Origin of the sequence: Flavobacterium kochi (genome assembly GCF_048286715.1) — a bacterium.
Taxonomy (GTDB): Bacteria; Bacteroidota; Bacteroidia; order Flavobacteriales; family Flavobacteriaceae; genus Flavobacterium.
On the sequence record NZ_JBLVPW010000003.1, the window covers coordinates 173,015 to 230,685 of the forward strand.

Consider the following 57,671-nt stretch of genomic DNA (forward strand, 5'->3'; position numbering starts at 1 on the left):
TCAAATTCTAGTGGCAATTGATTGATTAATGCTTTATTTTGTTTGAAAGTGTATTTGCTTTTTTCTAAATCAATGCCTAAAACCGCATCTAAAGTCAAAGCGATATCTTTCATATAATTGACTTTATCCATGTCTAGAGTAACTTTTGCTGTTGACTTGGTAACCAAATCTAATTTTTTCGCGGCAAAATCTCCAGTTCCTTCGTGGTTTAAACTATCAATTACCATTTTTATTTTTGAACTTTCGTCAAAATATTTAAACTTGAAATTCTCGATTTTATAATTTTGAATTTTTAACGATAAAGGACTGCTTTTGCTTTCATCTTTATTGTTTTTGTCTTTCAGGGCAATGTCGTAATTCCCAATTCCATCTTTATTGAATATGATATTGATTAACCCGTTTTTTGAAGTTATTCCGTCAATGTTCATCGCTTCATTTTTACCCTTAAAAAGTTCTTTGATAGACATTTTTAAATTCAATTCACCGAATGATATCAAAGTGTCTCCTTCAAAAGGGGCTTTGTTTATAATGACTAATTTTTCCAATGTTACATTTGCATTTGGAAAATTTTTAAACAAACTCAGATCGGCGTCAGAAAAGGAAACTTTTGCATCTACTTTTTCATTGATAGCTTGCGAAATCTTGGCTCTTATCTGATCTTTAAAAAAATAGGGGATAGCAAATAAAGATACTGCGAGTAGGATAATTAGAATCCCAATGATTTTTAAAATTTTCTTTAGCATAATTTGATTTCTTAAGATTTTATAAGTTTAGCAAAAATGGTGCCTTCTTCCGACAAAAATAGCAGATTATTATTTATGCCTTTTGTAATGTTTTCATAAATAATGAAACACTTTTCTTTTTTTGTGTTTTTTAATTCATGATTTTGTAAAAAAAATCCGTCTAAGTAGGAACTCAAACGGATTTTTATTAAGATATTTTAAGGATTTATTTGATATTAATTTCAAAAGGCATCAGGGCCTGAACGCCTTTCTGCGATTGTAATCTTTTCACTTCTTCCATGATTTTATAGTTTTCTTCGCCTATCTCTTCCTTAATAAATGATTCTTTGGACTTACCAAATGGAAGGTTAGCTAAAAGGTCATTAAAATTTTTCTCGTATTCAGGATAGTTTTGTGTAGCGTATGTTTTTGTTTTTGCCAAAGTTGCAGCTTCGTGTATGGCGTCATCCAAACCTCCAATTTTATCCACCAGTCCAATTTTCATGGCTTCGGAACCAGACCAAACTCTGCCTTGTGCAATAGCGTCAACTTGCGCATATGTCATTTTTCGTCCCGCAGCAACATGCGTCACAAAAGTGCTGTAGATGTGTTCAATCTCTTCAAGTGTAACTGCTTTTAGTTTTTCATCCAATGGTACAAAAGGACTATAATTCGCAGCATTTTCATGCGTTTTTACCTGTTCTGCATTTATCCCGATTTTTGTTGCCAATTGACTGAAATTAGGTAATATCCCAAAAACACCTATTGAACCGGTTATAGTATTGTTTTCTGCAAAAATTTTATTCGCGTTGCAAGCAATATAATAACCTCCTGAAGCGGCATAATTTCCCATTGAAACTACCACAGGTTTTACTTTTTTAGTTAATTCAACTTCTCTCCAAATTAAATCGGATGTCAAAGCATTTCCGCCTGGACTATTAATTCGTAGAACAATCGCTTTTACGTTCTTATCTTTTCTGACTTCAATTAACGAGCGACGCATAGAACCTTCTCCTATAACATTGACATCACCCTCACCGCTATGAATTTCACCTTGGGCATAAATAACGGCAATTTTGTCATTGGTATCTGTATTATTTGAAGTTGTAGCTATCTTTTTGGTATAATCCAAAATAGATACTTTGTTGTAATCTTCGTCTTTTTCTACTTTTAATATATTTTTAATGGCATTGTGGTACACATCTTCATAGGCCACAATGTCAACCAAACCTTCTGTTTTTGCCATTTGAGGAGTTCTTGCAAGAAGTCCGTTTGCAATTTCGTTTAGTTTTGCCACAGATATATTTCTGCTTTTTGAAATTTCTGATGCAATCGAATTCCAAATCGAATTCAATAGCGCTGAAGTTTGCTCTCTATTGGCATCACTCATTTTGTTTTCCAGAAAAGGTTCTACGGCGCTTTTATATTTTCCGTGACGAATCACTTCCATTTTAACACCTGATTTTTCCTGAAAATCTTTGAAAAACATAATTTCGGCAGACAGTCCTTTAAAATCCATTTCGCCAACCGGATTCAAATAAATAGGTTTGGCAACAGAATTTAAATAATATTCTTTCTGAGAATACGAATTGGCGTAGGCCATTACAAATTTTCCTGATTTTTTGAAATCTTGTAAAGCATCTCTCAATGCTTTACTTTGTGCCATACCTAATCCGGATTGATTATTCAAAAGCGAAATCCCTTTAATATCATCGTCTGTTTTTGCTTCTCCAATAGCATTAATGATATCTGTCAGACCTATATTTTTGCCGTCAGAAAAAATGGTTACCCAAGGATCTTTGAATTTACCGGCATAGTCATTTTTTATGTCTTCCAGATTTAATTCGATAACGGAACTGCTCTTTACGGATATACCTTCAGATTCACCACCAAAAATGGCTCCTATAATTAGTATTCCAAAAAAGAACAACATAAAAAAGATGAAAATACCGATGATGGTCGCCAATACGTTTCCTAAAAACTTCATATTTATATTTTTTTAATAAGTCTAAAAAGAGGTTGAATTGTTACAGATTCAATTTTGTAAATTCTAAATTTAGTTATCAACACTCTTTGCAAAGATACTTCTATTCTAAAATTCTTTTAGTTAATTTGCGCTTAATATGAAATCACAACATCAAGTTATTTTATCGATAGGAAGTAACAAGGGGAACCGATTAGAAAACATCGAACGGTGCCTGCAATTGTTGCACCAGGAAGTGGGAACGGTAATCAAAGTTTCGAAACTATATGAAACGCCGTCCTGGGGTTTTGACAGTGATGCCTTTTATAATTGTGCATTGGTACTTCATACTTTTAGTTCGGCAAAAAAAATTCTGTCTCAGGTTTTAAAAATTGAAAAGCGATTGGGACGTATTCGCAGTGAAGAATTAGGGTACCTATCTCGAATTATAGACGTTGACCTGATTGCTTTCGATTCAGCAATTATTGATTCCGAGAAGCTTCAGATTCCACATCCGTTAATGCAAAACAGGAAATTTGTTTTGTTGCCGATTCAGGATTTGAATTTAGACTGGAAGCATCCTGTTCTTAAAAAAACAATATCGGAATTACTTGAAATCTCTCCGGATCAAAGCGTTTGTGAAGTAGTGCAGGATTTAAAAAATCCTTTGCAGAGTATTGCTTTGGAGCAATTTAATTATGTTGCTTTTGAAGGAAATATTGGTGCAGGAAAGACTACTTTGGCCATCAAAATTGCGGAGGATTTTAATGCAAAAACAATTTTGGAACGTTTTGCAGATAATCCTTTTTTGCCTAAATTTTATAAAGATCAAAACCGGTACGCTTTTCCGCTTGAAATGTCTTTTCTCGCTGACAGATACCAGCAATTATCAGATGATCTGGCTCAGTTTGATTTGTTTAAAGATTTTTTAGTTGCCGATTATCATATTTTTAAGTCTTTGATTTTTGCCAAAATAACGCTCGCTGACGATGAATACCGTTTGTATCGAAACCTGTTTGACATCATTTACAGAGAAATGCCAAAACCTGATTTGTATGTTTATTTGTACCAAAATTCAGAACGTTTAATGCAAAACATTAAGAAAAGAGGCAGGAGCTATGAACAGCAAATTCAACCTGACTATTTAGATAAAATTAATAACGGTTACCTTGATTATATTAAATCACAGACAGAGTTGAATGTGCTGATTATAGATGTTTCTAATCGGGACTTTGTAAAAAATCAGGAGGATTACCTTTATATTTTAAAGGAAATTCAGCAGAAAATCAGTTAATATAAAGTCATACCCCATTATCTTTTTAGCGAAAAATGGCCTCTTATTTCAGGTTTTGTATTGTCGATTTTTAAGACATACCAATAATCGGATGCCGGCAGTAAATTTTTATTTAAGGTTCCGTCCCAAGTTTGTTTCGATGCGCCGAGTTGGATAATCAGCTTTCCATATCGGTCAAATACAGTCACTTGGGCTTCTGGGTAATTGATTAATCCTTCTACTTCCCAAAGATCATTATAGCTGTCGTTATTTGGTGTGAAAAACTTAGGGACAATCAATACAATAAAGTTTTTCGTATCGTAACTGCAGTAATTTAATTCTCTCACATAGGCAGTTTGCAGTCCGCTTGGGACATTGAAAAACACATTTGAACTTTGGTAATTGATTCCGTCAACGGAGTATTCGAAATAATCCTCAGCATTTTTTAAATAAATGACAACAGTAGTTTCATTGACATCAACACGATCTATTTCGGGAGTAGCATGTTCAACAACCGTGATTTTTTTTGTGTTGGTACAGTTTCCTGATGTTGGACTTGTTATCGCTACTGTATAGGTTCCCGGTGTAGCCACGGAAATTGTCTGAGTTTCTTCTCCTGTTGACCATAAATAAGTCATCCCAGAAAGGGAAGCGTCCAGCGTTATGGTACTCAACTTACATAGCGTCAGTTCTTGATCTGTTACTGCTGGTGGGGTATAAATGATAATGTCCACAGGAGTTCTATTCGCGGAAACACAACCGTTGTTAACCGCCTCAGCATAATAAATGGTATTTTGAGTAATAGTAGGGGTTGTAAAATTTGTCCCTGTTGCTTCAATGTTTGTTCCGGTTGAACTGGAATACCAATTTATAATTCCAACGTCTGGAGTTGCCTGCAGCGTTACTGATCCTGCGCCACATCTTGATACTGGTGTGTTGGTTGATATAATGGCGGGAATGGTGTTTATTGTTGCTATAATTGATGTTTTTGCTGTAGAGCAACCCGTGTCAACATAATAAGTAGTTGTTGCTGATAATGTAGGGGTTGTGTAATTGTTTCCAGTGCCTACAGGATTTCCTGCACCGTCATACCAATTTACAGTTCCGTTAGCAGCGGTTGCTTGTAGCGTAACTGGTCCTGAGCCACATCTTGAGGCTGGTGTGGTGCTGCTTATTATAGGTATTGTGATGGTTGTGCTTGCTGAAATTTCAAGAGGAAGTTCGCCCGGCATGCCTCCATATTCCACAATATATCCTTTCGGCTGATAAGAACCGCTTGGTCTGCCAGCATCGGGCAAATCATTCCAGGAGCCAGGAGTTCCAACGCCAGGAGCGGTAATGTGCGCATAATCTTCCTCGCCTGAATTATTAGGCTCATTTGTATTCCAAAAAGCAAAATTGTTGGGGCTAGAACCATTGGCGAGTCCATTCCAAAATATAACTCTTTCCTCCACAGGTCCGGTCACCCATTTCCATACCCCCTCTGTTTCAGCATCGCTGCCACCAATCCAACCAGCACCAGGTGCTTGTTTGCCTGCTAATTGCGCTTCGTCGTCAGCTGTAATTGTGGCTAAATATCCCTGCAAACCATAATATGTTTTCGCTTCTGCCGCTGCTTTTGCCGCTGACCAAGTGATGCCTAAATAGGGTACATATTCGTAGAAATGACCATTTCGGGGTAAATAATTCGCTTGGCCTGTGCCTAAACTGATAGAAAAATTTCTAATTCCTGATGGTGAAGGAGATGAATTGTAAAATTCAATATCTTTTATTGCGGCTTCAAAATCACTGTACGGAACCAGACTAGCTGTTGCACTTGATAGTGTTAGTTTTCCTTCCGAAGAATTCCAAGCTGGTATAATGTTAGGATGAGAGCCGGTTAGCTTAAGTTCGTCTTGTCCATAAACATAACCTGCTGAAATTTGAATGTAAACTGCATTGGTACCGGTTTCGGCGGGGTTATTCGTTATTGTTACGCTGGTCGCAATTTTGACATGGGTTTGTGGGCAGTAGGTTTGGTTTCCCTCCGCTTTGATCTTAGGAGGGTCTATAGCAATTGAGGTTTTTCTCGAATTTTTAAGTAATGGACTTTTAATACAATTGGTTTTGATTAAACGATCCTTTTTGGTAGAGAAATTACAGGTATTGGCAAAAGTAGCTTTCGAACAGAATAGTAACAATACCAGGCCTTTAAAAAAATGACTACATCTCATTTTGTAAAAGTATTACTATTTCGTATTCAAAAAAAAATTATTTTGGCCAATTTAATTTTTGAAACAAATCCCAAACTACTATGCCGGCACTTACGGAGATGTTTAAGGAATGTTTAGTTCCTAATTGTGGAATTTCGATACATCCATCACACACTGCGACCGCTTCCTGAGAAACGCCGTACACTTCATTTCCGAAAATTAAAGCATATTTTTTTTCTTTTTCAACTTTAAAATTCTGAAGAAAAACGGCACTTTCTACTTGTTCGATGGCAAGTGTAATAATATTTTCCTTTTTTAATTTTTCAATAACTTCAAGAACGCTATCGTTATGTTCCCAAGTCACGGTTTCGGTAGCGCCAAGTGCTGTTTTATGGATTTCTTTGTTTGGAGGTGTTGCCGTTATGCCGCACAAGTATATTTTTTCTATCAAAAAAGCATCTGCAGTCCTGAATACAGAACCAATATTATGTAAGCTTCTAATGTCGTCTAACACTAAAATGAGTGGTGTTTTATCTGATTCTTTAAAAGCTTCGATAGTTTTTCTTTCGAGTTCGCTGTTTTCCAGTTTTCTCATATTTTTTTGGCTTTATTTCAATAAAAAAGCTTCCGAAATTAGGGAAGCTTTTTTATTATAAATTAATTTAGAATTTAGCTTTTTGCATCATCTCCTAAAACAGTTCCTTTTATAGTTAGAACTTTAGTTGGTTGTCCTGCAGCATTTGAAGTTACAGTTACTGTTTTTGTAAATGCACCGATTCTGTCAGTAGCATATTTAACACCAATAATACCTTTTGCACCAGGAGCAATTGGCTCTTTTGGAGTAGTAGGAACAGTACATCCGCATGAACCTTGAGTATTTGTAATAATTAATGGTTTGTTGCCATTATTAGTGAAAACAAACTCACGTTTTCCATCTGCATTGTGTGCAATTGTTCCATAATCAATTACTTCAGTTATAAATACCATTCCTGCACCGTCTACTTTTGGAGTTGAAACTTTAGTAGTGGTAGTCACAGTTTTTATTTTTTTTGTAACCTTTGATGTTTCTTGTGCGTTAGAAGCGGTAACTCCTAAAACTACTAGCATCGCTAGAGTAACTATTTTCTTCATTTTCTTTGATTTTTTAATTAGTAAACAAATTTAAAGAAAAAATCATGCCAACGGCTTAATTTTTCCTTAAAAAAAATTAAATTTTTGAAGTGTTACTTATTCGCTATAAAATATTTAAATTCGCTGACACATTTTTTTTTCATTTATTAAATATAAAATAACTTGGCATCTAAAGAGAAAACGGTTAAGGAAACGCCATTAATGAAGCAATACAACGAGATAAAAAGGAAATATCCGGATGCGTGTTTGTTGTTTCGGGTAGGAGATTTTTATGAAACTTTTGGGGAGGATGCGGTAAGGGCTTCAAAAATTTTAGGTATTGTATTGACCAAGCGAGGAGCGGGTTCTGAGACTGAAACGGCTCTTGCGGGTTTTCCGCATCATTCTTTGAATACGTATTTGCCAAAGCTTGTCAAAGCGGGACTTCGTGTCGCTATTTGTGATCAGCTGGAAGATCCAAAAATGACCAAAACTATAGTAAAGCGAGGCGTTACGGAACTTGTAACTCCTGGTGTTTCTATGAATGACGAGGTTTTGCACTCTAAAACTAACAACTTTTTGGCGTCTGTTTTCTTTGCTAATAAAGTAATAGGAATTTCGTTTTTGGATGTTTCAACCGGGGAGTTTTTAACTGCTCAGGGAAATGCGGAATACATTGATAAGTTATTGCAGAATTTCAATCCAAGCGAAGTTTTAATTCCAAAAAATAATAAAAATGATTTTCGGGAAATTTTCGGGGATGATTATCATAGTTTTTACCTGGAAGACTGGCTTTATAAAGAAGATTATGCATTCGAAACCTTAACCAAGCATTTTCAAACGGTTTCATTAAAAGGTTTTGGAATTGAAGAATTGAAAGAAGGGATTATTGCTTCTGGAGCTATTTTGTATTATTTGTCCGAGACGCAGCATAATCGCGTTCAACATATCACAGCAATTCACCGTATTTCCGAAGATGCTTATGTTTGGATGGACCGGTTTACAATTCGAAATCTTGAATTGTATCATAGTTATAATCCCAATGCGGTTACACTTCTCGATGTTATTGATAAAACGCTTTCGCCAATGGGTGGGCGATTATTAAAACGTTGGTTGGCACTTCCTTTGAAAGAAGCTGCTAAAATAAAAAGCCGACACCAAGTGGTTTCTTATTTGAAAGAGAATCAAGAGGTTTTGAAAGATATTCAAAAGCAAATCAAACAAATTTCAGATTTAGAACGTTTGATTTCGAAAATTGCCGCAGGAAAAGTATCGCCTCGTGAAGTGGTTTATTTAAAGGAATCATTGGATGCTATTATTCCAATAAAAACGCTGGCATTAGAAAGTCCGCAAGAAGCGGTAAAAGTAATTGGCGACAGTTTGCACAGTTGCGAATTACTGCGTGAAAAAATTAAAACTGTTTTAAATCAAGATGCTCCTGTGGCTATTGCCAAAGGAAATGCTATTGCCAAAGGAATCGATGCGGAATTAGATGATTTGCGGGCAATATCAACTTCCGGTAAAGAATTCTTGGAAGGAATTGAAAAACGGGAATCGCAATTGACCGGAATTTCATCTTTGAAAATTTCCTTTAATAATGTTTTTGGATATTACATTGAAGTTAGAAATTTGCATAAGGACAAAGTTCCAACGGAATGGATTCGAAAGCAGACTTTGGTTAATGCAGAACGATATATTACGGAGGAATTAAAAGAATACGAAACCAAAATCCTCGGTGCAGAAGAAAAAATTCATAAAATAGAAGCAGCGCTATTCGAGCAATTAGTCAGCTGGATTGCCACTTATATCAAGCCGGTTCAAATGAATGCGAATTTGGTTGCGCAGTTAGATTGTTTGTGTTCTTTCACTCAATTGGCTATCGAAAATAAATACGTTTGCCCTGAACTGGACGAAACATTTGAGCTGGATATTAAAAACGGAAGACATCCTGTTATCGAAAAGCAATTGCCGGTTGGAATGCCTTATATTGCCAATGACGTTTTCTTGGATAGGGAAACACAACAGTTAATCATGATTACAGGGCCCAATATGTCGGGGAAATCAGCTATTTTACGTCAAACTGCTTTGATTGTACTCTTGTCTCAAATGGGAAGTTTTGTTCCGGCAGACAGTGTGAGAATGGGAATTGTCGATAAAATATTCACCAGAGTAGGGGCAAGTGATAATATTTCGATGGGGGAATCTACCTTTATGGTGGAAATGAATGAAACGGCTTCTATCTTGAATAATATTTCTGATCGTAGTTTGGTACTCTTGGACGAAATAGGAAGAGGAACCAGTACGTATGACGGGATTTCTATTGCGTGGGCAATTGCGGAGTTTTTACACGAACATCCTTCAAAACCGAAAACATTGTTTGCAACGCATTATCATGAATTGAATGAAATGAGTGAGTCATTACCTAGAATTCAGAATTATAATGTTGCGGTCAAGGAATTGAAAGATACCGTGCTTTTTATTCGGAAATTAGTGAAAGGAGGAAGTGCACATAGTTTTGGAATACATGTGGCTAAAATGGCAGGAATGCCTCAGATCGTAATTTTGAAGGCACAGAAGCTTTTGAAAAAATTAGAGAAGAATCATTCCAGCGATGCGCTGAACGGAATTAAACCGACAAAAGACGAAATGCAAATGAGCTTCTTTAATTTGGATGATCCTTTGTTAGAAGAAATCAAAGAAGAAATCATTAGTTTAGATATAAATACTATTACACCTATGGAAGCACTGATGAAACTTAACGAGATTAAAAGAATGCTGACTCGAAAATAATTTTTTTTGGTTTAAAGTTTACGTTATCAGAAAGTTAACTTTTATCTGTGATTTTTTTGTAAAAAAGGCTTGTTTAATTCAATAAATGTCCTAAATTTGCATCCGCAATACAGAACAAGTATCGCGGTTCTTTCTAAGAATTGAAAATGCGAAAATAGCTCAGTTGGTAGAGCGCGACCTTGCCAAGGTCGAGGTCGCGGGTTCGAGCCCCGTTTTTCGCTCCAACACCACATAACGCTCGGATGGTGAAATTGGTAGACACGCTGGACTTAAAATCCAGTGAACAGCAATGTTCGTGCGGGTTCAAGTCCCGCTCTGAGTACTAAAAAAGCTTCAAACTATGTTTGGAGCTTTTTTTATTTTATAACAAATCCATTTTAATTTTAGGATGTCGATCTAGATAGCCGCAATTGTAGCGATTTTAGTGCCGCTAGAGCGAGAAAATATATTTGTGGCGTTAATCTTTGGTTTTAGTGATTTAGTGTATTTAAAGGGGTGTTATGGGGGCTTTTGTGATTAGTAAAAGAAATAGCGATGAGTATAAATTTGTTTTCACTTCTAGGAAGGGGAAGATTATTTTTACCAGTTTGAGCTATGAACTTAAATTTGAGTGCGAAGAAGATATTGAAAAGTTTAAAGAAGATATTGCGTCCGCTGATTTTTTAAAGTTTAAATCCTCTAGTGGGAAGTATTATTTTAAATTGATGTTGAAAGGCAATCATTTTGCAACAAGCAGAAAATATACCACTTCGTTGCGTCTTCAAAAAGGAATAAATGAAATTGTGCTCTATGGCTCAAAGTCCGAAACATTAGATTTTTCAGAGAATGATTTTGTTTTTTTAGATTAAGATCTAAAAAAAAATATTTATATGAAATTTATATAAAAAGAGAGCATTGGTAAGACTACCAATGCTCTCTTTTTATGCTTATACTTAGGTTTCTTAAAAAAGAACACTATTGTAAATAATTAAAAAAGCCATCTCGCTAGGCGGATGGCTTTAAAATTTTTAGAATTTGAGTTCTAATTATTTTTTTGCAGCTTCAGTTGCAGTTTTAGCAGCTTCAGTTGCAGTTGCAGCAGCATCAGTAGCTACAGCAGCAGCAGAATCAACAACTACAGCAGCAGAATCAACTACAGCAGCAGCAGAGTCAACAACAACAGCAGCAGAATCAACTACAGCAGCGTCATCAGCAGGAGCGTCAGCTTTTTTACATGATACAACAGTTAAAACAGCAACAACAGCTAAACTTAAAAATACTTTTTTCATCTTACTTTATTATAAAAGGTTAATTATTAATTCGTGGCAAAGATATAAATTTTTTAATATGTAAAATATTTTTTTATTTTTTTTTTAAAAAATAATGCTTTTTTCCAACATCCTCATTTACAACAACTATTATGCCAGAAGGCGAATGGAGTGAAATAAAGTAGGACTAATTTAATGAATGATACTCTTACAAACTTTTATAATCCATTTTCGATGCGTAGTAATGCTTCCTGCAGTAAGTTGTGAAGCACTCCCTTAATGATGGATAGTTTGTCTAAAAGAAAATCTTTTGATTCAATGGATTTTTTTGTTAAACCAGTATTCAGATCTTAATGCGTTTCAAAATTTGAAATGGTATTCATAATCACATTTGTGGCGCCTTTGTTCATTTGCACAAAAGTGCTGCAAATATGTCCTCTTTCCTGACGTTCTATCTCGTTTAGGATTAAGTTTGTGAAAGTAGCATCCAGTTCTTTTTTATTGGAAACAGCAATGCAGCCTTCTAGATTCACTAAAGCGATTGCTTCGTCAAAATGGGAGTAGTTTTGTCCGATCACTATCGGAACGCCAAAAGTCGCAGGCTCAAGGATGTTATGCACGCCAGGATTTCCAAAACCACCGCCAACATAAGCAATGTCGGCATAACTGTATATTTTTGTCAGAATACCAATGGTGTTAATGATCAGGACATCATATTCGGCAAGAGCTGCATTTTCCTTTTCAGAAAAAAGAATGGTTTTCTTAGTGATGCTGTTTTTTAATTGCTGAATCTGTTCTTCTTTTATATTATGTGGCGCAATTATGAATTTTACGTTGTAATTATTGGAATTTATAAAATCAACTAATAAGTTTTCGTCTTTTGGCCAAGAACTGCCCACCACAATGGTTAAAGTTTTGTTTTTAAAATTGGCAATGAAATCCAAAGTGTTGTCTTTTTCTAAAATTGCAGCAACTCTGTCAAAACGGGTATCTCCGGAAACTGCTACATTGGTTTTGTCCAATTGCAGTAATAATTTTTTGGAGTTTTCATTTTGAACAAAAAAATAAGTGAAGGAGTCCAGCGCTTTTCTGTAGAAGCCGCCATACCATTTAAAGAACATTTGGTTCTTTCTTAGGATACCAGAAATTAAATAAGTTGGAGTATTTTGTTTTTTAAGTTCACTTAAATAATTCAGCCAGTATTCATATTTGATGAAAAATACTAAATCTGGGTGAACCAGTCTCAAAAATTCCTGTGCATTTTTTTTAGTGTCCAAAGGTAAATAAACTGTGACATCAGCAACGGTATTGTTTTTGCGAACTTCGTAGCCCGAAGGGGAGAAAAAGGTAACCACAATTTTATGCAGCGGAAATTTTTCTTTTGTTTTTTCAATAACAGGCAAGCCTTGCTCGTATTCACCTAATGAGGCAGCGTGAAACCAAATTGTTTTATCGGAAGGTTTTATTTTTTGTTCTAAAACAGGAAAAACAACTTTCCGGCCTTCAACAAAAAGTTTGATTTTTAGACTGAAAAGCGCCGTGATTTTTAATAAAAAACCGGCAATTCGAACAATAAGATTATAGAGAAAAAGCATCATTGAAATTTTGTGGCTAAAATACGTTTTTCTTTATATTAATTTCATTGGTTTAAAATCATTAAATAACTATTTTTGTTCTTCGTTTTAAGAAAGTGTTTGTTGTTTCCAGAAACCTTAAACTTTCGAACTTTAAACAAAAATTTCAATGAAAAAAATCCAAATGGTTGACTTAAAAAGTCAATATGATAAAATAAAAGACGTTGTAAATGTCTCGATTCAGGAAGTTTTAGATACAAATTCCTATATCAACGGACCTCAAGTTCATCAATTTCAAAAATCTTTAGAAGAATATTTAGGCGTAAAGCATGTAATTCCATGTGCAAATGGAACTGACGCACTGCAAATTGCCATGATGGGATTGGATTTAAAGCCTGGCGATGAGGTAATCACAGCCGATTTTACTTTTGCAGCGACAGTGGAAGTAATTGCTTTACTGCAATTAACGCCTGTTTTAGTCGATGTCGATATGTATAATATGAATATTTCTATCGAAGGAATTAAAAAAGCAATTACGCCAAGAACCAAAGCGATTGTGCCTGTACATTTGTTTGGTCGTGCCGCCAATATGGAAGCAATTATGGCTATTGCCAAGGAACATAATTTATTCGTTATCGAAGATAATGCTCAAGCCATTGGAGCCAACTGTAAATTTTTGGACGGAACCAAAAAGAAAGCGGGAACTATTGGACACGTAGGAGCGACTTCATTTTTTCCTTCCAAAAATCTCGGGTGTTACGGAGATGGCGGTGCTATTTTTACCGATGACGATGCATTGGCTCACCAACTTCGCGGAATTGTAAATCACGGAATGTACGAGCGCTATCATCACGATGTGGTTGGAGTAAATTCTCGTTTGGACAGTATTCAGGCTGCGGTTTTGAATGCTAAATTACCTTTATTGGATCAATATAGTAAGGCAAGACAAGATGCGGCCAGAAAATATTCGGCTGCTTTTGAAGGACATAAAAATATAATTGCGCCAAGTATTGGTGATATCGGTGACTCTCACGTTTTTCATCAATACACCTTACGTGTTATTGATGCTGATCGGAATGGTTTAATGCAACATTTATTAGATAAAGGTATTCCTTGCGCGATTTATTATCCAATTCCATTGCATTCGCAAAAGGCATATAAGGATTCGCGTTACAAAGAAGAAGATTTTCCAGTAACCAATCAGTTAGTTAAAGAAGTGCTTTCCTTACCAATGCATACTGAACTGGATGACGAACAAATCAAGTTTATTACCGATAGCGTCTTAGAATTTTTAAAGTAAATAGCGATGAAATATTTTTTTGCAACTATTATTGTTGTTTTATTTCAATTTTCAGGTTTAGCTCAAAACAGTTCCAATGCTAGGGAAGAAACGATTGTTGCTGCTCGTGTCGATACTTTGCGTCAAGCGATGATTGATGCTGATGCATATAAACTTAAAGCAGTAACGTCTGGAGATTTAAGTTACGGACATTCTGATGGGCATCTCGAAAATCAATCCGTATTTATAGCGAAAATTGTTAGCGGTGAATCCGATTTTGTTACCGCCGAATTTCAAAATCAAACCATTGCCATTGTTGGAGATGTTGCTATAGTAAGACATACACTTGTAGCGCATACCGGAGATAGCGGAGTTGACAAGGACATAAAAATTGGAATAATGCTTGTTTGGCAAAAGCAAAAAAAACAATGGTTGCTAATTGCCAGACAGGCTTTTAAGTTGCCTGCAAACGATAAAAAATAATTATGAAAATACTAGTAACAGGAGGTTTAGGTTTTATTGGTTCTCATACTGTTGTTGAATTACAGAATCAGGGTTTTGAAGTGCTAATTATCGATAATTTATCGAATACATCATTGGATGTGCTAGATGGGATTCAGAATATTACCGGAAAAGTTCCTGCTTTCGAAAAGCTCGACTTGCGTGAAAAAGAAAAAGTGCAGGATTTTTTCAAAAGACATAATGATATTTCAGGAGTCATACATTTTGCCGCTTCAAAAGCGGTTGGTGAAAGTGTCGAAAATCCATTGTTGTATTATGAAAACAACATCAATACATTAGTCTACATTTTGCAGGAATTGCAACAAAAACCAGAGGCTAATTTTATTTTCAGTTCTTCCTGTACGGTTTATGGACAAGCTGAAAAGATGCCAATTACTGAAGATGCCTCTGTTCAGACTGCCATGTCTCCTTATGGGAATACCAAACAAATAGGGGAGGAAATCATCACTGATACTGCTAAAGTAACCAATATCAATGCAATTTTATTGCGTTACTTCAACCCAATTGGAGCGCATCCATCGGCTGAAATTGGTGAGTTGCCTATAGGGGTGCCGCAAAATTTAGTCCCTTTTATTACTCAGACCGGTTTTGGTTTACGAAAAGAATTGTCAGTTTATGGCGATGATTATCCTACTCCTGACGGTACTTGTATTCGCGATTATATTCACGTAGTTGATTTGGCGAAAGCCCACGTTATTGCTTTGCAACGATTGTTAAATAAGAAGAATACAGCAAAAGTAGAAACCTTTAATCTGGGAACCGGAACCGGAAGTTCCGTTTTAGAAGTCATTCATGCATTCGAAAAAGTAAGCGGTAAAAAATTACCATACAAAATTGTAGCGCGTAGAGAAGGCGATATTACTTCTGCTTATGCCAATACGGATAAAGCCAATACTGTCTTAGGCTGGCAAGCTCAGTTTGCGCTGGAAGAAGCAATTGCAAGTGCCTGGAAATGGGAACAAAAAATCAGAAAATAAAAGAAAGGCTGTCGCACAACGACAGCCTTTTTTGGGATTATTTTTTTGCTGATTCTTTCAATTTTTCAGCAGCTTGATTCATTTTGTCAGCCCCTTTTTCGAGAGTTTCTCCCGCTTTAACCTTGGTAGAATCAACTGCAGCGTCAACCTTTACAGCTGCCGTATCTATAGCCTCTTCCACTTCATTTCCAACAGCTTCAGCAGCCTCTTTTACTTCATCTTTTGTTTCTGTTTTACAGGAAGCTAATAAAGTTGCAACAAATGCTAATCCTAAAAGTGCTTTTTTCATTTTTTTCATTTTAAAAATTAATAAATGGAATGCATCCTATAAAGATAAAAAAATCCTCATAAACTTTCATTTATGAGGATGCTATTTTTAAAATCGAATAGTACTACAACGGATGATTACTTTAAACTATGCAGTAGCCGTAACTGCTTCTCTATCAATTTTTCCAATCAATCCGGTCAGTACTTTTCCTGGACCCACCTCAGTAAATGAAGTTGCTCCGTCTTTTATCATTTGCTGTACAGACTGTGTCCATCTTACCGGAGCCGTCAATTGTATAATTAGGTTTTTCTTTATTTCTGCTGGATCTGAAACTGCAGTAGCCGTTACATTTTGATATACTGGACAGATCGGAGTCGAGAAAGTTGTCGCTTCAATGGCAGCAGCTAATTCTTCTCTTGCTGGTTCCATCATTGGCGAGTGAAAAGCACCACCAACAGGCAGCAATAAAGCGCGTTTTGCACCTGCCGTTTTCATCGCTTCGCAGGCTTTTTCCACTGCTGATGTTTCCCCAGAAATCACTAGTTGTCCAGGACAGTTGTAATTGGCAGCAACTACAATTCCATCAATCGAAGCACAAACTTCTTCTACGATGTTATCAGCTAATCCTAAAACAGCTGCCATAGTGGAAGGTTTTATTTCGCAGGCTTTTTGCATCGCCAAAGCACGTTGTGAAACCAACCGCAATCCGTCTTCAAAAGACAATGCACCGTTTACCACTAATGCTGAAAATTCGCCCAATGAGTGTCCCGCTACCATTTCCGGTTTGAAATCTTCACCTAACGTTTTTGCCAAAATTACCGAATGCAAGAAAACCGCAGGTTGTGTAACTTTGGTTTCTTTTAATTCTTCGGCCGTGCCTTCAAACATAATGTCTGTGATGCGGAAACCTAAAATTTCATTGGCTTTCTCGAATAATTCCTTTGCTAATGTGGAGTTCTCATATAGGTCTTTGCCCATTCCTGTGAATTGTGCACCCTGACCCGGAAATACGTATGCTTTCATATATTTTTGTTTAAAGTGTAAAGTTCTGCAATGTTGCGGAAACATTTAAATTAAGCTACAAAAATACTACTTTTTTAGGATTTATTGGAATGACTTTTGGGAGCTGGTCTTTTATATTTTTTCATTGCCAGTCGTCTCGCTTTCGTCTCTAAGGGGGCTGTTTCCTTGTATGTTGCCAATGCAATTTGTATCTGCAGTTCCCCAAGGAGAAGCTATTTTTCTTATAAAGAATAATTTTTAAACATATAAATCCATAATAATCTGGAAAAACGGATATTAAAAGAAGCCATGGTAACAATAACAACAGCAATAATAGGAATGATTCTTAAATCAAAAGTTTCTTTAAAGAAAAATTGGGCAATAACATAGGTGGCAATTCCTTGAGCCACTGTCAGACCGTAATTGACATACATGGCACCAAAGAAATAGCCAGGCTCCTTTTCAAATTTAAATTGACAGTGCGAACAATACGGATTCATTTTGGGGAATCCAATATTGAAAAAAATGTTTTTTTCTTTAAATACCTTGCCTTCAAGACAATGAGGGCAGTCATTATTTAGAATGTGAGTAATAGCGTGTGACATTTTTATTATTTTTATCAAAGGTATTTCTTATCCACGTCAAGGATATTTTCTATATTCGCTAATTATAGCACAATAAAGACATTAGGTAGTCATGAAAAAATATCCTATTTATAACATTCAGCGGTTTAACTGCAATTCTTTGAATAGCGATTTATATGTTAATACATTCAAAAATCACTTAATTGACCATAGTTTTGTTGAGGATCCGCATCGGCATAATTCTTATGTTTTGGTTTTTTTTACCAAAGGCTCGGGAACACATGAAATAGATTTTGATGTATTTGCGATTCAGCCGGGAAGTATGTTTTTTTTGCAGCCCGGGCAAATGCACCATTGGGATTTATCGGATGATGTGGAAGGGTTTGTGATTTTCTATTCACAGGAAATGTATAATCTCTATTTTGGACAAAAAACCATCGGTGACTATCCTTTTTATTCGTCGGTGAATAATAAACCGGAAATGGTATTTGATATAACCGAAACGAAAATGATTTTGCCTTATTTTAATGGTATGATTGCAGAAACCAAAGAAAATAAAATGTTGAAGCGGGATAAAATACTGAATTTGCTAGACATTATACATATCGAAATTGCCAGAAAATATAGTGAAACGAATCTCCATGAAGCGCATTCGTATAATGTGAAAATTAAAAGTTTTGAAGTGTTACTAGAAAAAAAATTTAAAACAGAAAAAACGCCTTCTTTCTATGCATCCCAACTCCATATTACTTTAAAACATCTGAACAGGATATGCAATGAAATCCTGAAAAAGACGACGACCGAAGTGATTACTGAAAGAATTATTCTTGAGGCCAAACGGATGCTAATGGACAAAAAAATGACGATCAATGAAATTGCAACTGAATTAGGATTCGATGATTATTCCTATTTTACGCGGTTATTCAAAAAACATACCGGAATGACCCCTACAGTTTTTCGTGTTTTTAAAAAGTAATTAGGCATGTACAGTCACTAAGCCAGCTGCTTTTTTTGCTTTTTCCACTATTGCTTCAATTGGAGTTTCTAAAGCATCATTTACTAAAGCCACACCCATTCTTCTATAGGGACGAGAAGACGGTTTTCCAAAGATTCTGAAATCAGTTTTTGGCAGCGCTGCGATAGTTGAAATTCCCGAATACGTTGGATTTGTTGAGTTTTCCAATGCTAAAATCACGGCGCTGGCTCCGGCTTTTTCTAATGTGATTTCGAAGATGGGCAAACTTAGGATAGCTCGTAAATGCAATTCGAATTCATTGAAGTTCTGTGTTCCGGCCAGAGTTACCATTCCGGTATCATGTGGCCTTGGCGATAATTCAGAAAAATAAACGCCGTCATCGGCAAGGAAAAATTCCACGCCAAAAAGTCCCGCACCGCCTAAAGCTTCGGTTACTTTCTCGGCCATGTCCTGTGCTTCATATAAATCTTTGTCAGCAATTCTGGCGGGTTGCCAGCTTTCCTGGTAATCGCCTCGTTCTTGTCTGTGGCCTATTGGCGCGCAAAACAAAGTAGGATTGTTATTTTGAACAACGGTCAATAATGTGATTTCCGAATTGAATTTTACAAAGGCTTCCACAATAACTTCAACGACATCACCACGGGAGCCTTCCACGGCATAATTCCATGCCTTCTCGATATCAGCCTCGTTTTTTATGGTGGATTGCCCTTTTCCAGACGAAGACATTAATGGTTTTACGACACAAGGCATTCCCACCGCTTCAACACCTTTTTGTAATTCTTCAGCGGTTGTAGCGTATCGATAATCGGCGGTTTTTAATCCTAATTCTTTGGAAGCCAAATCACGAATTGCTTTTCTGTTCATGGTGAAGTTTGCCGCCTTCGCAGATGGAACTACAGTGATTCCTTGTTTTTCATAGTCATAAAAACGTTCAGTACGAATGGCTTCTATTTCAGGAACGATCAAATCGGGTTGGTGTTTGGCAACAATTTGGTCGAGTGCTTCACCGTCAAGCATATTGATTACTTCAAAATCATGGGCAACTTGCATTGCAGGAGCATTTTCGTAACTGTCAACTGCAATCACTTTTTGCCCGATGCGTTGTGCTGCGATTACAAATTCTTTTCCTAATTCGCCTGAGCCGAGAAGCAGTATTTTCATTTTTTTGAAGTTTCAAGTTGCTGAATCGTATAAAACCGATTTAAATGGTAAGCAAAAATAGTGTTTTTTTTGCGTGAAGAATAGCAGTGAAAACCCTTTTTTGTCTCGTTTTTTTAACGAGAAAAAAAGGGTGCTTCACTACGCTTTTGTTTTTAAGGAAGTTCGGTGATTCCATTTGCAACAGCAAGTCTGATCCTCTTTTTCAGCATAACCCGACCCTAAAATAAAAACGTTTAAAGTTCAAAGTTTTATTACTTTGAACCTTAAACGTTATATTAAAAAAACTTGAAGTGTTTTTGTTTTATGCAGGAACTTCGGTCAATGATACCGCTTCTTTTATTCTGCGTAACGCTTCTTTCAATAGATCTTCACTTGTCGCGTAAGAGAAACGGATACAGTCCGGGTTTCCAAATGCATCACCTGTTACAGTTGCTACATTAGCTTCGCCCAAAAGGTACATAGAAAAATCGTTAGCGTCTTTGATGAAAGTTCCTTTCAATGTTTTTCCGAAGAAAGAAGAAACGTCTGGAAATACATAAAAAGCACCTTCTGGGACATTAATTTTGATTCCAGGAATGTCTTTCAATAATGCAACCACTAAATCTCTACGGCTATGGAAAGCATCAACCATGTGTTTTAAAACGCTTGGATCAGCATCTACAGCAGTAATGGTAGCACGTTGTGCGATACTGTTGGCGCCGCTTGTCACTTGACCTTGAATTTTAGTACATGCTTTTGCAATGAATTCAGGAGCTCCAATGTATCCAATTCTCCAACCTGTCATGGCGAAAGCTTTTGCTACTCCATTTACGGTAATCGTTCTTTCCAGCATTCCCGGGATTGAAGCGATGCTACAAAAAGTTCCTGAGAAATTGATGTGCTCATAGATTTCATCGGCAACAACATAAACGTTTGGATATTTCTCTAATACTTTTGCTAATGCAGTTAATTCTTCTCTATTGTACACAGATCCACTTGGATTACAAGGAGAACTGAACCACATCATTTTTGTTTTTGGCGTGATCGCTGCCTCTAATTGTTCTGGTGTGATTTTGAAATCAGTATCTACAGAAGTTGGAACTTCTACAGGAACTCCACCGGATAGTTTTACAATTTCGAAATAGGAAACCCAATACGGTGCTGGTAAAATCACTTCGTCACCATCGTTTAACATTACTTGCGCAATATTGTATAAGGATTGTTTTGCTCCGGTCGAAACTACAATTTGAGAGGGTTTGTACTCTAGATTATTGTCTCTTTTAAATTTTCTACAGATTGCTTCTTTTAAATCAGCATATCCTTCAACTGGAGAATAAGTACTGTAGTTTTCGTCGATCGCTTTTTTTGCAGCTTCTTTAATGAAGTCCGGCGTATTGAAATCAGGTTCGCCTAAACTTAAGCTGATAATATCTTTTCCTTGTGCTTTTAATTCTCTGGCCAAAGCAGCCATTGCTAGTGTTTGTGATGTAGCTAGATTGTTAATTCTGTCTGAAAGTGGATTCATTTTTTAGTTAATTGTAATTAGTTTTTTAGTTTTAGAGTGATGCACCACAGTGCTCTAATGCGATTAGATAAGTTCCGGTTTCATTCCCAACTCTTTTAAATGTTTGAAATGAGCGATAACAGCACTTCGCATTGTTTTATATTCGTAATAAGGTAAGTTGCATTCTTGAGCAGTTTCTTTTACAATTTTTGCAATTTTACCGTAATGTACATGACTAATATTTGGGAAAATATGGTGTTCTATTTGATGGTTTAATCCTCCGGTGTACCAGTTTACAATTTTGTTTTTTGGTGCGAAATTGGTTGTGGTAAACAATTGGTGAATCGCCCAGGTATTATCCATTTCACCCAATTCATTTGGAGATGGATTAGTGGTTTCTTCCACAACATGTGCCAATTGAAAAACAACACTTAATATTAATCCTGCGGTATAATGCATTACAAAAAAGCCAATAAGTACTTTCCACCACGTAATTCCTATAAGAATAGGTAATACAATCCAAATGGAAACATAAATTACTTTTGTAATGATTAAAGTGGTCCAGAGTATTTTTGGGCTTTTAGCTTCACCATAGGATAATTTTCTTTTTAAGTAACTTCTCATTTGTTTAAAATCAGTAGTTATGGCCCAGTTGAAAGTTAATAACCCATATAAAAAAACAGAATAATATTGTTGAAAACGGTGAAAATTATACCATTTTGCTTCTTTTGTAAAACGAATGACGCGTCCCGCATCTAAATCTTCATCATGACCTGGAATATTGGTATACGTATGGTGTAAAACATTGTGCTGCACTTGCCAGTTATATACATTTCCTGCAAGAACATAAATGGTTCCTCCCATGAATTTATTTACCCAATTTTTATTAGAATAGGAGCCGTGATTCCCATCGTGCATTACATTCATTCCCACTCCGGCCATGCCTATTCCCATAACGATAGTTAATAACACATGGGCCCAAAAAGGCATATCCAGGGTCAGTATCAAAAAATACGGCGCAAGAAAAACTGTAAACAGAATTATCGTTTTCAAATAAAGTTTCCAATTTCCTGTTTTTTGAATATCGTTTTCTTTGAAGTAATTGTTTACCCGCGAGTTAAGCGTTCTGAAAAACTTCAGATTGTCTTGCTTTGCAAATGTAGGAGCGGTCTTGTTCATATAATTTTATAATAATCCCCAAAGATAATTATTATAAATTTTCAATATGCAAAATTGAGTTAAATATTTACAATCTAAAAATAGTACTTTTGTTAAAAAATTAGAGCATGGACGAGATTCTTAAGTATTTTCCTTATTTAACCGATATTCAAAAAGAACAATTTGAAAAATTGGATTTGCTATACCACGACTGGAATGAAAAAATAAATGTCATTTCGAGAAAAGATATTGATGCTTTATATACCAAACATATTTTACATTCGTTGGGAATTGCGAAAATTATAAAATTTGAACCGGGAACTTATGTTCTGGATGTTGGAACTGGTGGTGGATTTCCTGGAATTCCATTGGCGATTCTTTTTCCGGAAACGCGGTTCTTTTTGATCGATATTATTGCCAAAAAAATAAAAGTGGTTCAGGCGGTGGTCGAAGCATTAGAACTGAAAAACGTAAAAGCAGAACAACTTCGCGCCGAGAATGTAAAAGGTGATTTTGATTTTATTGTGAGTCGTGCTGTCACTAATATGCCGGATTTTGTTTCTTGGGTGAAAACCAAAATCAAGAAAAATAATAAACACGAATTGAAAAATGGCATTCTTTATCTAAAAGGAGGGGATTTAACCGAAGAATTAAAAGATTTTCCAAAAGCCAAAGAATATAATTTAGCGGACTTTTTTGAAGACGAATTCTTTGAAACTAAGAAAGTGGTGCATTTGCCGTGGAAGTTTGTGGTGTAAGATTTGTTTTGTGGCGTTGAATTCGTGTCTGGCTATTCAGTATCTGTAAACTAGAATAGTACAGGACCTAAAATAATAAAATGGAATGACAAATAAAGTAAAATCATTTTGCTTTTTGTTGTTGCTGTTTGCAGCAGCTACTACAAATGCACAAAAATCAGATGTAGGGAATTGGTTTGCTTATTTGGGCAACCAAAAAATAAATAATCGATTCAATTGGCAAAATGAAGTGCAATATCAAAATTTTAATTTCGCAGGAGATCTTGAACAATTGCTTATTAGGACAGGTTTAGGTTATAATTTATCAGAAAACAATAATAATATATTGTTAGGATATGCTTACATCCATTCAGAACCTTATGTCGCCGGAACAGCAGAGAAGGTGCAAACGGATGAACACAGAATCTTCCAGCAATTTATCACAAAACAACAATTCGGAAGGGTATACATTCAGCATAGATATCGTTTTGAACAACGATTTATTGAAGAAGATTTTAAAATGCGTTTGCGTTATTCGCTCTCTTTGAATGTTCCGCTAAATAAAAAATTGATAGAAAAAAATGCGGTTTATGCTTCGTTGTCAAATGAAATTTTCATCAACACACAACAAAATCAATATGACAGGGATCGTCTTTACGGTGGTGTTGGATATTGTTTAAGTAAATATATTAAAGTTGAGGCAGGTGTGATGACACAATTTTTACCAACAAAGAACAGAACTCAATTTCAAATTATGATTTTTAATAACTTGCCCTTTTAGTCGGTTCTGTAAAAAGAGTAGTGTCCAGCTGTTTTTGTGCTTAAAAAATAGACCCCCCAATACTTCAAAATTATTTGAATTCTTGGAGGGTTTTTTAATGCTATATGAAGAATCTTAATTCTAAAATCTTCAATCTTTTTAAAACTATTCTCCTAAAAATGCATATCTGTAATCTTCTGGAGTAACAAACGTTTCTTTTATAGTTCTTGGTGAAGCCCAACGCAACAAGTTCAATGCTGAACCTGCTTTATCATTGGTTCCTGATGCTCTTGCGCCACCAAAAGGTTGCATTCCTACAACGGCTCCGGTTGGTTTGTCGTTGATGTAGAAGTTCCCTGCAGCATTTTGCAATTTGGTAGTTGCCTGTTCAATTGCGTAACGGTCGTGACTGAAAACAGCACCCGTTAAAGCATATTCTGAAGTGGTATCAACTAACTCCAATGTCTCTTCCCATTTTGCGTCTTCGTAAACGAAAATCGTCATTACAGGTCCGAATAATTCAGTTTCCATTGTCGTATAGTGTGGGTTTGTAGTTACGATTATTGTTGGTTCAATGAAATAACCAACAGATTTATCATAATTACCACCAACTATAATTTCAGCATCAGCGTCTTTTTTGGCTTGGTCAATAAAACTGGCCAATTTGTCAAATGAACCTTCGTGAATAACCGCAGTAATAAAGTTGCCAAAATCTTCTGGCGAACCCATTTTCAGGGATTTTGTATCGGTAATTAATTGTTCTTTTATAGCTGGCCACAAACTTTGCGGTACATATGCTCTTGAAGCTGCAGAACATTTTTGACCTTGAAATTCAAAAGCGCCGCGTACAATTCCCGTTGCAACTTGTTTTGCACTTGCACTTGGATGCGCAATAATGAAATCTTTTCCACCGGTTTCGCCTACAATTCTTGGGTATGTTTTATAATGGTGAATGTTAGTTCCGATTTTAGACCAAATATCCTTGAATACATGTGTTGAACCTGTAAAATGGATTCCTGCAAAATCACGACTTGCCAAAACAGTATCGGTAATCATCAAAGCATCTCCAAAAACAACATTGATAACGCCATCAGGAACTCCTGCTTCTTTGAAAACATCAATGATGATTTTTGCAGAGAAAACTTGACTGTCACTTGGTTTCCAAATAACAACATTGCCCATCATTGCAGCACTTGCAGGAAGATTTCCGGCAATTGCGGTAAAATTAAAAGGGGTAATGGCATATATAAAACCTTCGAGTGGTCTGTACTCTAATCGGTTCCACATATCGGAGTTGGATTTTGGCTGGTCACTGTAAATTTGAGTCATAAATTCTACGTTGAAACGTAAAAAATCGATCAGTTCACAAGAAGCATCAATTTCAGCCTGATGGATATTTTTAGACTGCGCAATCATTGTTGCGGCATTTATTCTTGCTCTATAGGGACCTGCAATCAATTCAGCTGCTTTAAGGAAAATTGCTGCTCTTTGTTCCCAAGCCATAGCAGCCCATGCGGTTCTTGATTCCAATGCATTTGCAATCGCTTTTTCGACATCTGCTTTTTCAGCAAGATGATAGGTTCCTACGATATGTTTATGATCGTGAGGAGCGGTCATGTTTTTTGTGTTACCCGTTCTAATTTCTTCGCTTCCGATGTATAAAGGAACATCGATTTTAGAATTCCACATTTTTGTATAAGCGGCTTGAACAGCTGCTTTTTCAGGTGAATTTGGTGCGTACGCTTTTACCGGTTCGTTTACCGCTTTTGGTACATTAAAAAATCCTTTTAACATGATGTTGTAATTAGAGGACCTGTTTTAAGGCAGGTAAGATTAAACAATTGAAAAAATAAAATCATTCCAAATATTGCGAATAATTTAGGTCAGGACAAAAGTACAAAGGATAATTTAAAAATTTCGTTATTTGATCCTAATAAAATCAAAATAATTCAAAAGAGGAGCAATTAGTTTAATGCAAACGGAGCACAAAGTCTGAATGTAGGTACAATAACTTTGAAATTTTTTGTAGAAGTAAAATTAATCATATTAAAATATCCTTTCATTGCACCATAAGGAGATGATAATAGGCAACCTGAACTGTACGTGTGGAATTCGCCTGGTTTTAAGACTGGTTTTTTTCCAATGATACCTTCACCATCTACTACTTCTATATCGTTTAGAGAATCGAAAATTTCCCAATGGCGAGAAGTTAACTGAACAGAATCTTTACTGTGATTTTCAATTGTGATTTCATAACTAAAGGCAAAGTGAATCTTGTAGTTTTTGAAGTAGGTTCCTTCAAAACTAGTCAATACCGATATCTTTATGCCTCTTGTTATTTGAGAAACCATAATAAATAAATTGAATAGGTGCTTAATAATGACAAATTTACAAAAATTTGATTTTGTATAGTCATTTTTCGAAAAGTTTTTTTTAGTTGATGATATTTAATGAATTTGCAGTCCCCTTTCCAATAGCTCTGTCATAGCGATCAGTATTTTCACGATAATACACCATTATGAAATAATCATTTTCTGTTTGATAAAAATTTCCGTCAATTGCATTTTCATGATCGATGGTCCCTTTACTATCGGCAACTACATATTGAAAATTTGTAAATCCTTGTTTTATTAAAACTGCTTTTTCATAAATACCTTTTTTTTCATTGTAATCCATTTTGTATTCGGGTGTCAGGTTATAATTATTGAACATGCCGTTTATATAGATGTCTTTATTAATTCTAAAAGTAGGGGCGGAAAGACTAAAATATACCCAGGCATAATCAGCTTCAATTTCACTATTTGCCGCATTTATGTTCTTAACTACAAAATTCCCATTTACATCTTGTGTTACGGAATAAGGAAAATTTGTTCTGGCATTATTGGTGTATAAATGAAAACTGTAGATTTCATTATTCGAATCCACACGGGCTACGTTATTATTGGCAGCTCTGATGTCTTTGTTTTCAAAATATAAAAACTCGTTTCCGGCCCAAAACTGAGTTTGGGTGTCATATTTGTAAATTAAATCATTTCCAATGGTGTATTGAGGGACAATATTTGTAATCGCATCATTGAATTGTCCATTTTCAAGTAAAACTACTTTCACATTTTTTAATGGATTTTGAAACGTAATTGTACTTGATTTAATAGTAAATTCCAAGTTGTGTTTCGATTCCAGATTACTGACGGTTCTTGCTCTTTTTACTTGGATAGGAACCGTGACCACATCTTCATAAAGAACAAATTTTCGGGAAAAAATAACTTCTTTGTCGTTGTTTAAGATTTTCAGCATATAATTACCGCTGATTAATAATTGTGTAAACTGATTTGGAATAGGGAGTCTATAATGGGAATAGATTTGTAAGGTATTGAAAGAATTAGTGTAATCTGAAATTCTTTGGTTATCAAAACCTTTTAAATATTCACTTTTAGGAATGTCCGTTGGATTCCAATTATAGTCGCAATGTATTATTTCGTAGTAATAATCGGCATCATTACCAAACAGATCATCAAATTGCAATTGAAATCCTTCCCCTAATTTGAAAATAGGGATTACATTCTGTTCACTTTGTACAAAAGAAATCGTCTTGATATTATAGGGAGGGGCAACCTCTTTTTGTACTTGTGCAAACGAGCCATAGGATAAAAAGAGGAATAGAAATAACGTAAATTTTTTGAAAAAAGTTTTTGTCATGGCTTAGTAACTTGAATATTGTAAATATAGTGATTCCGATTCATTTTAATTGGGGTGGTTTTTTGTGGTGAAAATATAAATTAAGTTTGTGAGTAATTTCTGTTAAAATTTTTATAATAATTCATAAAAATTAAAGTTATCTGTTTAGTTTTGATTAAAATAAACCCAACAATATGAAACAACTTAGTAAATTAGCTTTAGGTCTGTTATTGTTTCCGGCGGCGATTTTTGCACAGGAAATGGATTACTCAAAGGCAATTCCTTTTGATTCCAGTGTAAAAACAGGGAAACTTAAAAATGGTCTAACGTATTACATCAAGAAAAATGCCAAACCGGAGCATAAAGTAGATTTGAGGCTGGTTATCAATGCGGGCTCTATTCTTGAAAATGACGACCAACAAGGATTGGCTCACTTTATGGAGCATATGAATTTTAACGGAACCAAACGTTTTCCAAAAAACAAATTGGTTGATTATTTACAAAGCATAGGCGTAAAATTCGGACAACATTTAAATGCTTATACGAGTTTTGAAGAAACGGTTTATTTTCTTCCTATTCCCTCAGATAGCCCTGAAAAATTAGAGAATGGCTTTAATATTATTGAGGATTGGGCTTTTAATGCAAACTTGACTCCGCAAGAAATTGATAAAGAAAGAGGTGTTGTCCTTGAGGAATACCGTTTGGGTTTAGGTGCTCAAAAAAGAATGATGGCGCGTTATTTACCTAAAATGATGTACAACTCACATTATGCGGATCGTTTGCCAATTGGAAAAAAGGAGATTTTAGAAACATTTAAATACGATAAAATTGTAAGCTTTTATAAAGATTGGTATCGCCCTGACTTAATGAGCGTTATTGTTGTTGGAGATATTGATGTAGCCGAAATGGAGAAAAAAGTGATAGCTCACTTTTCGAACTACCAAAATCCTAAAAATGAAAAACCACGAAAAACTTTTGAGGTACCAAATCACAAAGAAACTTTTGTAGCAATTGAAAGCGATAAAGAAGCAACAAACGCCCAAGTGCAGTTGGTATACAAGGATTATGGTTTACCAAAATCCCTGGTAACCGTAATGGATTTTAAAAATTATCTGGTAGAAGGATTATTTACAGCCATGTTGAATTCAAGATTGGATGAATTGACAAATTCAGCCACTCCTCCTTTTACTTACGGATATTCCTATCACGGTGAAACATGGGCCAGAAATAAAAAAGCGTATCAGTCTATAGCGATGTCTCAAGAAGATAAGCAATTGGACGCATTGAAGGTTTTGGTTACGGAGAATGAAAGAGCTAAGAAATTTGGTTTTACACAAGGAGAATTAGACCGATCAAAAGCGGAATTTTTGGCTGCAATCGAAAAATCATATAATGATAGAAATAAAACTAATTCTGAAAGCTTTGTCGGGGAATACCAGGCTAATTTCCTGAAAAAAGAACCTGCTCCAGGAATTGAATGGACATTTGCAACGATGAAACAAATTTTACCTTCAATAGGCTTACATGATGTTAATGGTTTTATTAAGGAATACGTCAAAGATGATAATCGAGTTATTGTCCTGACTGGTCCGGAAAAAGAGGGTCTTAAAAAACCTTCGGAACAGGAGGTTTTGAATGCATTAAAAATAAATGTTGACGAAATTAAACCCTATGAAGACGTAGCTGTGGTAAAAGGGCTTTTGAGAGAAGATGTTGTTTCAGGCAGTATCGTTAAACGGGAAAGCGATGATAAAATAGGTGTAAAAACATTAATTCTTTCTAACGGAGTAAAAGTTACTTATAAAAATACTGACTTCAAAAATGATGAGATTCTCTTTGAAGCGGTAAGTTTGGGTGGAAGCAATTTGTATTCTAATGAAGAAATGAAAAAGGTCCAGTTTGCTAATGGAGCCTTAACTGAAGCGGGTTTCTCAGGACTGAAATTAAATGATATCAATAAATTTATGACGGGTAAAATTGCCAGTGTGAATCCTTACATAGCAAATACAACTGAAGGTCTGAGAGGAAAAACTACTCCCAAGGATTTAGAGTATTTGTTCCAGATGACTCACGCTTATTTTACAGATTTAAATTTAGATGTAACCGCTTATGAAGGCTACAAGCAAAAGCAATCTGCCTTTTTTAAAAATATGGCATCACAACCCGGATTCTTTTTTCAACAAGAATTTTACAGTTATTTGAACAAGGAAAATCCAAGATTTAATGGATTGATTCCAAATGAAAAAACATGGGGTGAAACGGATTATACATTGGCATACAATAAATATAAGGAGCGTTTTGCTAATGCAGGAGATTTTGAGTTTTATTTCGTTGGAAATGTTGATGATAAAACAATGGAAGGGTATGCTGCTAAATATCTGGCCTCTTTACCTTCTTCGGATAAGAAAGAAAAAGCTACTGATTTGGGGTACAGAATGCTTAAAGGTGATTTGAAAAAAGTAGTAAATAAAGGAACTGATCCAAAAAGTTCGGTCACAATCATGTACTATGGCGATGCGGTTTATTCTCCTAAAGAAGCTGCCGCAATGGAAGCTTTAGGAGAAGTCCTGACTATAAAATTAATTGAAGAGTTAAGGGAAAATGAAAGCGGGGTGTATGGAATCAGCGCAAGGGGAAGTATGAATAAGGTGCCAAATGGTTCTTATAATTTCAGTATAGGGTTTCCATGTGGTCCGGAAAATACCGAAAAATTAACTGCTTCTGCATTAAAAGAACTGCAAAAAATCATTGATAACGGACCTGAAGCAAAGGATGTTGCCAAATTTAAGGAAGCGGAATTGCTTGAGTATAAAAAGAATAGTAAAGAAAATAGATATTGGTTAAGCAATTTTACGAAGTCGTTTGTAAATGGGACAAGTCCAGATGAGATTCTTCAAACTGAAGAAAAGATCAGTGAAATTTCCGCAAAAGACATCCAGAATGTTGCCAAAAAATACCTTACAAAAGATAAAGTTATCGGAATGCTGATGCCTGAGAAAAGTTAAATGCTTTGAAATTTAAAGATAAAAAAACCTGCTAATTGATTTTAGCAGGTTTATTTATTATTGGCAGGAGGAATTTATTTAAAACAAACAGGGATGATTTCGCCTTTTGCCAAGCAATATTTTGCCACTAATTCAGGTGCTATTTTGTTGGTGTAATCTTCTTCGGTTACTTTAAAACCAATACTTCTTAATTTATCAAAATAATCTCGTCCATAAATACGAACGTGGTCGTATTGTCCGAAAATTTTAGCACGCTCTTTTTGATCGGTAATGGTATCATCTGCAAAAGTGGTGGCTCTGGAAAGATCTTGTGGAATTTGCAAAATTGCCATTCCGCCTGGTTTCAAAACCCGATATAATTCCTGCATTGCTTTCGTATCGTCTGGAATGTGTTCCAAAACGTGATTGCAAAGAATAACATCATATTGATCGTCCTCGAAAGGTAAATCGCAAATATCTGCTTTTACATCTGCCAAAGGCGAAAATAAATCGGTTGTGGTATATGCTAAATTTTTCTGATTTCGAAATAATTTATAAAAGGCTTGTTCAGGGGCAAAATGCAATACTTTCTTTTTTTCTTTCGAAGTAAAAAAATCAGTTTCTTCATTCAGATACAACCACAATAAACGGTGTCTTTCCAATGAAAGTGTACTTGGTGAAAGTACATTATTTCTTTGTGTTCCATAACCGTAAGGCAAAAACATTTTGAAACTTTTCCCGTCAATGGGATCTGTAAATTGAGTTCCTTTTAAGGCAACTGCAAGAACGGGACGGGCCACATAACTTAAACGAATAAGAATAGGACGCGGAATGGTATTGAGTATCAGTTTAAAGAGTTTTTTCATTATAGTACTAAAGGTGTTTTTCTAAACTCGTCTTCTTCATTACTCACAATACCTAACGCTTTGTATATGTATCCAAAAGTTGATAAAATCTCAGGTTTTCCATCGATAATGGCAACGTCATGCTCAAAATGCGCACTCGGTTTTCCATCGGCAGTAAGGATTGTCCAACCGTCTTTTAATTGCTTGATGTTTCTGGTCCCCAAATTAATCATGGGTTCAATGGCTACAACCATTCCTTCAACAAAAAGTTTTCCTCTTCCTTTTTTACCATAATTAGGCATTTCAGGATCTTCGTGCATTTTTTGTCCTACTCCGTGTCCCACTAATTCCCGAACGACACCGTAACCATGTGCTTCAGTATATCTTTGAATAGCATTTCCCACATCTTCCACGCGATTTCCTAATTTTAATTCTCGGATTCCCACGTATAACGATTCTTTGGTTATTTGCAATAATTTTTTAGTTTCGGGAGCTACTTCTCCAATTTCAAAAGAATAAGCGTGATCTCCATGGTATCCATTTTTATAAGCACCACAATCTACAGAGATTACATCGCCACTTTCCAATGGCTTATTATTTGGAATTCCATGAACCACTTGTGCGTTTGGACTCATGCAAAGTGAATTCGGGAAACCATACAGGCCAAGAAAACTTGGTTCGGCTCCATGATCACGAATAAATTCCTCGGCTAATTTATCTAAATATAAAGTGGTGACACCTTCTTTTATTTCAGAAGCAATCATTCCTAATGTTTTTGATACGATCAATGCGCTTTCTCGCATCAATTCTATTTCTTCACGTGATTTTACTATAATCATAATTTCGAATTTTCAGTTTGCAAAAGTACAATTTTATGAGAACTTTTGACGCCAAATTTTTGATAATAAAAAGGGGCTGTCCGAAAAGAGTAGTAGCCTCCTTTATCAGCAAATTGTTTCTTTTTTATTGGACGATGCTTTGAGAAATCGAGGAACAAGTTTTAGCAATAAGAATTCTTTTGAAAGCTACGTTGTCGTTGATGGAAATAGCATAACGGGGCAAAATCCTGCCTCAGCGACTGGAGTTCCAAAAGCGGTTATTCAAAAATTGAGTTAATTGGGAAATATAAAATTTTTATAGCATTAGGCTTTTTGATCATTTTTAAGAATGTTTTATACTTGGAAATCAATCTTTAACCCAACCGGTTTAAATACTCTTTTTACAATAAATCATCAGTAAAATGTACACTAAGGAAGTGTTTTTATTTCTTTAAAACGATCCTCCATACAAGCCGTCTTGAGTAGAGAAAGGTATCGAGAAGTTTTGTTCCGTTTTACTAAACAAAAAACGATCGAACTGATGTTTTTTTAATAATTACACCCAGCGGAGATCAATTTAGTGAAGAAGTAGGTTTCGGATTTTATAAGATCACGGTTCTATCGATATTTGCTTTGCAAAATTTAAATAAAATGACCGAACAACAAAGCATCAATTATAAGCGAATTGCAGAAGTAATTGAGTATATACAAGTAACTTTTAAAGCGCAACCGAATCTTGACGATGTTGCAAAGAAAGTTAATTTAAGTCCATTTCATTTTCAACGCTTATTTAGTGAGTGGGCAGGTACAAGTCCAAAGAAATTTTTGCAATATACACGCTAGAATACGCTAAAACATTATTAAAAGAAAATCAAGCTACACTTTTTGAAACGGCTCACGAAACAGGACTTTCAGGTTCAGGGCGATTACACGACTTGTTTATTAACATCGAAGGAATGACGCCTGCCGAATATAAAAATGGTGGACGAAGCTCATTTTAATGAACTGTTCAATATGTCGGTAAAAGGAACATTCTTCACCGTACAGCAAATGTTACCGTTAATGAACGCAGGAAGTACTATCATTTTAAACACATCATTTGTAACCGAATTTGGGATAGAAAATTTTTCAATTTATTCAGCAGCAAAATCAGCAGTTCAATCATTCATAAAACATTTTCTTCTGAATACACAGCAAAAAAATCCGAGTAAACGGAATAAGCCCAGGATATATTAAGACAAATATTTTCAACAATACAGGACTTACCCCCGACCAAATTGAAGGAGCTGTGGCAGGCATTACGCCAACACTACCTTTTAAACGTTTTGGCGAGCCATCTGAAATGTTGCAAAAGCGGTTATTCAAAAATTGATTTAATTGGGAAACAGATCAATAAATAAAGGAAAATTAAAAAAGGCTCATTTTTAGACTGCCTCCAAAAAGGTACTATTTGGGGGGAGTGCATTTTCTAGAGCCTCTTTTATTTTATTTAAATCGGATTTAAAATATTTTGATTCAAATTACTTCTGCGTTTTACAACAAAGAATGACAGGTCATAACCGCTGGTTTTTCTATTCCCATCAATTCTAAAATAGTTGGAGCAATATCACCCAAAACACCATCGTGAATTGTTTTCAAATCTTTGTCTACCAAAATAATTGGAACCGGATTTGTTGTGTGCGCGGTATTAGGACTTCCATCAGGATTTATCATAGTTTCGCAGTTTCCGTGATCCGCAATTACAATGGTAGTATAATTATGTGCTAATGCGGCTGTAATTACTTTTTCAACACATTTGTCAACGGCTTCACAAGCTTTTATCGCAGCACTCATAATTCCGGTATGACCTACCATGTCGCCATTGGCAAAATTTAGGCATACAAAATCCACTTCTTCTTTTTCAAGTTCAGGTACCAGAGCATCCGTAAGTTCAAATGCGCTCATTTCTGGTTGCAAATCATAAGTTGCCACTTTTGGAGAATTTTTCAAAATACGACTTTCACCGGCAAAAGGTAATTCTCTCCCACCGGAAAAGAAGAAAGTAACATGTGGGTATTTCTCCGTTTCGGCAATACGAATTTGCTTTTTATGTGCTTTTTCTAAAACTTCACCAAGGGTTTCGGTAATGTTATCTTTATTATAAACAACTTTTACGTTTTTATAAGTTTCATCATAATTGGTAAGCGTTACATAGTACAAATTCAATTTGTGCATGTTCTGCTCATGGAAATCTTGTTGCGAAAGCGCTTCGGTTAATTCTCGACCTCTATCGGTTCTGAAATTGAAGAAAATAACTACATCGTCTTCCTCAATAGTAGCAAGGGGCTTGTCGTTATCATCAACCACGACCATCGGATGAATAAATTCATCGGTTACATTAACTTCATAACTTTCTGCAATCGAGGCAACTGGATTTTTAGTGTGAGCACCAGTTCCATTTACTAGTAAATCGTAAGCTAGTTTTACTCTTTCCCAACGTTTATCACGATCCATTGCATAATAACGTCCAATGACAGAAGCTATTTTTACAGTGGTATTTGCGATATAATCTTCTAAATCCTGAATGTAGTTTTTACCTGATTTTGGATCAACATCACGACCATCAGTGAAGGCGTGAACAAAAACTTTTTGCAATCCGTATTGTTGTGTGGCATCGATTAAACCACGCAAATGGGAAGTGTGAGAGTGCACACCACCGTCGGAAACAAGACCTAAGAAGTGTACTTTTTTATTGTTTTCTTTAGCATACGTAAAAGCATCAACCAATACTTGTTCTTTTGCCAAAGTATTATGTGCGACGGCAAGATTTATCTTGGCTAAATCCTGATATACTATTCGTCCGGCGCCAAGGTTCATATGTCCTACTTCGCTATTTCCCATTTGTCCTTCTGGCAAACCTACATTTAAACCGTCGGTTCTAAGTTGGGCACTTGGGTATTTTTTATAGAGACTATTTATAAATGGTACATTGGCATTATCAATTGCAGACACCTTAGGGTCAGGAGATTTTCCCCAACCGTCCAAAATCATAAGAATTACTTTTTTGTTCATCGTAATATATTTTGAGCAAAGATAAAGCATTTCTAAAAATGTTCGAAGGAATCGAAATCACTATTATTCATTCGTAACATAACAATAACAAATAATGATAATTTTGTTGTAGAAAGCGGGGTTTGCTTAAATTAATGCAACTTAGAATTTGTTTTTCACCGCATTGTAATCTATAAAATAGCGGACACTTATTGAAAAAACATGTTTTAGCTGATCGTTGGTTAGCAAAGTAGTGACTTTTTTTCCAAAGTCTTTATCGATTGCTGTCTGAAAATTGGCGGCATTGTTTCTGTATAAAATAGAAATTTCACTGCCTGGAGCAAACCACCATGAATAGGACAAGTCACCATTCCAAGAGGAAAAACTGGAGTTTCTGTTTTCAGTATAATTGGAATAATCCGTTAATCTGCCGTTTTGCTCTAATGATAAGAAATTCTTGTTCTCGGCATAAGACCAATAGTGACGCAGGGAAAGATTAAAAGTCATTTTACTGTTGATGGAGTATTTTCCGGAAAGAGAGTTGGAGTACGTAAGAACATTTCTATTGGCAAAAAGGATCGTGTTTGGCGTTGCAGCATTTAAATCGTCATCTATGCTGTCGATGTATCCTTTGTTGTTGTTTTGTCTGAAAAAATGAAAGTTGTAATTCAATGAAAATTTATCAGTGAACCGGTATCTTGGACCTATGTCGATACCATAAGAATTTCTTCCAGGTTCACTCAAAACAGCAACTGAAGGATTGATGTCAATGGCAAATTTATTATTGTAATTAGAAGAAAACATAAACCATCCTCCCAATCGTTTTGGAAAAATTAAATACCTGTTTTCTGTTCGGGCTTCATAATAATCGTAGGATTCAAAGGGGTTTGCGTTTATTCCTAATCCAATATAATGATTTTTTTTATTGTTTGAATTTAGGTTTACATTGATATTATTGCCTTGAATTTTCCCGGTCTCTTTTTGAAACTGGGTATACATGTTGATATTAGTATTGAATGAATTGAAATATTTTGTTGGATTTAATATTCTATAATTTGCATTTCCATAAATAGCATAATAATTGGTTTCAAAATTAATTCCTAAATCATTGTTGTCGAAATTTTTTGATAGTGTTTCTGTTCCAATACTGTACCTGTATTTCCCGGAAGTCTCACTAAAGTTTAACGACGTTGCTGTTCCTTTTTTGTCTTCAATATCGTTTATGTAACTGTATTTGAAATTTCCGGCAAGATTATAGGTGTTTTTCTTGGTGTTTAAATCCCAAACTAAGGCAGAAACATTTCCATCACGGAAACTTCCGTTTCGGGTAACATTAGTGTTGACAAATGAAATGGAGGAATTTTTGCGAAAACGCTGATCCAAAACCAAAACATTATAATTTGCCAGTGGTTCTACCAATTCTCTTCTTATTTCTTTAGTGTCATTGTTTTGGATTGATGCATACGTTTTTTCGGTAACGGCATTTAGAATTCCTATTCCCAAACCATCTTTTGTCCTGCCGGATACTTTTAAGGCATTGATAAGATTGACATTTGAAGGATTCTCAATAATTGTTTCATTACTGGTAGCAGTTGGAGGATTGGATGGTTTACCACCAATTCTTCTGGAGTAAAGTAAATTCCCTTTGCTGAATAAATCGGTTCCTTCGGTGAAAAAAGACCTGTTTTCGTTAAATTGTTGTTCAAAAGGGCCTAAATTTAAAATCTGATCATCATATTTTGTTTGTCCGAAATCAGGAATAAGAATAGCGTCAAGCGTAAAAGCATCGTTTATGCCATACTTTATATCTAGACCACCTTTGATTGTTCCGTACGTTTTTTGTTTTGCATTTGCATTTACATAAAAAGAAGAATAGGGCAAAAGAAAAAGTCGTGTAGGCGTTTTAATATTTTCAATTCCCTCGAGAATTCCAGTTTGTTGTGTGAAAGTTCCAATTTTTGAATCAATAAAATTCCAGCTATATTTATGTTTATCACGCTTTATTTCTCTAAAGAAATTGAGTCCCCAGGTTTGTTTTTTTTCACCGGAAAATCTCAAAGCCGCATAGGGAATTCGCATTTCTACAACCCAGCCAAAATTGGTTATAGTAGCTTTGCTTTTCCAGACAGCGTCCCAGGAATAATCCTCTCCATTGGTGTCGGTTGTTATACAATCAGCCTGCCCGTCAGAGGCGGAGACGTAGAACTGGAAATCTTGTTGCCCGTCGTTAAAACCATTGACAAAAACTCCAAAAAAATCGGAAGCGCCAAAGTTATCTCTTTGCGTTATTTCTTTCATTATTTTACCAGGCTCGTTATCATACATTGCGGCAGCAATGTAAATGGCATCATTGTCGTATAAAACTTTTACTTCTGTTTTTTTATTTTCTGGAATAAGTTTACCATTGTCTGGATGAAACATAATAAAATCCTTCGCTATCGGCGCAGATTTCCATATGTCTTCATTCAGATTTCCATCTATGGTTATATTATCGGAAATGAATTTAGTTTGTAATACTTTTTTTTGGCTGTAGCCAAGAAGTGAAAACAAGAGCACACTTGTAAAAAGTATTTTTCTCATGATTTTTTTGATTGATGATGAAATTATTTCAAAAATATAATTTTAATACTAGACTGTACTTTTAATAAATTGTTACAGTTTTTTTATAAAATTCGTTTTTGATTTGAAAAAAAAATGTTTTGAAATTTTATTTTGAAAGAGTGTAGAGATAAAAACTTTAAAATTTGTTTTTTATCACATTATAATCAATAAAGTAGCGAAGACTAATGGAGAAAATATTAGTTAGGTTGCCCTCAAAAACATTTTTAAAGTTCGAAGATAATTTTTTTTCTACAATACGGCTGCTCTCTTGTGCATAATTGCGATATAAAATAGCTATTTCGCTTCCAGGTGCAAACCACCAGGAATAGGATAAATCAAAATTCCATGAATTGAAATTTCTATTTTTATTTAAGGAATAGGCATTATTTTGAATTAAATAACCATTGTCCTGTAAAGTAAGAAATTCATGATTTTGAGAATAGGACCAGTAATAACGTGCCGTTAAGTTTAGTGTCATTTTATTGTTTATGGCGTATTTACCAGTAAGGTCATTTTGTACTATTTCTCGATTACGTTGCGCAAAAATAATCCCTGTATTGTCTTGATCTACCCATCCTCTGTCATTTATCTTACGGGTATAATTTAATACATAAGATAGTGATAATTTATCGTTAAACCTGTATTTTGGACCTAGAGCGAGACCGTAAGTAATTCTGCGATCTTGGTCATACAGTGTGACGGTAGGGGTGAAATCAAAAGTAAAAGCATTATTTCTATTGAATTCAACTCCAAAATAAGAGGATATTCTTCTGGGAATTTGCAGGTACCTGCCGTCGGTACGAGGCTCATAAAAATCGAATGTTTCAAATGGATTTACGATTAAAGCAAATTCAAAATAATTATTGTTACGGGATGTTGCCTTAATGACTGTTTTGTACCAGCCTTCCTGTAATTTGCCCGTAGTATTTTGTATTTCCAAATTTAATTCCTGTTCGATCTTAAGGGTGTTAAAAACCGTTGTTGGGTTTAATATTCTATAGCTCGCATTGGCGTAAGCATTATGATAGTTAGTGTAAAAAACGATTCCCAGATCATTAATGTCGTACGCTTTAGAAATGTATTTTCCCCAGAGAAGATAGCGGTATTTCCCACTTGTTTTTTCAAAGTTTAATGAAGTTTTGAAACCATCATAATCTTCAATGGCATTGATTGAACTGTATTTGAAATCCCCGTATAAATTATAAGTGTTTGATTTTGTACTTAAATCAAACAATAATGCGGAAACATTAGCATCTCTAAAGCCGCCATTGCGGGTGGTGTTTGTATTTACAAACGAAACTGATGAGTTTTGATTAAAACGCTGATCAAATACCAAAATATTATAATTAGTTAGTGGCTCAATAACTTCTTTTCGAGTTTCGTCCGTTACATTATCTCGAATAGTGGCGAAGGTTTTTTTAGTAATAGCATTTAGAAAACCAATTCCTAAACCTTTTTCTGTTCTTCCGGAAACTTTCACGGCATTTAGCAAATTAACCGTACTTGGATAATTTATTATTTCTTCATTTGCTCCAAGTTCTGGTTCTATGCTTGGTACTCCACCAATTCTTCTGGAATAAAATAATCCTCCTTTGTTGAATAAATTAGTGCCTTCGGTAAAAAAAGGCCGGTTTTCATCCAGTTTTTGCTCAAAAGGCTCGAGGTTCAGAATAGCATTGTCAAATTTTGTCTGCCCAAAATCAGGCACTAAAATAGCATCTAACGTAAACGAATCATTAATGCCGTATTTTATATCTAAACCGGCTTTAAATGTAGTTCCTGACGCAATATCATTTTCCTGGTAATAGGCGGATGAATACGGAATTAAGAAAAGTCGTGTTGGTGTTTTTATGTTTTTAATTCCTTCGAGAATTCCTGCTTGTGGAATTACAGCTCCAATTTTGGTATCAACGTGATTCCAGGTGTATTTTTGATTGTCGCGTTTTATCTCACGCATAAAATTCAAACCCCAGGTTTGTTTATCGGCATTTGAAAACCGCAGTGCTGCATAGGGAATTTTCATTTCTACCACCCATCCAAAGTCAGTTAGTGTCACTTCACTATCCCAAATAGCATCCCAGGTAAAATCTTCGCCCTCTTCTGTTGCTAGGCAATCCATTTGTACTCCTGCGGAACTTACAAAAAACCGGAAGTCTTGTTGTCCGTCATTAAAGCCATTGATGTAAACTGAAAAATGATCGGAAACGCCAAAAACATCACGGTTTGTAATTTCTTTTTTAATTTTGTTGGGTTCGTCATCATACAACAGAGCAGCAATGTAAATGGCATTGTTGTCGTACAGTAGTTTAACTTCTGTTTTCTTACGGGTACTTATTGGTTTTCCATTATCCGGTTCAAACATTATAAAATCGGTAGCAATCGATTCTGTTTGCCATATTTCTTCGTTAATTTTTCCATCAATAGTGATGTTTTCTGTAATAGCTTTTGCCAAAAGAACCTTTTTTTGGCTATAGGTGTTGCAACTATAGAAAATTAAAAAAATTAGTACTGCAGACTGAAATTTGGACATAAATTGTGATTGTATCAAAACAAAAATAACAAAATTAACACAGGAAGTGATTTTTTTATGAACTTTTACTCAATATTTCCCTTCCTTATCCGTTATAAATGAACTAAAGTTTTGTTAAATTGTTTAAAATAGTTGTTTTTTGCCGTAGGTTTGCAATCCCGAATTAATTTATAACTTAAAGATAACCAATGATTTATAAGATATTTCCTGCTATTTTGTTTATGCTGCTTTCATTTGCTCCAAGCAAAACAAGTTTTTCCGAGTCAAAGAGTGTTACGTCTGTTGTTTATGCCAAAATGGTAAAATCCAACGTTGAATCTAACATTGAAATGGCGTATAATAATTTACATTCCAATGAATTTGTTTTACCCAAACTAGAAAGTTTTTCAGAAGCTTTAAAAGGGTATTATTTGTTGAAAGAAAAAGGACTGATTCAAAAAGACATTTTAACTTTAGTCGATTTTAGTTTGTCCTCCAATACTAAAAGACTTTGGGTGATTAATTTGGCAACAGGTGAAATCCTGTTCAATACTCTTGTTGCACACGGAAGAAATACCGGCGATGAATTTGCCTCTACTTTTTCAAATTCAGCCGAATCTTATAAAAGCAGTTTAGGGTTTTATGCAACAGGCGAAATCTATAGCGGTAAACACGGTATGTCACTTAAATTGGATGGTTTAGAAAAAGGTGTTAATGATAACGCAAGAGCAAGAGGCGTAGTGATGCATGCAGCTGAATATGTTTCTAATTCCTTTATAAAAAACAATCATAGATTAGGAAGAAGTCAAGGTTGTCCTGCGGTACCGGTAGAATTATCTAAAGAAATTATTAGTACAATAAAAGACAAATCATGTCTCTTTATTTACCATCCTTCAAGAGCTTTTAAATTAGCATCGGAGCTAGTTTCTTAATTTAGTATATAAATTGGCATCAAGATTATAGATATCATCCCTGAAAATCAATTTGTTGTTTTCACTCCAGGCAGTCCAATACAATAAGTGAAAGGAAACATTCTTTTTTATTTTGACAAATTTTGTTCTTTCGTTCTGTAGTATTGTTGTGATTTTTTCCAGGTTCCAGTTGACTGGGTCATTCAGTAAATATTCTGTTAATTCCAGCGGATTGTCAACCCTCACACAGCCAGAACTCAACGAACGATCTATTTTGTCAAAATAATCCCTATGATTTGTATCGTGTAAATAAACAGAGAAGCGATTTGGAAAAATAATTTTCACCATACCCAGCGAGTTAAAAGTTCCCGGAGTTTGAACATAGCGATACGTTTCGGCCAGGGACAATTGCCACTCATAAGGAGATACTATTCTTCCATTACTATCATATACTTTAATGTTTGAATTGGTCAGATAGCTTCGGCTTTTTAAAATTGCCGGAATCACATCTTCTCTCAAAATAGTTGGAGGAACAGTCCAGGTCGGATTAAAAACTACCTGAGTCAATTTGGAACTTAGGATGGGTGTTTTTCTTTTTGCCCTTCCCACGATCACTCTGTGTGTTCTCAAAGTATCCCGATCTTTCACTAATGTCAGTCTGTAATCTGGGATATTAATGATTACGTATTCTTCTCCCATTTCTTTTGGATACCATTTCCAGCGCTCGAGATTGGCAATGATCTGATGGATGCGCTGCTGCTTTGAAAAATTGAGCGAAGCAATGGTTACTTCGTTAATAGTAGAGTCGGTAGCTAAGCCATGACGCCTTTGAAACCTTTTTACTGCCATTACAGTTTCTTTGTCATAAACGGGTGTCAAACTGTCTTTAGGTTGTAGGTCTTCCCAATAAATCAATCTTTTTTTGATGTCAATTATAGATGGATTGCTGTCATTTGGAGTAATGTTTCGTGCAATTTTTAGTTTTTTAAATTTTTCATTGGGTAAAGCATTAATTAATGTAAGTGCTTTTTTTAATCTTTTGTAAACAAGGTGATTGGGTTTTAATTGGTCTATTCTATAGCGCAGTGAATCGCTGCTTAATAATTGGGCAACTGTTTCATTTAGATCTATAGGTTTTTTTTTCAGGTCCCAGTTTTTATATAATTTTGCAGGGCTCAGCGTTCCGTTGGTCAGATGTGAAATATATTTTTGTAAACTCGACGTCAGTAAAATGTCATATTTCGCTAAATCTGTAGTGTCTAGAGTTGCGGCTTTTTTTTCAAAATCACTTAGTGCTTTTACCTTGTAATCTTCTGGATTTAGTCCTTCTTCATCGGATTTAAGGAGTTCCTCTAAAATTATTTTTCTCTTTTCGTCAGATTGCCAAACGGTCCCGTATGCTGTGCTTTTGTAAAAATAGGTAAGTATTTTGTCATTAAAAGAAATTAGTAAAGCAGAGTCAATTTTAACTGATCTGCCTTCGGGCTGGACACGGGGTTTTGAAGCCTCTTTTTTTAAGACCACCTCGCTTTTTAGTGTTTCTTTTCTGCAGCTAATCACGAAGCATAACAACAGTATTAGAAATAATTTATTCACTATTCATTGTTTTAAACATGACAACGTGTTCTCCAACTCCTTTTATTTCAAAAGGGAATCCTTTTACTTGGTATTCCATTTTTTCATAGAAACCAATGGCCTCTTTTCTGGCATTGAACCAAATTAAATTTGCGTTTTGGTCTGAACAATGTTGCTCAGAATTGAGCATAAGCTTTTCACCAAAACCCTTTTTTTGATGCTGTTTCAAAACCGCCATTCCCCGAATTTGAAACTGTTTTTCTGCAACAAATAAATTGTTTTTTGCTTCGAACAGAGAAATGACACCTATGAGACTGTTCTGGTCAAACAAACCAAAATGAACGGTGGTTTCTAAATTGTCGCCGTCGAAATGACAACTTTCTATCGATTTGTCAGCGCGAAGAACAGGATGTCTTACTAGAAATGTCTCTAATGTTGAAATTTGTTTGATGTTTTGCATTTTTTTTAAAGATTTTTTTCGGCTTAATAAAGGTATAATATTTTCATAATAAATTCTTTATGATTTACAGATGCTTTATTAAAAAAGATTGTGAGGGGAAGATTGTGATTTTTCAGAAAAAAACTTGCATTGAAGCAGAATTATTATTTATATTTGCACCGTTGTTAATGCGAAAGTAGCTCAGTTGGTAGAGCTCCAGCCTTCCAAGCTGGTTGTCGCGAGTTCGAGCCTCGTCTTTCGCTCTAAAACCTCAAATGTTGGTTTGGGGTTTTTTATTTAAATTTTGTCATGCGAAAGTAGCTCAGTTGGTAGAGCTCCAGCCTTCCAAGCTGGTTGTCGCGAGTTCGAGCCTCGTCTTTCGCTCTTCCAAGCCGAAACGTAATTGTTTCGGCTTTTTTATTTCGTATTAATTCGTTCCGATTTATTTTATAAAACTCAAATCGCTTCCGCTTTCCAATTCTTCAGGAGTTTGGTTTTGTCTAAAAAGTCTCGCTGATAAATTGCCCCTCAAAGTTATTTTTCCCCCTTCAACTTCTAACCAGCTTCCTTCTCGTAATCCTAAAACAGGAATAGTGTTAAAAGCATGAAATTCTTTGATTCGTGTTTCGCGCGTTTCCCCCATATGTGTTGATTTTTCATCAGTATCTAAATAATGTGGATTTAAATTAAAAGGAATCAATCCCAATGTTTGAAAACTTGGCGGATAAATAATAGGCATGTCATTAGTGGTCTGCATAGTCAGTCCGCATATATTACTTCCGGCGCTTGTTCCTAAATAAAGAGTTCCTGCTTTTACCGTGTCGGCAAGAACAGTCATGATGTTGTTTTTGTACAGTTGTGAAACCAGTAAAAAAGTATTCCCGCCACCGGTAAAAATCGCTTCCGCATTTTGAATTGCTTCCGCAGCATCTTCAAATTCATGAATTCCTTTTACGGTTTTATTTATTTTGGCAAAGGCCAAAGCAACTTTTGATGTGTATTCTTCATGTGAAATGCCGCCTGGACGCGCATAGGGAATAAAAAGTATTGTTTTACAATTTAGAAATTGTAAGCTTAATTTAGGTAATAAATAGTCTAAATAGTCCCCGCCATGAAGGGTAGATGTACTGGCGATAAGTATGTTTTTCATTGTGTTTTTCTGTAAAGAGTAGTTTGTGTTAAAGGTATGAAAATGTCTATTTTAATGTTGTGTTTTACTTTTTTTAATTAACATATTTTTACCAAGGCGTTAGTAATTAATTTTGAAGGGAGTAAGATACTTTTACAGAATCCAGTAATCGAAATTTGATTGGCATCTGATGAGTAGAGTTGTTTTTATTTTTTTTATTTTAGTTGCTGCTAAAGCCGTTGCGCAAGAGCCTGTTCCCGTTAAACTAAACGGAAAAGTTAGCGCTGATATGGCAGAGCCAGAAGGTATTTATGTTATTAATTTAAAAACCGAAAAAGCGGCAATTACTCAAAAAGAGGGTTATTTTTCGATACCCGCTGTTGTAGGGGACACACTTATGTTCTCGGCAGTGCAATTTAAGGGAATCCGGATTGTCCTGACCCAAAACCATTTTGAAAATAATTTTCTTTTTGTAAAAATGGAGCCCATCATGAATCAATTGAAAGAAGTTATCGTTAGAAGAGGTTATGATAATATCAATGCGGTTTCGCTTGGGATAATTCCAAAAGGGCAAAAATCCTACACAGTGGCAGAACGTAAATTGTATACCGCAACAGATCTTAATGCCTCTGCAAGTTTGTCCGGAATGGCTGGCGGTTCAATTTCAGCTGATCCATTACTCAACTTTCTTTCCGGCAGAACTGGGAAGCTCAAAAAACAACTGGAAGTGGAGAAAAAAGAGTCTTATTTAAAACAATTGGAGCGACTGTTTGATATGGATCATTTTGTGAATAAATTAAAAATCCCTTCTGAATATGTAAAAGGATTCGAATATTTTGCGGTTGAAAACACTAAATTCACGAAAATTTTGGATTCAAAGAATGTAACAACGATTGAATTTTTATTGGGCGAATTAGCTACAAAATATAACGGAATAATTGCCAGTGAAAATAAATAATACACTACTGCTGATTTTACTTTTTATTTCTGGTATCACTATTGGTCAAACCAGGATTGGAAAAGAAATTCGGGGAAAAATCACTACCGATACCATCGCTGTTGAAGGAATAAACATTGTAAATTTATCCACTGAAAAAGCCACCGTAACGGATAAGAATGGATTGTTCACGCTATTTGTAAAAGAGGGCGATGTTTTGGTTTTTTCTGCTGTAAATCTTGTAACTTTACATAGAAGAACAAGTAAACAGGATTTGGTGCAGGATATTCTTAAGGTTCATATGGCTCTTAAAAGCATTGAACTTAAAGAAGTTGTTGTCAACGAAAATTCACAAATAACGGCTGAGAACTTGGGGATCATTTCTTATGATCAAAAAAAATATACGCCAGCAGAAAGAAAATTATACACCGCAACTTCAGGTGGTGGAATCGATGGGTTGCTAAATACTATTTCGGGCCGCAAAGCGATGCTTAAAAAAGAAATGGTAGTAGAGTATAAAGAACAGTCATTGAATCGACTTGCGCCGCTTTTTGAAGATAAATATTATACCGAAACCTTGAAAATTGCTGCTGATTATATCAAAGATTTTCAATATTATTGTGTTGAGGATGCCAATTTTACCGCGGCATTGAAATCTAGAAATAAAACATTAATTATGTTTTTGATTGTTGGATTGTCTGAAAACTATAATAAAATCATTACAGATGAAAAATAAAATCGTAATACTGGTTTTGTGTTTGTGTTGTCAATTTTGTTTTAGTCAATTGACAAGAAAAACATTGTATGGTCAAGTGGTAAATGATTCAATCAGATTGGAAAATGGTCTTGTTTTTAATGTGAATTCTAAGACGGGAACCGTTATAAACCAAAAAGGGTTTTTTAGTATTTTGGCAAAAGCCAAAGACACATTGGTTTTTTCCGGCTTAGCCTTTAAATCCAAGAAAATAGTTCTTACGGAAAAAGAAATGACAATTCCGTTATTAAGAGTGAAATTGAATGCCTTTGTCAATCTGTTGCCAGAAATATTGGTTTCCGGAAAGAACCTAAACCCAATTTCAGGGAATTCTCAAAAGTATGTCGATAGGCAATATTTTGACGATGCAAAATCATCTCCAAAAAACAGGACGATGCCACCCGATGGAACTATTGAAAACGGAATGGACTTTGTTCGAATTTACAAAGATGTATTAAAAGTTTTAAGGAAAAACAATCCTGAAAGAACTGATTTTACAAGTGATAAAAGCTTTACTGAACAGGTAATGAAAAGAGTGAGTTATTCGTTTTTTACAAACACTTTGAAGTTGAACGATGACGAAATTGGCCTTTTTCTTATTTTCTGTGAGAATGATTCTCAGTCAAAAAATGTTATGAAGCCTGAAAAAGAATTTCAATTAATAGATTTCCTGATTACCAAAAACAAAGAATTTAAAACAATCACTACTTTTGAAAAATGAAAAAAGCAATCGGATCTATTTTTATTGGAATTTTATTTATGTGTATAACTGCTTTTGGCGTCCATAAATTTTATATGGCGGTATATCAGGTTAATTATGCTCCCGAAAAAAGAATGCTTCAAATTACATCTCGTATTTTTGTTGATGATCTGAATAAAGCGTTAGAGAAAAAGTACAATAAAAAACTGTATTTGGGAACCGAAAAAGAATCAGCTGAAGAAATGCTTTTACTAAAGAAGTATTTTTTGGAGAAATTTTCCGTAAAAGTAAATGGGCAAACCAGGGCTGTTAATTTTTTGAGTAAAGAGCTGGAAGGTGATATTCTTATTTGTTACTGTAATGTAAAGGAAATCGGCAAGATTAATTCACTTGAAATTTTTAATTCGGTTTTGATAGATTGGAATACGGAACAGCAAAATATCACTCATGTCACGGTGTTAGGCGATAAAGAAAGTGTGCTTTTTACCGATTCTAACAGGAGTGAAATGTTAAAATATTAACAAAACACAATAAATTTGTTGAAAATCATTATTTTCGCCCTTAAATAATTGCATTCAGCATATGAAAAAAATCACTTTGTTATTTATTTTTCCAGTAATTCTCTTTGCGCAAGAAAAGACCAGTACAGTAAGCCCGAAACAATCAGGAAAGTACGACACCAACAAATTTAGTCAAATGTATGATTTATTGGCAACGCCCAATATGTTTCGTACTGCATCTGGGGCTCCAGGGCCGGCTTATTACCAACAACAGGCTGATTATAAAATAGACATAGCGCTAGATGATAAAAATGCAAGGTTGAGCGGATCGGAAACGATAACTTATACTAACAATTCTCCGGATAGTTTAGAATATCTATGGCTGCAATTAGATCAAAATCAAGCTGCAAAAAACTCACAATCTCCGTTGGCTGAAAACGAGAAAATTGAGCAAGTATTACCTGCTGAAAAGTTTGCAAATCAATATTTAAAACAAGGATTGGATCGTGGATTTAAAATTGAATATGTAAAAGATGCAAAAGGAAATCCTTTGTCTTATACTATAAATCAAACCATGATGCGTGTTAATCTGGTTACTCCTCTTAAACCTGGAGAGAAATTTATATTTTCAACTAAATGGTGGTACAATATCAATAATTACATTAAGGATGGCGGTCGTTCCGGTTATGAACCATTCGAGAAAGAAGGGAATAAATTGTACGTGATTGCCCAATTTTATCCTAGAATGGCAGTTTATAATGATGTGGAAGGCTGGCAGAATATGCAATTTTGGGGAGGTGGAGAATTTGCATTGCCTTTTGGAAATTTTGATGTCAATATTACTGTTCCTGCCGATCACATTATGGACGCAACGGGAGAATTGATCAATAGAAGCGAGGTGTTTACACCAGCTCAGGTAAAAAGATATGAACTGGCTCAAAAATCATTTGATAAACCGGTTGTTATTGTAACTCAGGCTGAGGCTGAACTTGCTGAAAAAGGATTTTCTGATAAGAAAAAAACATGGAAATTTAGTGCTAAAAACGTGAGAGATTTTGGAATAGCGACTTCAAGAAAGTTTATTTATGATGCTATGGCCGTGCAACTGGGTACCAAAGTTGTAATGGCAGAATCTGTATATCCTAAAGAGGCGAATCCGCTTTGGGGAGAAACTTCTACACGCATGGTTGCGCATACCTTAAAAAGTTATTCTTCGCATACTTTTGATTATCCCTATCCAAAAGCAGTATCCGTTTCGGCAGAAGATCAGGGAATGGAATATCCTATGATTTGTTGGAATTATGGTCGTCCGGACGAAAACGGAGTAACTAGCGAGCGTACTAAAAATGGAATGATAGGAGTTGTAATTCATGAAGTGGGTCATAATTTCTTTCCTATGATTGTAAATTCTGATGAACGTCAATGGACTTGGATGGACGAAGGATTGAACTCGTTTATGCAGTATATGGCTGAACAGGAGTTAGGAACTAATTTTCCTTCTAATCGTGGAATTCCCAGTAAAATTGTTCCTTACATGAGTGGTGATCAAAAATTCTTGGAGCCTATTATGTCTAACTCGGAGAATATAATTCAGTTTGGCAATAATGCGTATGGAAAACCGGCAGCAGGACTTAATATTTTGAGAGAAACCATTATGGGAAGAGAATTGTTTGATCATGCTTTTAAAGTATATGCAAACCGATGGAAATTCAAGCATCCTACTCCGGAAGACTTTTTTAGAACAATGGAAGATGCTTCAGCGGTAGATTTGGACTGGTTTTTCAGAGGTTGGTTTTACTCTACGGATTTTGTTGATATTGGTATAAATGAAGTAAAACAATATTATGTCTCTGAAACTCCAACGGCAGATTTAAAAGATGCCAAAGTAAGAAAAGGACGTTTCGGTTTGGATAAAGGCCCATTTGTATATTTAATCTCGGATAAAAACGGAGAATTAAAGGCATCAGATAAAAAAGCTTTGAAAACGGAGGAAGTAAAATTGCTTTCAGAATATATAGACCAAAACCTTACAGCCGAAGAAAAGGCAGCGTTACGAACACCTAAATATTTCTATGAGGTTGAGTTTAATAAACCAGGAGGGATGTTGATGCCTATTCTGGTTGAAATTACGTATGAGGACGGAACCATTGAAAATTTCAAATATCCGGCTCAAATTTGGAGAAAAAACAATGATACGGCCAAAAAAGTATATGCCACTGAAAAAGCAATTAAAAAAATTCAGATTGATTCAAAACTTGAAACCGCTGATATTGATCTAACCAATAACAGTTGGCCAAAATCGGAAGTGAAATCAAAATTTGATTAATAATAAATAACATAAAAAAGACTCCAAAAACGGAGTCTTTTTTTATGAAAAAATTAAAATACAGCGATTCAAAAATTGATATATTTGTATCCAATAAAAATCTAAAATTATGTTTGGTATAGGTGGAGGCGAATTAATTTTTATAATGTTTATTGTACTCATGCTTTTTGGCTCAGACAAAGTGCCTGAAATAGCGCGTACAATGGGAAAAGCGATGGCGCAAATAAAAAATGCTACCAACGATATAAAAAGTGAAATTCAAAAAGGAGCAGAATCTAATGGTTTTGATACAAAATCATTGAGCGATATAAGAGGTAGTATTACTTCGGAAATTAATAAAGCTAAGGATAATCTTTTGGGAGAGACCAACTCATTGACTGGCATTACAGGAAATATAACGTCAGAAATCAATAAAGCCAAAGACAGTCTTTTGAGCGAAACAACAACTCAGGTAGAAAAAACAAAAGAAGAAATTGACAATAGTACGGGACCGATAAAACGTCAAATGTAATGTTGGAAAAAATTCTGTCTCTTGATACCGAGTTATTTATTTTTCTTAATGGTCTGGGTTCTGAAACCTATGATGGATTGTGGTTGTTTATTACCAAACAAAGTAATTGGATTCCGTTATTTTTACTGTTAGCCTACCTGCTTTATAAAAAATTGGGCGCAAAACAAACGCTCTATATGCTTTTGTTTATTGCTGTTTTGGTGACAATTACAGATCAAACGGCCAATTTGTTCAAAAATGAATTTCACCGATTGCGACCGTGTAATAATCCACAGATAAATTCATTTATACGCGTGGTACAAATTCGTAATTCCTTTAGTTTTTTCTCCGGACATGCAGTAAATTCTATGGGGGTAGCTACTTTTTTATTCTTCAATTTTAAACACAAAATTAAATATTTTGGCTTGCTGTTTTTATGGCCATTGATATTTTCCTACAGTCGCATCTATTTGGGGTTGCATTATCCGTTAGACATTTTGACTGGCTTTTTCTTCGGATTTATTTTTGGCTTTTTAATGTTTAGGATATATAAAGCAGCGCAGTTTAAATATTTTCCTCGAAATGATAGGACTGAGAAACTACCGCTGGACTCTTAAATCTAAAGAACCAGACTCACAGTCAACCCATCGCGAATAGGCAATAAGACCGTTTCTACTCGGGGGTCGCTTGCTAACAGGTTGTTGTATTCCAATAATATTTTTGTGCTCAGGTCTTTAGGGTTCAACGGTTCAAGAACTTTGCCACTCCACAACACATTATCCGATAAAATAATTCCGCCTTTATTCATTTTTGGAACAATCAATTCAAAATAGTTGAGGTAATTTTCTTTATCGGCATCAATGAAAACCAAATCAAATTTCGTATTAAGGGTTGGAATAATAGCAGTTGCTTCTCCAAGGTATTGAAAAATTTGTTTGCCCCAAGGCGATTTGTCAAAATGTTTGCGCTGAAAATCCACCAATTCTTCTTTGATATCAATGGTATGCAGCGTTCCTTTTTCTTGCATGCCTTCACACAAACACAAGGCAGAATAGCCTGTGTAAGTTCCAATTTCAAGAATATTCACCGGCCGAATCAATTTCGACAGCATACTTAAAACGCGACCTTGAAAATGTCCGCTTAACATGCGTGGTAATAGAATTTTTTGGTAGGTTTCTTTATTTAGTGCTGCCAATAATTTAGGCTCTTTCTCCGAATGTTGCGCTATATAATCTTCTAATTCTTGGGAAATAAAATGCATTTTTTGATTTTTTTTCAATTGAAAGCAAAGTTATCAAATTATCAAATCAACAAATCAACAAATTGTCATTAAATTTGCACCATGCAAATGGAGAAAAAAGACATACGAGCCTTATCAAAAGAACAATTACGTGAATTTTTTGTCGCTAATAACGACAAAGCCTTTCGTGGGAATCAGGTTTATGAATGGTTGTGGAGCAAAGGTGCGCACAGTTTTGAAGATATGACCAATGTTTCTAAGGGAACGCGTACTATGCTTGAAGCTAATTTTGTGATCAATCACATCAAAGTAGACACCATGCAGCGCAGTGAAGATGGGACCGTGAAAAATGCGGTTCGTTTGCATGATGGTCTGGTTGTTGAATCCGTTTTGATTCCAACGAATACTCGAACAACAGCTTGTGTTTCCAGTCAGGTGGGTTGTAGTCTGGACTGTAATTTTTGCGCTACGGCACGATTAAAAAGAATGCGAAATTTAGAGCCAGCCGAAATTTATGATCAGGTAATTGCCATTGATAAAGAAAGCCGTTTGTATTACAATCATCCGTTGTCAAATATTGTTTTTATGGGAATGGGGGAGCCGTTGATGAATTACAACAATGTGTTGAAAGCGATCGAAATGATTACCTCACCAGAAGGTTTGGGGATGTCGCCCAAGCGAATTATGGTTTCGACTTCGGGAGTCCCTAAGATGATTAAAAAACTCGCTGATGACGAAGTAAAATTCAAATTGGCAGTTTCCTTACATTCTGCAATTGATGAAATCCGTTCCGGAATAATGCCTTTCAGTGAAAATTTCCCTTTGGCAGATTTACGGGAGTCATTAGAATATTGGTACCGAAAAACCAAAAGTAAAATCTCTTACGAATATGTGGTATGGAAAGATATCAATGACAACAAAGCCTCAATAGATGCCTTAGTGAAATTCTGTAAATATGTTCCCTGTAAAGTCAATTTGATAGAATACAATCCAATTGATGATGGAGAATTCCAGCAAGCCTCGGAAGAGTCCATCAATGCTTACATCAAAGCACTTGAAGCCAGCGGTATTGTTGTGAAAGTACGACGTAGCCGAGGAAAAGATATAGATGCTGCTTGCGGTCAGTTAGCCAATAAAGAAGCATAAAATAAAGCAAAAAAAAGAAGTTCAATTTGAACTTCTTTTTTTTGCTTTATGTATTTTGGTAAGCCTTTTAATGACTTAACGTAATTTGAGTTGCTGTACCACCGTCAATGGATAGCATGGCTAAATTGTCACAATCACCTGTTCCGTAGTCAATTGTTGCATAGTGTGAATTTTTTGAAATTTTCACTATTCCAGAAACAGGAAATGGCATAGGGACTTGCATAAAACTACAAGCGGTTTTATGAACTAGTGGTGTTGCAGATGCTATTAAAGAAGTAAAAACAGTTCCATTCGGGTGTGTTGTTGTAAAGGTACCGTAAGTTGAATATACGTCATCAGTCGGGCTTAAACGGGTTAAAAACCCAGCAGTCATTTCTCTTACGTGATCTCCGTTACGAGTGTAAACTCCAGCTGTTGCAGTTAGTTTCATACCAGTCATGGTAAATGTGGTTTTTGGATGTAAATTGTCTCCGGTACCTACCATTTCTCTTTTCCAGGTTGATGTACCTTCTAATTTTTTTTCATTTATATAAAAATTATTATAGGTAACAGTCATGATTTTAGGAAAAGTGGTTCCAATAGTTCGGGTTAAAACAATTTGCCCTTTTAGTGAATGTCCTCTAAACACACAGGCAGAAGTTGTAGTGCCAAAAGTAATAGTGATGACCCTAACAGAAACGGTTGACCCTAAATCACTGATTGTTGCGCAGCCAGGCAATAATGAATAGTAATTTCCAGCGATTTTTCCAGTTGAAGAGCCTTCGCTTACTTCGTATTGATTATCAGCAATAAGCGATACATCGTCGATGGCAGTATCCATTTCTTGATTACCGGCAACATCGTTACTGGTTACAGGTGTTTCAGTTGTCGAAGAATTAGAGTCCTGTGTACAGCTTGTGAATGAAAGAATACTCAAAATCATTCCAAATAGTAGAAATTTTTTTTTCATAATAAATAGGTTTTAGGTTAAAACTTTGCTTTATAAAAGCATAAATGGTGTAATTGGGGCACAATTAGGCGATAAAAATACAAAAAAATCGCTTAGATCGATATCATTTCATACGTTTAGTTTTTGAAGCGCACTATTTATAGTTTTATAAGTCATGCGACGTAGTTAATTTATCGGGATTGGGTTCTTTATAAAACAGGAATTCAAATTGATTTTAAATAGAGGAGTAAAAAAAATATATAACTGCAGGAAATAGATAAAGGTTTTTATTTAAAATAGTATATTTGAAATCTAAATGAATGTCACCTCTAAAATAAAACAGCCGATTTTCGATGAAATGGAACTTTTTGAAAAAAAGTTCTACGAATCAATGACTTCAAAAGTGGCTTTGTTAAATAGAATCACCTATTATATTGTAAACAGAAAGGGAAAGCAAATGCGTCCCATGTTTGTTTTTCTTACTTCCAAAATGGTTTCGGAAGGTGTTGTAAACGAAAGAACCTATCGTGGGGCTTGTGTTATTGAGCTGATTCATACTGCAACATTAGTTCATGATGATGTGGTGGATGACAGCAATCGTCGAAGGGGTTTTTTCTCGATCAATGCACTTTGGAAAAATAAAATTGCCGTTTTGGTTGGGGATTATTTGTTGTCTAAAGGATTGTTGCTTTCTATCGATAATGGAGATTTTGATCTGCTTCGGATTATTTCTGTAGCCGTACGTGAAATGAGTGAAGGCGAGTTACTCCAAATAGAAAAAGCGCGAAGACTTGATATCACAGAAGCTATTTACTACGAAATCATTCGAAAAAAGACGGCAACACTTATTGCTGCCTGTTGTGCGCTTGGTGCAAGATCAGTTATTGAAGATGAAGTTCAGGTGGAGAATATGCGAAAATTTGGAGAGCTCATCGGAATGGCTTTTCAAATAAAAGATGATTTATTCGATTATACGGATGAAGCGATTGGAAAACCAACAGGGATTGACATCAAAGAACAAAAAATGACTTTGCCTCTTATTCATGTTTTGAATACCTGCAGCTCAAAAGAAAAAAGCTGGTTAATCAATTCCATCAAAAACCATAATAAAGATAAAAAACGGGTGAAGGAAGTTATTGCTTTTGTGAAAAACAATAATGGGTTACTTTATGCGGAAAAAAAAATGATCGAATTCCAACAAGAAGCGCTTTTGCTTCTAGATAATTATCCTGATTCTGACTTTAAAGAAGCATTGGTTTTGATGGTAAATTATGTTATTGAAAGAAAAAAATAATTTTTTTTAAAATAATTTTATTTCATAAGCCATTGATTTTAGTGGCTTTTTTTATTTTCGAAAGATAAATTCGAAAAATTCTGAAGTTAGGATGCAACCTTTTCGCATCATTAATCGTCTATGCTAATAGAAACACTTTATAAAGATTTTGAAAGTAATCAACTTACATCAGGAGGAAAATGAATTAATCCAATTAGCTGTCGCAAGCAATCGGCAGGCGCAGCAAAAGATTTATACCCAGTTTTCTCCAAAAATGTTAAGTGTTTGTCGTCAATATATAAAAGACATTCATCAGGCCGAAGATATCATGATTACCGCTTTTATGAAAGTTTTTACTAATCTTAAAAATTTTCAGCACAAGGGAAGTTTCGAAGGCTGGATTAGAAGAATTGTGGTGAACGAATGCATTTCTTTTATTAGGATCCAAAAAAAGGTGAAATATATTGAGGACGAAGTCTGTTTTGAAGAAAGTTTCAATAACATTGAAAGCCAGTTTTCAATTGATGCTATACAATTTTTGATAGACAGCTTACCGGATGGGTATAAAATGATTTTCAATTTATATGCGGTGGAAGGATACAAACATCAGGAAATTGCCAGTATGTTAGGGATTAATGAAGGGACGTCAAAATCGCAGTTGTCCCATGCCCGAAAAATGTTGCAGGGACAGATTAACAAGTTGAAAAATTACGATAATGGAACCGAATAAATTAGAAACACAGTTCAGAGAGCAATTGAATTCTCGAGAGATTAAACCATCAGAAATGGCTTGGGACAAATTGGATGCCCTGCTTACGGCTGCTGAAAAACCAAAAGCAAAGTTTTCCTGGATGTATATTGCTGCAAGTATATTGGGGTTTCTGCTGTTGGGGACAGTTTACCTTAGTCAAAATGAAAATGAAATTGTAAAACAAAAAAAGGAGGTTGTGATTCAGAATTCACTTACTCCTACAGCGACTGTAATTCCGGGCAATGCTCTTAATCCGAAAACAGAAGAAAGAAAAAGTGTAGTTACCCTTGTCGTTCAAAAAACAAACTCAAAAAACAACAGTACTTCTAAATTAAAAGAAGAACCAATAGTCATTAGCAATAAATCGAATCAAAATCAAGTAGCAGAAGTTTCAATCATTAATCAAAAAACAGCACAAAAATCAATCAAACAAAAGGCCAGTACCCTTACAGTTGACCAGCTGTTAGCAGCTGTTGAAAATCCTTCGAAAAAAGAAAAACAATTGAATCAAAAACCGGTTGTACATGTGGATGCAAATAATCTGCTTTCACAGGTAGATGGAGAATTGGAGCTTTCTTTTCGGGAAAAAGTAATCAAAAAGGTAGGTAAGAATTACCAAACAGTAAAAGTAGCGTTGGCAAATCGCAACTTAGAATAAAAATCATCAATCATCATTAAAATCAAATCATCATGAGAAATTTTACCATTTACCTAGCGCTACTTTTATGCCTTTATGCCAGCAAAATGCTCGGACAGGAAACTTTTGAAAAACGAGCAAAGGATATCGCTTCAAAAATCGAAACGATTACAAAAGAAGAAAAAGCAGCTTTGAAAACAGAAGTTGAAGCAGTTAACAATCAATTAATAAACGGCACAATTTCCAGAGAAGAAGCGGAGAATAAAAAGAAATTATTGGCAGAAGCAAGAGCAATAAATATTGAATCGAAAGTAGCACAGGAACAGGAAAACTTAAAAAATTTAGTTCAGGAAAAAGTGGACGGAAAAATTAAGGAGCGAGATTCTACCAGAAAATTTACCGTTTCTTTTCACGGAATAAATCCTAAGCATAATTGCAAGGACAGTATTCAGAGTGAAAAAAGAACAACTTCACAGTTTGTTTTTGCTATGGGTTTAAATAATTTAGTTGAGGACGGAAAAATTCAGGATGGGGATTATAGATTTCTGGGTTCTCATTTCTACGAATCAGGAGTTACCTATAACACCAGAATTGCCAAAAATAATAACCTGCTTCATGCTAAATATGGTTTGTCAGTGATGTATAATAATCTTCGTCCCACAGACAATCGTAATTTTGTAGTGAATGGTAAGCAGACTAATCTGGTGGTGAATCCTGTTGATTTAAAGGACTCTCGCTTTAGGAATGTGTATCTCGTGGCGCCAGTACATTTAGAGTTTGATTTTTCAGGAAAAAAAATGAAAGAGGACAAACCATTTTTTAAAACACATCAAAGTTTTCGTCTTGGTTTAGGTGGTTATGCCGGTATCAACTTGAAATCAAAGCAAATTATCACCTATGATGATAATGATCTGAAAACAGTGCAAAGAACCAAAGGCGATTTCAATACCAATAAATTTATTTATGGCTTGAGTACTTATATTGGTTATAAAGAAACCAGTTTGTATTTGAAATATGATTTGAATCCTTTGTTTAAAGACAATGTGGTGAAACAAAATAACGTTTCTTTAGGATTGCGTTTCGATTTGAATTAAAATTTGTTTGAATTAGTTTTATACTTTAAGAGGTGCTTCGAAAGAGGCGCTTTTTTTATTTTAGATAGTGAATTATGAATTTTGATTTGTGTATTTTTGTACCCTTTTCAATTATTAAATAGTATATAAATTTTGATTTCAAAAGCCACTATAGATATCGTTTTCGAAACTGCTCGTGTAGAGGAGGTTATCGGTGATTTTGTACTATTAAAGCGTGCCGGAAGTAACTTCAAAGGATTAAGTCCTTTTTCGGAAGAGCGATCTCCATCGTTCATGGTTTCTCCCGTGAAGCAAATTTGGAAGGATTTCAGTTCCGGAAAAGGCGGGAATTCAGTGGCTTTCTTGATGGAACACGAACATTTTACCTACCCGGAAGCCATTCGCTATTTAGCCAAAAAATACAATATCGAAATTGAAGAAACGGAGCAGACTGATGAAGAAAAAGCCAATACTGATGTTCGGGAAAGCATGTATCTGGTTTCGGAATTTGCAAAAAACTATTTTCATGATACGCTTTTGAACTCTGAAGAAGGCAAAGCCATTGGGTATTCTTATTTCAAAGAAAGAGGTTTTACCAATGAAACCATAAAGAAATTTGGAT

At 35.2% G+C, this 57,671-nt stretch carries 51 protein-coding genes, 4 tRNA genes and 1 pseudogene (2 of these 56 running past the window's edge); 30 read left to right on the forward strand and 26 right to left on the reverse strand.

What is annotated here, in order from left to right; translation table 11 throughout:
* Together ACNQGH_RS04340 and sppA are read right to left on the reverse strand one after the other, a co-directional pair.
* Positions 1–743, reverse strand: partial view of an AsmA-like C-terminal region-containing protein gene (locus ACNQGH_RS04340; RefSeq protein WP_417954757.1) — the 5' portion only. Its footprint begins 1,873 nt before the window's first position; only the first 743 of its 2,616 coding nucleotides appear in the window; its start codon is at positions 741–743; its stop codon lies beyond the left edge, outside the window.
* A gap of 205 nt (positions 744–948) precedes the next feature.
* On the reverse strand, positions 949–2,709 hold the full coding sequence (gene sppA / locus ACNQGH_RS04345) for a signal peptide peptidase SppA (RefSeq protein WP_417954758.1): 1,761 nt from the start codon (positions 2,707–2,709) through the stop codon (positions 949–951).
* Positions 2,710–2,845: 136 nt separating this feature from the next.
* On the opposite strand from sppA, the gene folK reads away from it, so the two are divergent.
* Complete coding sequence (folK, locus tag ACNQGH_RS04350) at positions 2,846–3,979, forward strand: 2-amino-4-hydroxy-6-hydroxymethyldihydropteridine diphosphokinase (protein WP_417954759.1); 1,134 nt, start codon at positions 2,846–2,848, stop codon at positions 3,977–3,979.
* A gap of 17 nt (positions 3,980–3,996) precedes the next feature.
* On the opposite strand, the gene ACNQGH_RS04355 is transcribed toward folK, so the two are convergent.
* The 3 genes from ACNQGH_RS04355 to ACNQGH_RS04365 form a co-directional block, all read right to left on the reverse strand.
* The gene (locus ACNQGH_RS04355) at positions 3,997–6,171 is read right to left on the reverse strand and encodes a T9SS type B sorting domain-containing protein (RefSeq protein ID WP_417954760.1); all 2,175 of its coding nucleotides are present in this window, start codon (positions 6,169–6,171) and stop codon (positions 3,997–3,999) included.
* Positions 6,172–6,208: 37 nt separating this feature from the next.
* Positions 6,209–6,745 carry an RNA methyltransferase gene (locus ACNQGH_RS04360; protein WP_417954761.1) on the reverse strand — a complete coding sequence of 179 codons (537 nt, stop codon included), beginning with the start codon at positions 6,743–6,745 and terminating at the stop codon, positions 6,209–6,211.
* A gap of 74 nt (positions 6,746–6,819) precedes the next feature.
* On the reverse strand, positions 6,820–7,281 hold the full coding sequence (locus ACNQGH_RS04365) for a DUF1573 domain-containing protein (RefSeq protein ID WP_417954762.1): 462 nt from the start codon (positions 7,279–7,281) through the stop codon (positions 6,820–6,822).
* A gap of 162 nt (positions 7,282–7,443) precedes the next feature.
* Here ACNQGH_RS04365 and mutS point away from each other — a divergent pair, with 162 nt between their 5' ends.
* The 4 genes from mutS to ACNQGH_RS04385 all read left to right on the forward strand — a co-directional run bounded on the left by mutS (position 7,444) and on the right by ACNQGH_RS04385 (position 10,898).
* The gene (gene mutS, locus ACNQGH_RS04370) at positions 7,444–10,050 is read left to right on the forward strand and encodes a DNA mismatch repair protein MutS (RefSeq protein ID WP_417954763.1); all 2,607 of its coding nucleotides are present in this window, start codon (positions 7,444–7,446) and stop codon (positions 10,048–10,050) included.
* A 148-nt stretch (positions 10,051–10,198) separates the two neighbouring features.
* Positions 10,199–10,274: transfer RNA gene (locus ACNQGH_RS04375), tRNA-Gly, on the forward strand.
* A gap of 12 nt (positions 10,275–10,286) precedes the next feature.
* Positions 10,287–10,372 (forward strand) — tRNA-Leu (locus ACNQGH_RS04380).
* A 178-nt stretch (positions 10,373–10,550) separates the two neighbouring features.
* Entirely contained in the window at positions 10,551–10,898 is a 348-nt protein-coding gene (locus ACNQGH_RS04385; protein WP_417954764.1) for a DUF1508 domain-containing protein, read from the forward strand.
* Between the two features lie 177 nt (positions 10,899–11,075).
* Here the strand turns inward: ACNQGH_RS04385 and ACNQGH_RS04390 are convergent, their stop codons facing one another.
* On the reverse strand, positions 11,076–11,318 hold the full coding sequence (locus ACNQGH_RS04390; RefSeq protein ID WP_417954765.1) for a PG1828 family lipoprotein: 243 nt from the start codon (positions 11,316–11,318) through the stop codon (positions 11,076–11,078).
* Between the two features lie 329 nt (positions 11,319–11,647).
* Positions 11,648–12,892, reverse strand: coding sequence for a 3-deoxy-D-manno-octulosonic acid transferase (locus ACNQGH_RS04395; protein WP_417954842.1), 1,245 nt, complete (start codon positions 12,890–12,892; stop codon positions 11,648–11,650).
* Positions 12,893–13,040: 148 nt separating this feature from the next.
* Here ACNQGH_RS04395 and ACNQGH_RS04400 point away from each other — a divergent pair, with 148 nt between their 5' ends.
* From ACNQGH_RS04400 to galE, 3 genes are read left to right on the forward strand one after another with little or no spacing between them, the layout of a single operon-like run.
* Complete coding sequence (locus tag ACNQGH_RS04400; protein ID WP_417954766.1) at positions 13,041–14,171, forward strand: DegT/DnrJ/EryC1/StrS family aminotransferase; 1,131 nt, start codon at positions 13,041–13,043, stop codon at positions 14,169–14,171.
* A gap of 6 nt (positions 14,172–14,177) precedes the next feature.
* Positions 14,178–14,633 (forward strand): nuclear transport factor 2 family protein, encoded by a 456-nt coding sequence (locus ACNQGH_RS04405; RefSeq protein ID WP_417954767.1) that lies wholly within the window; start codon positions 14,178–14,180, stop codon positions 14,631–14,633.
* Between the two features lie 2 nt (positions 14,634–14,635).
* The gene (gene galE, locus ACNQGH_RS04410; protein WP_417954768.1) at positions 14,636–15,649 is read left to right on the forward strand and encodes a UDP-glucose 4-epimerase GalE; all 1,014 of its coding nucleotides are present in this window, start codon (positions 14,636–14,638) and stop codon (positions 15,647–15,649) included.
* 37 nt (positions 15,650–15,686) lie between these two features.
* On the opposite strand, the gene ACNQGH_RS04415 is transcribed toward galE, so the two are convergent.
* From ACNQGH_RS04415 to ACNQGH_RS04425, 3 genes are all read right to left on the reverse strand, one after another.
* The gene (locus tag ACNQGH_RS04415; protein ID WP_417954769.1) at positions 15,687–15,938 is read right to left on the reverse strand and encodes a hypothetical protein; all 252 of its coding nucleotides are present in this window, start codon (positions 15,936–15,938) and stop codon (positions 15,687–15,689) included.
* Between the two features lie 126 nt (positions 15,939–16,064).
* Positions 16,065–16,940 carry an ACP S-malonyltransferase gene (fabD, locus tag ACNQGH_RS04420; protein WP_417954770.1) on the reverse strand — a complete coding sequence of 292 codons (876 nt, stop codon included), beginning with the start codon at positions 16,938–16,940 and terminating at the stop codon, positions 16,065–16,067.
* Between the two features lie 221 nt (positions 16,941–17,161).
* Entirely contained in the window at positions 17,162–17,524 is a 363-nt protein-coding gene (locus ACNQGH_RS04425) for a structural protein (protein ID WP_417954771.1), read from the reverse strand.
* 91 nt (positions 17,525–17,615) lie between these two features.
* Here ACNQGH_RS04425 and ACNQGH_RS04430 point away from each other — a divergent pair, with 91 nt between their 5' ends.
* Entirely contained in the window at positions 17,616–18,479 is an 864-nt protein-coding gene (locus ACNQGH_RS04430) for an AraC family transcriptional regulator (RefSeq protein ID WP_417954772.1), read from the forward strand.
* On the opposite strand, the gene purT is transcribed toward ACNQGH_RS04430, so the two are convergent.
* The 3 genes from purT to ACNQGH_RS04445 all read right to left on the reverse strand — a co-directional run bounded on the left by purT (position 18,480) and on the right by ACNQGH_RS04445 (position 22,302).
* Positions 18,480–19,640, reverse strand: a complete 1,161-nt coding sequence (gene purT / locus ACNQGH_RS04435; protein WP_417954773.1) for a formate-dependent phosphoribosylglycinamide formyltransferase — start codon at positions 19,638–19,640, stop codon at positions 18,480–18,482.
* A 301-nt stretch (positions 19,641–19,941) separates the two neighbouring features.
* The gene (locus ACNQGH_RS04440) at positions 19,942–21,144 is read right to left on the reverse strand and encodes a pyridoxal phosphate-dependent aminotransferase (protein ID WP_417954774.1); all 1,203 of its coding nucleotides are present in this window, start codon (positions 21,142–21,144) and stop codon (positions 19,942–19,944) included.
* A gap of 63 nt (positions 21,145–21,207) precedes the next feature.
* Positions 21,208–22,302 (reverse strand): fatty acid desaturase family protein, encoded by a 1,095-nt coding sequence (locus ACNQGH_RS04445; protein WP_417954775.1) that lies wholly within the window; start codon positions 22,300–22,302, stop codon positions 21,208–21,210.
* 107 nt (positions 22,303–22,409) lie between these two features.
* Here ACNQGH_RS04445 and rsmG point away from each other — a divergent pair, with 107 nt between their 5' ends.
* Both rsmG and ACNQGH_RS04455 read left to right on the forward strand, forming a co-directional pair.
* A complete protein-coding gene (gene rsmG, locus ACNQGH_RS04450) occupies positions 22,410–23,039 on the forward strand; it encodes a 16S rRNA (guanine(527)-N(7))-methyltransferase RsmG (RefSeq protein WP_417954776.1) in 630 nt (209 codons plus the stop codon).
* An 85-nt stretch (positions 23,040–23,124) separates the two neighbouring features.
* On the forward strand, positions 23,125–23,799 hold the full coding sequence (locus ACNQGH_RS04455; RefSeq protein ID WP_417954777.1) for a DUF2490 domain-containing protein: 675 nt from the start codon (positions 23,125–23,127) through the stop codon (positions 23,797–23,799).
* A gap of 144 nt (positions 23,800–23,943) precedes the next feature.
* Here ACNQGH_RS04455 and pruA read toward each other — a convergent pair whose 3' ends face one another.
* From pruA to ACNQGH_RS04470, 3 genes are all read right to left on the reverse strand, one after another.
* The gene (gene pruA / locus ACNQGH_RS04460; RefSeq protein WP_417954778.1) at positions 23,944–25,572 is read right to left on the reverse strand and encodes an L-glutamate gamma-semialdehyde dehydrogenase; all 1,629 of its coding nucleotides are present in this window, start codon (positions 25,570–25,572) and stop codon (positions 23,944–23,946) included.
* A gap of 170 nt (positions 25,573–25,742) precedes the next feature.
* Positions 25,743–26,129, reverse strand: coding sequence for a Co2+/Mg2+ efflux protein ApaG (gene apaG / locus ACNQGH_RS04465; RefSeq protein ID WP_416853708.1), 387 nt, complete (start codon positions 26,127–26,129; stop codon positions 25,743–25,745).
* Positions 26,130–26,211: 82 nt separating this feature from the next.
* On the reverse strand, positions 26,212–27,474 hold the full coding sequence (locus tag ACNQGH_RS04470; protein WP_417954779.1) for a type IX secretion system plug protein: 1,263 nt from the start codon (positions 27,472–27,474) through the stop codon (positions 26,212–26,214).
* 173 nt (positions 27,475–27,647) lie between these two features.
* Here ACNQGH_RS04470 and ACNQGH_RS04475 point away from each other — a divergent pair, with 173 nt between their 5' ends.
* Positions 27,648–30,458, forward strand: coding sequence for a M16 family metallopeptidase (locus ACNQGH_RS04475; RefSeq protein ID WP_417954780.1), 2,811 nt, complete (start codon positions 27,648–27,650; stop codon positions 30,456–30,458).
* A 74-nt stretch (positions 30,459–30,532) separates the two neighbouring features.
* Here ACNQGH_RS04475 and ACNQGH_RS04480 read toward each other — a convergent pair whose 3' ends face one another.
* Together ACNQGH_RS04480 and map are read right to left on the reverse strand one after the other, a co-directional pair.
* Positions 30,533–31,303 (reverse strand): class I SAM-dependent methyltransferase, encoded by a 771-nt coding sequence (locus ACNQGH_RS04480; protein ID WP_417954781.1) that lies wholly within the window; start codon positions 31,301–31,303, stop codon positions 30,533–30,535.
* Positions 31,303–32,121, reverse strand: coding sequence for a type I methionyl aminopeptidase (gene map / locus ACNQGH_RS04485; RefSeq protein WP_417954782.1), 819 nt, complete (start codon positions 32,119–32,121; stop codon positions 31,303–31,305). Before map ends, ACNQGH_RS04480 begins: the two co-directional genes overlap by 1 nt.
* Positions 32,122–32,751: 630 nt before the next feature.
* Between map and ACNQGH_RS04490 the strand changes: the two are divergent.
* Positions 32,752–33,092, forward strand: a pseudogene (locus tag ACNQGH_RS04490) (helix-turn-helix domain-containing protein); the annotation flags it as partial.
* A 22-nt stretch (positions 33,093–33,114) separates the two neighbouring features.
* Positions 33,115–33,336 carry an SDR family NAD(P)-dependent oxidoreductase gene (locus ACNQGH_RS04495; RefSeq protein ID WP_417954843.1) on the forward strand — a complete coding sequence of 74 codons (222 nt, stop codon included), beginning with the start codon at positions 33,115–33,117 and terminating at the stop codon, positions 33,334–33,336.
* A 297-nt stretch (positions 33,337–33,633) separates the two neighbouring features.
* Here ACNQGH_RS04495 and gpmI read toward each other — a convergent pair whose 3' ends face one another.
* From gpmI to ACNQGH_RS04510, 3 genes are all read right to left on the reverse strand, one after another.
* On the reverse strand, positions 33,634–35,151 hold the full coding sequence (gene gpmI / locus ACNQGH_RS04500; RefSeq protein WP_417954783.1) for a 2,3-bisphosphoglycerate-independent phosphoglycerate mutase: 1,518 nt from the start codon (positions 35,149–35,151) through the stop codon (positions 33,634–33,636).
* A 141-nt stretch (positions 35,152–35,292) separates the two neighbouring features.
* Positions 35,293–37,710 (reverse strand): DUF5916 domain-containing protein, encoded by a 2,418-nt coding sequence (locus ACNQGH_RS04505; protein WP_417954784.1) that lies wholly within the window; start codon positions 37,708–37,710, stop codon positions 35,293–35,295.
* A 157-nt stretch (positions 37,711–37,867) separates the two neighbouring features.
* Positions 37,868–40,261, reverse strand: coding sequence for a DUF5916 domain-containing protein (locus tag ACNQGH_RS04510; RefSeq protein WP_417954785.1), 2,394 nt, complete (start codon positions 40,259–40,261; stop codon positions 37,868–37,870).
* 188 nt (positions 40,262–40,449) lie between these two features.
* Here ACNQGH_RS04510 and ACNQGH_RS04515 point away from each other — a divergent pair, with 188 nt between their 5' ends.
* Positions 40,450–41,172 carry a murein L,D-transpeptidase catalytic domain family protein gene (locus tag ACNQGH_RS04515; RefSeq protein WP_417954786.1) on the forward strand — a complete coding sequence of 241 codons (723 nt, stop codon included), beginning with the start codon at positions 40,450–40,452 and terminating at the stop codon, positions 41,170–41,172.
* On the opposite strand, the gene ACNQGH_RS04520 is transcribed toward ACNQGH_RS04515, so the two are convergent.
* Positions 41,161–42,747: a L,D-transpeptidase family protein gene (locus tag ACNQGH_RS04520; protein ID WP_417954787.1), complete on the reverse strand. Its 1,587-nt coding sequence runs from the start codon at positions 42,745–42,747 to the stop codon at positions 41,161–41,163. The two genes, ACNQGH_RS04515 and ACNQGH_RS04520, sit on opposite strands and share 12 nt — an antisense overlap.
* Positions 42,740–43,186: a GNAT family N-acetyltransferase gene (locus tag ACNQGH_RS04525; protein WP_417954788.1), complete on the reverse strand. Its 447-nt coding sequence runs from the start codon at positions 43,184–43,186 to the stop codon at positions 42,740–42,742. The genes ACNQGH_RS04520 and ACNQGH_RS04525 overlap by 8 nt, the downstream gene beginning before the upstream one ends.
* 169 nt (positions 43,187–43,355) lie before the next feature.
* Between ACNQGH_RS04525 and ACNQGH_RS04530 the strand changes: the two genes are divergently transcribed.
* Positions 43,356–43,428 (forward strand) — tRNA-Gly (locus ACNQGH_RS04530).
* Positions 43,429–43,476: 48 nt separating this feature from the next.
* Positions 43,477–43,549, forward strand: a tRNA-Gly gene (locus tag ACNQGH_RS04535).
* Between the two features lie 58 nt (positions 43,550–43,607).
* On the opposite strand, the gene pepE is transcribed toward ACNQGH_RS04535, so the two are convergent.
* The gene (pepE, locus tag ACNQGH_RS04540; protein WP_417954789.1) at positions 43,608–44,315 is read right to left on the reverse strand and encodes a dipeptidase PepE; all 708 of its coding nucleotides are present in this window, start codon (positions 44,313–44,315) and stop codon (positions 43,608–43,610) included.
* Between the two features lie 169 nt (positions 44,316–44,484).
* Here pepE and ACNQGH_RS04545 point away from each other — a divergent pair, with 169 nt between their 5' ends.
* The 7 genes from ACNQGH_RS04545 (at position 44,485) to ACNQGH_RS04575 (ending at position 50,618) form a co-directional block, all read left to right on the forward strand.
* On the forward strand, positions 44,485–45,252 hold the full coding sequence (locus tag ACNQGH_RS04545) for a hypothetical protein (protein ID WP_417954790.1): 768 nt from the start codon (positions 44,485–44,487) through the stop codon (positions 45,250–45,252).
* Positions 45,239–45,967 carry a carboxypeptidase-like regulatory domain-containing protein gene (locus ACNQGH_RS04550; protein WP_417954791.1) on the forward strand — a complete coding sequence of 243 codons (729 nt, stop codon included), beginning with the start codon at positions 45,239–45,241 and terminating at the stop codon, positions 45,965–45,967. Before ACNQGH_RS04545 ends, ACNQGH_RS04550 begins: the two co-directional genes overlap by 14 nt.
* Positions 45,957–46,706: a hypothetical protein gene (locus ACNQGH_RS04555; protein WP_417954792.1), complete on the forward strand. Its 750-nt coding sequence runs from the start codon at positions 45,957–45,959 to the stop codon at positions 46,704–46,706. Before ACNQGH_RS04550 ends, ACNQGH_RS04555 begins: the two co-directional genes overlap by 11 nt.
* Positions 46,703–47,206, forward strand: coding sequence for a DUF6702 family protein (locus tag ACNQGH_RS04560; RefSeq protein WP_417954793.1), 504 nt, complete (start codon positions 46,703–46,705; stop codon positions 47,204–47,206). Before ACNQGH_RS04555 ends, ACNQGH_RS04560 begins: the two co-directional genes overlap by 4 nt.
* Before the next feature lie 61 nt (positions 47,207–47,267).
* On the forward strand, positions 47,268–49,511 hold the full coding sequence (locus ACNQGH_RS04565; protein ID WP_417954794.1) for a M1 family metallopeptidase: 2,244 nt from the start codon (positions 47,268–47,270) through the stop codon (positions 49,509–49,511).
* A 109-nt stretch (positions 49,512–49,620) separates the two neighbouring features.
* Positions 49,621–50,022 carry a Sec-independent protein translocase subunit TatA/TatB gene (locus tag ACNQGH_RS04570; RefSeq protein ID WP_417954795.1) on the forward strand — a complete coding sequence of 134 codons (402 nt, stop codon included), beginning with the start codon at positions 49,621–49,623 and terminating at the stop codon, positions 50,020–50,022.
* On the forward strand, positions 50,022–50,618 hold the full coding sequence (locus tag ACNQGH_RS04575; protein WP_417954796.1) for a phosphatase PAP2 family protein: 597 nt from the start codon (positions 50,022–50,024) through the stop codon (positions 50,616–50,618). Before ACNQGH_RS04570 ends, ACNQGH_RS04575 begins: the two co-directional genes overlap by 1 nt.
* 2 nt (positions 50,619–50,620) lie before the next feature.
* Here the strand turns inward: ACNQGH_RS04575 and ACNQGH_RS04580 are convergent, their stop codons facing one another.
* Positions 50,621–51,262 carry an O-methyltransferase gene (locus ACNQGH_RS04580; RefSeq protein WP_417954797.1) on the reverse strand — a complete coding sequence of 214 codons (642 nt, stop codon included), beginning with the start codon at positions 51,260–51,262 and terminating at the stop codon, positions 50,621–50,623.
* An 81-nt stretch (positions 51,263–51,343) separates the two neighbouring features.
* Between ACNQGH_RS04580 and rlmN the strand changes: the two genes are divergently transcribed.
* A complete protein-coding gene (rlmN, locus tag ACNQGH_RS04585) occupies positions 51,344–52,387 on the forward strand; it encodes a dual-specificity RNA methyltransferase RlmN (protein WP_417954798.1) in 1,044 nt (347 codons plus the stop codon).
* A gap of 67 nt (positions 52,388–52,454) precedes the next feature.
* Here the strand turns inward: rlmN and ACNQGH_RS04590 are convergent, their stop codons facing one another.
* Positions 52,455–53,336 carry a hypothetical protein gene (locus ACNQGH_RS04590; RefSeq protein ID WP_417954799.1) on the reverse strand — a complete coding sequence of 294 codons (882 nt, stop codon included), beginning with the start codon at positions 53,334–53,336 and terminating at the stop codon, positions 52,455–52,457.
* A gap of 295 nt (positions 53,337–53,631) precedes the next feature.
* Between ACNQGH_RS04590 and ACNQGH_RS04595 the strand changes: the two genes are divergently transcribed.
* From ACNQGH_RS04595 to dnaG, 5 genes are all read left to right on the forward strand, one after another.
* Complete coding sequence (locus ACNQGH_RS04595) at positions 53,632–54,609, forward strand: polyprenyl synthetase family protein (protein ID WP_417954800.1); 978 nt, start codon at positions 53,632–53,634, stop codon at positions 54,607–54,609.
* 148 nt (positions 54,610–54,757) lie between these two features.
* On the forward strand, positions 54,758–55,318 hold the full coding sequence (locus ACNQGH_RS04600) for an RNA polymerase sigma factor (protein ID WP_417954801.1): 561 nt from the start codon (positions 54,758–54,760) through the stop codon (positions 55,316–55,318).
* On the forward strand, positions 55,305–55,997 hold the full coding sequence (locus ACNQGH_RS04605) for a hypothetical protein (protein WP_417954802.1): 693 nt from the start codon (positions 55,305–55,307) through the stop codon (positions 55,995–55,997). Before ACNQGH_RS04600 ends, ACNQGH_RS04605 begins: the two co-directional genes overlap by 14 nt.
* 32 nt (positions 55,998–56,029) lie before the next feature.
* On the forward strand, positions 56,030–57,070 hold the full coding sequence (locus ACNQGH_RS04610) for a hypothetical protein (protein ID WP_417954803.1): 1,041 nt from the start codon (positions 56,030–56,032) through the stop codon (positions 57,068–57,070).
* Between the two features lie 132 nt (positions 57,071–57,202).
* Positions 57,203–57,671, forward strand: the start of a protein-coding gene (gene dnaG / locus ACNQGH_RS04615; RefSeq protein ID WP_417954804.1) for a DNA primase. 1,508 nt of this gene lie beyond the right edge of the window; 469 of the gene's 1,977 nt are visible here — the first part of the coding sequence; it begins with the start codon at positions 57,203–57,205; its stop codon lies off the right edge, out of view.

Excerpts from the sequence above, each read along its gene's own strand:
- sppA (WP_417954758.1), bottom strand. The coding sequence starts at position 2,709 with ATGAAGTTTTTAGGAAACGTATTGGCGACCATCATCGGTATTTTCATC.
- ACNQGH_RS04570 (WP_417954795.1), top strand. The coding sequence starts at position 49,621 with ATGTTTGGTATAGGTGGAGGCGAATTAATTTTTATAATGTTTATTGTA.
- purT (WP_417954773.1), bottom strand. The coding sequence starts at position 19,640 with ATGAAAATACTGCTTCTCGGCTCAGGCGAATTAGGAAAAGAATTTGTA.
- ACNQGH_RS04405 (WP_417954767.1), top strand. The coding sequence starts at position 14,178 with ATGAAATATTTTTTTGCAACTATTATTGTTGTTTTATTTCAATTTTCA.
- ACNQGH_RS04445 (WP_417954775.1), bottom strand. The coding sequence starts at position 22,302 with ATGAACAAGACCGCTCCTACATTTGCAAAGCAAGACAATCTGAAGTTT.
- ACNQGH_RS04525 (WP_417954788.1), bottom strand. The coding sequence starts at position 43,186 with ATGCAAAACATCAAACAAATTTCAACATTAGAGACATTTCTAGTAAGA.
- ACNQGH_RS04390 (WP_417954765.1), bottom strand. The coding sequence starts at position 11,318 with ATGAAAAAAGTATTTTTAAGTTTAGCTGTTGTTGCTGTTTTAACTGTT.
- ACNQGH_RS04590 (WP_417954799.1), bottom strand. The coding sequence starts at position 53,336 with ATGAAAAAAAAATTTCTACTATTTGGAATGATTTTGAGTATTCTTTCA.
- ACNQGH_RS04595 (WP_417954800.1), top strand. The coding sequence starts at position 53,632 with ATGAATGTCACCTCTAAAATAAAACAGCCGATTTTCGATGAAATGGAA.
- ACNQGH_RS04400 (WP_417954766.1), top strand. The coding sequence starts at position 13,041 with ATGAAAAAAATCCAAATGGTTGACTTAAAAAGTCAATATGATAAAATA.
- ACNQGH_RS04510 (WP_417954785.1), bottom strand. The coding sequence starts at position 40,261 with ATGTCCAAATTTCAGTCTGCAGTACTAATTTTTTTAATTTTCTATAGT.
- rsmG (WP_417954776.1), top strand. The coding sequence starts at position 22,410 with ATGGACGAGATTCTTAAGTATTTTCCTTATTTAACCGATATTCAAAAA.
- ACNQGH_RS04610 (WP_417954803.1), top strand. The coding sequence starts at position 56,030 with ATGAGAAATTTTACCATTTACCTAGCGCTACTTTTATGCCTTTATGCC.
- map (WP_417954782.1), bottom strand. The coding sequence starts at position 32,121 with ATGATTATAGTAAAATCACGTGAAGAAATAGAATTGATGCGAGAAAGC.
- ACNQGH_RS04475 (WP_417954780.1), top strand. The coding sequence starts at position 27,648 with ATGAAACAACTTAGTAAATTAGCTTTAGGTCTGTTATTGTTTCCGGCG.
- ACNQGH_RS04455 (WP_417954777.1), top strand. The coding sequence starts at position 23,125 with ATGACAAATAAAGTAAAATCATTTTGCTTTTTGTTGTTGCTGTTTGCA.
- ACNQGH_RS04415 (WP_417954769.1), bottom strand. The coding sequence starts at position 15,938 with ATGAAAAAAGCACTTTTAGGATTAGCATTTGTTGCAACTTTATTAGCT.
- ACNQGH_RS04385 (WP_417954764.1), top strand. The coding sequence starts at position 10,551 with ATGGGGGCTTTTGTGATTAGTAAAAGAAATAGCGATGAGTATAAATTT.
- ACNQGH_RS04430 (WP_417954772.1), top strand. The coding sequence starts at position 17,616 with ATGAAAAAATATCCTATTTATAACATTCAGCGGTTTAACTGCAATTCT.
- ACNQGH_RS04580 (WP_417954797.1), bottom strand. The coding sequence starts at position 51,262 with ATGCATTTTATTTCCCAAGAATTAGAAGATTATATAGCGCAACATTCG.
- ACNQGH_RS04395 (WP_417954842.1), bottom strand. The coding sequence starts at position 12,892 with ATGCTTTTTCTCTATAATCTTATTGTTCGAATTGCCGGTTTTTTATTA.
- ACNQGH_RS04545 (WP_417954790.1), top strand. The coding sequence starts at position 44,485 with ATGAGTAGAGTTGTTTTTATTTTTTTTATTTTAGTTGCTGCTAAAGCC.
- ACNQGH_RS04360 (WP_417954761.1), bottom strand. The coding sequence starts at position 6,745 with ATGAGAAAACTGGAAAACAGCGAACTCGAAAGAAAAACTATCGAAGCT.
- ACNQGH_RS04365 (WP_417954762.1), bottom strand. The coding sequence starts at position 7,281 with ATGAAGAAAATAGTTACTCTAGCGATGCTAGTAGTTTTAGGAGTTACC.
- apaG (WP_416853708.1), bottom strand. The coding sequence starts at position 26,129 with ATGGTTTCTCAAATAACAAGAGGCATAAAGATATCGGTATTGACTAGT.
- ACNQGH_RS04515 (WP_417954786.1), top strand. The coding sequence starts at position 40,450 with ATGATTTATAAGATATTTCCTGCTATTTTGTTTATGCTGCTTTCATTT.
- fabD (WP_417954770.1), bottom strand. The coding sequence starts at position 16,940 with ATGAAAGCATACGTATTTCCGGGTCAGGGTGCACAATTCACAGGAATG.
- ACNQGH_RS04555 (WP_417954792.1), top strand. The coding sequence starts at position 45,957 with ATGAAAAATAAAATCGTAATACTGGTTTTGTGTTTGTGTTGTCAATTT.
- ACNQGH_RS04575 (WP_417954796.1), top strand. The coding sequence starts at position 50,022 with ATGTTGGAAAAAATTCTGTCTCTTGATACCGAGTTATTTATTTTTCTT.
- ACNQGH_RS04470 (WP_417954779.1), bottom strand. The coding sequence starts at position 27,474 with ATGACAAAAACTTTTTTCAAAAAATTTACGTTATTTCTATTCCTCTTT.
- ACNQGH_RS04355 (WP_417954760.1), bottom strand. The coding sequence starts at position 6,171 with ATGAGATGTAGTCATTTTTTTAAAGGCCTGGTATTGTTACTATTCTGT.
- ACNQGH_RS04560 (WP_417954793.1), top strand. The coding sequence starts at position 46,703 with ATGAAAAAAGCAATCGGATCTATTTTTATTGGAATTTTATTTATGTGT.
- galE (WP_417954768.1), top strand. The coding sequence starts at position 14,636 with ATGAAAATACTAGTAACAGGAGGTTTAGGTTTTATTGGTTCTCATACT.
- ACNQGH_RS04605 (WP_417954802.1), top strand. The coding sequence starts at position 55,305 with ATGGAACCGAATAAATTAGAAACACAGTTCAGAGAGCAATTGAATTCT.
- ACNQGH_RS04505 (WP_417954784.1), bottom strand. The coding sequence starts at position 37,710 with ATGAGAAAAATACTTTTTACAAGTGTGCTCTTGTTTTCACTTCTTGGC.
- gpmI (WP_417954783.1), bottom strand. The coding sequence starts at position 35,151 with ATGAACAAAAAAGTAATTCTTATGATTTTGGACGGTTGGGGAAAATCT.
- ACNQGH_RS04495 (WP_417954843.1), top strand. The coding sequence starts at position 33,115 with ATGTCGGTAAAAGGAACATTCTTCACCGTACAGCAAATGTTACCGTTA.
- ACNQGH_RS04565 (WP_417954794.1), top strand. The coding sequence starts at position 47,268 with ATGAAAAAAATCACTTTGTTATTTATTTTTCCAGTAATTCTCTTTGCG.
- pepE (WP_417954789.1), bottom strand. The coding sequence starts at position 44,315 with ATGAAAAACATACTTATCGCCAGTACATCTACCCTTCATGGCGGGGAC.
- rlmN (WP_417954798.1), top strand. The coding sequence starts at position 51,344 with ATGCAAATGGAGAAAAAAGACATACGAGCCTTATCAAAAGAACAATTA.
- ACNQGH_RS04425 (WP_417954771.1), bottom strand. The coding sequence starts at position 17,524 with ATGTCACACGCTATTACTCACATTCTAAATAATGACTGCCCTCATTGT.
- ACNQGH_RS04480 (WP_417954781.1), bottom strand. The coding sequence starts at position 31,303 with ATGAAAAAACTCTTTAAACTGATACTCAATACCATTCCGCGTCCTATT.
- ACNQGH_RS04440 (WP_417954774.1), bottom strand. The coding sequence starts at position 21,144 with ATGAATCCACTTTCAGACAGAATTAACAATCTAGCTACATCACAAACA.
- pruA (WP_417954778.1), bottom strand. The coding sequence starts at position 25,572 with ATGTTAAAAGGATTTTTTAATGTACCAAAAGCGGTAAACGAACCGGTA.
- folK (WP_417954759.1), top strand. The coding sequence starts at position 2,846 with ATGAAATCACAACATCAAGTTATTTTATCGATAGGAAGTAACAAGGGG.